48 protein-coding genes and 1 tRNA gene (2 of these 49 only partly in view) are annotated in these 57,671 nt (G+C 66.9%); 26 read left to right on the forward strand and 23 right to left on the reverse strand.

Annotated elements, in window-relative coordinates; genetic code table 11:
- A protein-coding gene (locus tag D7325_RS12365) for a sulfite exporter TauE/SafE family protein (RefSeq protein ID WP_120996083.1) crosses the window boundary here: on the forward strand, positions 1-431 show its 3' portion. The gene continues 322 nt to the left of window position 1, outside the view; the window shows 431 of its 753 coding nt (coding positions 323-753); its start codon lies beyond the left edge, outside the window; it ends in the stop codon at positions 429-431.
- A 5-nt stretch (positions 432-436) separates the two neighbouring features.
- Here the strand turns inward: D7325_RS12365 and D7325_RS12370 are convergent, their stop codons facing one another.
- Positions 437-730 carry a DUF1127 domain-containing protein gene (locus D7325_RS12370; protein WP_120996085.1) on the reverse strand — a complete coding sequence of 98 codons (294 nt, stop codon included), beginning with the start codon at positions 728-730 and terminating at the stop codon, positions 437-439.
- 100 nt (positions 731-830) lie between these two features.
- Between D7325_RS12370 and D7325_RS12375 the strand changes: the two genes are divergently transcribed.
- Positions 831-1,685 (forward strand): LysR family transcriptional regulator, encoded by an 855-nt coding sequence (locus tag D7325_RS12375; RefSeq protein WP_120996087.1) that lies wholly within the window; start codon positions 831-833, stop codon positions 1,683-1,685.
- A gap of 86 nt (positions 1,686-1,771) precedes the next feature.
- Here the strand turns inward: D7325_RS12375 and D7325_RS12380 are convergent, their stop codons facing one another.
- From D7325_RS12380 to nosR, 10 genes are all read right to left on the reverse strand, one after another.
- Entirely contained in the window at positions 1,772-2,893 is a 1,122-nt protein-coding gene (locus D7325_RS12380) for a methyl-accepting chemotaxis protein (RefSeq protein WP_120996089.1), read from the reverse strand.
- A 10-nt stretch (positions 2,894-2,903) separates the two neighbouring features.
- The gene (locus D7325_RS12385; RefSeq protein WP_120996091.1) at positions 2,904-3,647 is read right to left on the reverse strand and encodes an SDR family NAD(P)-dependent oxidoreductase; all 744 of its coding nucleotides are present in this window, start codon (positions 3,645-3,647) and stop codon (positions 2,904-2,906) included.
- Between the two features lie 89 nt (positions 3,648-3,736).
- Positions 3,737-4,927, reverse strand: a complete 1,191-nt coding sequence (locus D7325_RS12390) for an NnrS family protein (RefSeq protein ID WP_120996093.1) — start codon at positions 4,925-4,927, stop codon at positions 3,737-3,739.
- Positions 4,928-5,214: 287 nt separating this feature from the next.
- Positions 5,215-5,400 (reverse strand): twin-arginine translocase TatA/TatE family subunit, encoded by a 186-nt coding sequence (gene tatA / locus D7325_RS12395; protein ID WP_120996095.1) that lies wholly within the window; start codon positions 5,398-5,400, stop codon positions 5,215-5,217.
- A 45-nt stretch (positions 5,401-5,445) separates the two neighbouring features.
- On the reverse strand, positions 5,446-6,006 hold the full coding sequence (locus tag D7325_RS12400) for a nitrous oxide reductase accessory protein NosL (protein ID WP_120996097.1): 561 nt from the start codon (positions 6,004-6,006) through the stop codon (positions 5,446-5,448).
- Positions 6,007-6,018: 12 nt separating this feature from the next.
- Positions 6,019-6,849: an ABC transporter permease gene (locus D7325_RS12405; RefSeq protein WP_120996099.1), complete on the reverse strand. Its 831-nt coding sequence runs from the start codon at positions 6,847-6,849 to the stop codon at positions 6,019-6,021.
- The gene (locus tag D7325_RS12410) at positions 6,846-7,769 is read right to left on the reverse strand and encodes an ABC transporter ATP-binding protein (protein WP_120996101.1); all 924 of its coding nucleotides are present in this window, start codon (positions 7,767-7,769) and stop codon (positions 6,846-6,848) included. The genes D7325_RS12405 and D7325_RS12410 overlap by 4 nt, the downstream gene beginning before the upstream one ends.
- Positions 7,766-9,031 carry a nitrous oxide reductase family maturation protein NosD gene (locus tag D7325_RS12415; RefSeq protein WP_120996103.1) on the reverse strand — a complete coding sequence of 422 codons (1,266 nt, stop codon included), beginning with the start codon at positions 9,029-9,031 and terminating at the stop codon, positions 7,766-7,768. The genes D7325_RS12410 and D7325_RS12415 overlap by 4 nt, the downstream gene beginning before the upstream one ends.
- 151 nt (positions 9,032-9,182) lie before the next feature.
- On the reverse strand, positions 9,183-11,090 hold the full coding sequence (nosZ, locus tag D7325_RS12420; protein ID WP_120996105.1) for a TAT-dependent nitrous-oxide reductase: 1,908 nt from the start codon (positions 11,088-11,090) through the stop codon (positions 9,183-9,185).
- A gap of 58 nt (positions 11,091-11,148) precedes the next feature.
- The gene (gene nosR / locus D7325_RS12425; RefSeq protein ID WP_177431798.1) at positions 11,149-13,281 is read right to left on the reverse strand and encodes a transcriptional regulator NosR; all 2,133 of its coding nucleotides are present in this window, start codon (positions 13,279-13,281) and stop codon (positions 11,149-11,151) included.
- Between the two features lie 324 nt (positions 13,282-13,605).
- Here nosR and D7325_RS12430 point away from each other — a divergent pair, with 324 nt between their 5' ends.
- Entirely contained in the window at positions 13,606-15,126 is a 1,521-nt protein-coding gene (locus D7325_RS12430) for an aldehyde dehydrogenase family protein (protein ID WP_120996109.1), read from the forward strand.
- Here the strand turns inward: D7325_RS12430 and D7325_RS12435 are convergent, their stop codons facing one another.
- Both D7325_RS12435 and D7325_RS12440 read right to left on the reverse strand, forming a co-directional pair.
- Positions 15,127-16,377 (reverse strand): acyl-CoA dehydrogenase family protein, encoded by a 1,251-nt coding sequence (locus D7325_RS12435; RefSeq protein ID WP_120996148.1) that lies wholly within the window; start codon positions 16,375-16,377, stop codon positions 15,127-15,129. It abuts the gene before it with no gap.
- Positions 16,378-16,551: 174 nt separating this feature from the next.
- A complete protein-coding gene (locus D7325_RS12440; protein WP_120996111.1) occupies positions 16,552-16,992 on the reverse strand; it encodes a CopD family copper resistance protein in 441 nt (146 codons plus the stop codon).
- Positions 16,993-17,102: 110 nt separating this feature from the next.
- On the opposite strand from D7325_RS12440, the gene D7325_RS12445 reads away from it, so the two are divergent.
- On the forward strand, positions 17,103-17,519 hold the full coding sequence (locus D7325_RS12445; RefSeq protein WP_120996113.1) for a DUF488 domain-containing protein: 417 nt from the start codon (positions 17,103-17,105) through the stop codon (positions 17,517-17,519).
- A gap of 1,330 nt (positions 17,520-18,849) precedes the next feature.
- Here D7325_RS12445 and D7325_RS12455 read toward each other — a convergent pair.
- Positions 18,850-19,845 carry a TRAP transporter substrate-binding protein gene (locus tag D7325_RS12455; protein ID WP_120994509.1) on the reverse strand — a complete coding sequence of 332 codons (996 nt, stop codon included), beginning with the start codon at positions 19,843-19,845 and terminating at the stop codon, positions 18,850-18,852.
- Positions 19,846-20,159: 314 nt separating this feature from the next.
- Here D7325_RS12455 and D7325_RS12460 point away from each other — a divergent pair, with 314 nt between their 5' ends.
- The 4 genes from D7325_RS12460 to D7325_RS12475 all read left to right on the forward strand — a co-directional run bounded on the left by D7325_RS12460 (position 20,160) and on the right by D7325_RS12475 (position 28,292).
- Positions 20,160-21,128, forward strand: coding sequence for an NAD(P)/FAD-dependent oxidoreductase (locus D7325_RS12460; RefSeq protein ID WP_120994510.1), 969 nt, complete (start codon positions 20,160-20,162; stop codon positions 21,126-21,128).
- A gap of 109 nt (positions 21,129-21,237) precedes the next feature.
- Positions 21,238-22,614 (forward strand): L-serine ammonia-lyase, encoded by a 1,377-nt coding sequence (locus D7325_RS12465; RefSeq protein ID WP_120994511.1) that lies wholly within the window; start codon positions 21,238-21,240, stop codon positions 22,612-22,614.
- A gap of 137 nt (positions 22,615-22,751) precedes the next feature.
- Positions 22,752-26,552, forward strand: a complete 3,801-nt coding sequence (locus tag D7325_RS12470; RefSeq protein WP_162988007.1) for a PAS domain S-box protein — start codon at positions 22,752-22,754, stop codon at positions 26,550-26,552.
- 441 nt (positions 26,553-26,993) lie between these two features.
- Entirely contained in the window at positions 26,994-28,292 is a 1,299-nt protein-coding gene (locus D7325_RS12475; RefSeq protein ID WP_120994513.1) for an Nramp family divalent metal transporter, read from the forward strand.
- Between the two features lie 52 nt (positions 28,293-28,344).
- Here D7325_RS12475 and D7325_RS12480 read toward each other — a convergent pair whose 3' ends face one another.
- Together D7325_RS12480 and D7325_RS12485 are read right to left on the reverse strand one after the other, a co-directional pair.
- The gene (locus D7325_RS12480) at positions 28,345-29,910 is read right to left on the reverse strand and encodes a sigma-54-dependent transcriptional regulator (protein WP_120994514.1); all 1,566 of its coding nucleotides are present in this window, start codon (positions 29,908-29,910) and stop codon (positions 28,345-28,347) included.
- A gap of 484 nt (positions 29,911-30,394) precedes the next feature.
- The gene (locus D7325_RS12485; protein WP_120994515.1) at positions 30,395-31,369 is read right to left on the reverse strand and encodes a D-2-hydroxyacid dehydrogenase family protein; all 975 of its coding nucleotides are present in this window, start codon (positions 31,367-31,369) and stop codon (positions 30,395-30,397) included.
- A 333-nt stretch (positions 31,370-31,702) separates the two neighbouring features.
- On the opposite strand from D7325_RS12485, the gene phhA reads away from it, so the two are divergent.
- The 3 genes from phhA (at position 31,703) to D7325_RS12500 (ending at position 34,228) form a co-directional block, all read left to right on the forward strand.
- Positions 31,703-32,488, forward strand: coding sequence for a phenylalanine 4-monooxygenase (gene phhA, locus D7325_RS12490; protein WP_120994516.1), 786 nt, complete (start codon positions 31,703-31,705; stop codon positions 32,486-32,488).
- Positions 32,489-32,684: 196 nt separating this feature from the next.
- The gene (locus D7325_RS12495; RefSeq protein ID WP_120994517.1) at positions 32,685-33,041 is read left to right on the forward strand and encodes a 4a-hydroxytetrahydrobiopterin dehydratase; all 357 of its coding nucleotides are present in this window, start codon (positions 32,685-32,687) and stop codon (positions 33,039-33,041) included.
- Positions 33,038-34,228, forward strand: a complete 1,191-nt coding sequence (locus tag D7325_RS12500) for an amino acid aminotransferase (protein ID WP_120994518.1) — start codon at positions 33,038-33,040, stop codon at positions 34,226-34,228. The genes D7325_RS12495 and D7325_RS12500 overlap by 4 nt, the downstream gene beginning before the upstream one ends.
- Positions 34,229-34,310: 82 nt before the next feature.
- Here D7325_RS12500 and uvrB read toward each other — a convergent pair whose 3' ends face one another.
- Positions 34,311-36,326: an excinuclease ABC subunit UvrB gene (gene uvrB, locus D7325_RS12505; RefSeq protein WP_120996115.1), complete on the reverse strand. Its 2,016-nt coding sequence runs from the start codon at positions 36,324-36,326 to the stop codon at positions 34,311-34,313.
- Positions 36,327-36,708: 382 nt separating this feature from the next.
- On the opposite strand from uvrB, the gene D7325_RS12510 reads away from it, so the two are divergent.
- Entirely contained in the window at positions 36,709-37,905 is a 1,197-nt protein-coding gene (locus tag D7325_RS12510) for an amino acid aminotransferase (protein WP_120994520.1), read from the forward strand.
- A gap of 51 nt (positions 37,906-37,956) precedes the next feature.
- Positions 37,957-38,032: transfer RNA gene (locus D7325_RS12515), tRNA-Asn, on the forward strand.
- Positions 38,033-38,661: 629 nt separating this feature from the next.
- On the opposite strand, the gene D7325_RS12520 is transcribed toward D7325_RS12515, so the two are convergent.
- Complete coding sequence (locus D7325_RS12520) at positions 38,662-39,111, reverse strand: PA2169 family four-helix-bundle protein (protein WP_120994521.1); 450 nt, start codon at positions 39,109-39,111, stop codon at positions 38,662-38,664.
- Between the two features lie 186 nt (positions 39,112-39,297).
- Between D7325_RS12520 and D7325_RS12525 the strand changes: the two genes are divergently transcribed.
- Positions 39,298-39,930, forward strand: coding sequence for a TetR/AcrR family transcriptional regulator (locus D7325_RS12525; RefSeq protein WP_120994522.1), 633 nt, complete (start codon positions 39,298-39,300; stop codon positions 39,928-39,930).
- Here the strand turns inward: D7325_RS12525 and D7325_RS12530 are convergent.
- Positions 39,912-40,820: a LysR family transcriptional regulator gene (locus tag D7325_RS12530; RefSeq protein WP_120994523.1), complete on the reverse strand. Its 909-nt coding sequence runs from the start codon at positions 40,818-40,820 to the stop codon at positions 39,912-39,914. The genes D7325_RS12525 and D7325_RS12530 overlap by 19 nt on opposite strands.
- A gap of 114 nt (positions 40,821-40,934) precedes the next feature.
- On the opposite strand from D7325_RS12530, the gene gcl reads away from it, so the two are divergent.
- The 6 genes from gcl (at position 40,935) to D7325_RS12560 (ending at position 48,519) form a co-directional block, all read left to right on the forward strand.
- Positions 40,935-42,710 (forward strand): glyoxylate carboligase, encoded by a 1,776-nt coding sequence (gene gcl, locus D7325_RS12535; protein ID WP_120994524.1) that lies wholly within the window; start codon positions 40,935-40,937, stop codon positions 42,708-42,710.
- 113 nt (positions 42,711-42,823) lie between these two features.
- Entirely contained in the window at positions 42,824-43,606 is a 783-nt protein-coding gene (gene hyi, locus D7325_RS12540; RefSeq protein WP_120994525.1) for a hydroxypyruvate isomerase, read from the forward strand.
- A 132-nt stretch (positions 43,607-43,738) separates the two neighbouring features.
- Entirely contained in the window at positions 43,739-44,629 is an 891-nt protein-coding gene (locus D7325_RS12545) for a 2-hydroxy-3-oxopropionate reductase (protein ID WP_120994526.1), read from the forward strand.
- Between the two features lie 273 nt (positions 44,630-44,902).
- On the forward strand, positions 44,903-46,183 hold the full coding sequence (locus tag D7325_RS12550) for a glycerate kinase type-2 family protein (protein ID WP_120994527.1): 1,281 nt from the start codon (positions 44,903-44,905) through the stop codon (positions 46,181-46,183).
- Positions 46,173-47,588, forward strand: coding sequence for a pyruvate kinase (pyk, locus tag D7325_RS12555; RefSeq protein ID WP_120994528.1), 1,416 nt, complete (start codon positions 46,173-46,175; stop codon positions 47,586-47,588). The genes D7325_RS12550 and pyk overlap by 11 nt, the downstream gene beginning before the upstream one ends.
- Before the next feature lie 46 nt (positions 47,589-47,634).
- Positions 47,635-48,519: an urea transporter gene (locus D7325_RS12560; protein WP_120994529.1), complete on the forward strand. Its 885-nt coding sequence runs from the start codon at positions 47,635-47,637 to the stop codon at positions 48,517-48,519.
- 2 nt (positions 48,520-48,521) lie between these two features.
- Here D7325_RS12560 and D7325_RS12565 read toward each other — a convergent pair whose 3' ends face one another.
- Entirely contained in the window at positions 48,522-48,746 is a 225-nt protein-coding gene (locus D7325_RS12565) for a DUF2188 domain-containing protein (RefSeq protein ID WP_120994530.1), read from the reverse strand.
- A gap of 201 nt (positions 48,747-48,947) precedes the next feature.
- Here D7325_RS12565 and D7325_RS12570 point away from each other — a divergent pair, with 201 nt between their 5' ends.
- The 3 genes from D7325_RS12570 to pncB all read left to right on the forward strand — a co-directional run bounded on the left by D7325_RS12570 (position 48,948) and on the right by pncB (position 50,699).
- Positions 48,948-49,118: a con-10 family general stress protein gene (locus tag D7325_RS12570; RefSeq protein WP_120994531.1), complete on the forward strand. Its 171-nt coding sequence runs from the start codon at positions 48,948-48,950 to the stop codon at positions 49,116-49,118.
- A 167-nt stretch (positions 49,119-49,285) separates the two neighbouring features.
- Positions 49,286-49,465 carry a hypothetical protein gene (locus D7325_RS12575; protein WP_120994532.1) on the forward strand — a complete coding sequence of 60 codons (180 nt, stop codon included), beginning with the start codon at positions 49,286-49,288 and terminating at the stop codon, positions 49,463-49,465.
- Positions 49,466-49,502: 37 nt separating this feature from the next.
- Positions 49,503-50,699, forward strand: a complete 1,197-nt coding sequence (gene pncB / locus D7325_RS12580; RefSeq protein ID WP_120994533.1) for a nicotinate phosphoribosyltransferase — start codon at positions 49,503-49,505, stop codon at positions 50,697-50,699.
- Here pncB and D7325_RS12585 read toward each other — a convergent pair.
- The 3 genes from D7325_RS12585 to D7325_RS12595 all read right to left on the reverse strand — a co-directional run bounded on the left by D7325_RS12585 (position 50,696) and on the right by D7325_RS12595 (position 54,711).
- Positions 50,696-52,606, reverse strand: a complete 1,911-nt coding sequence (locus D7325_RS12585; RefSeq protein ID WP_177431777.1) for an alkaline phosphatase D family protein — start codon at positions 52,604-52,606, stop codon at positions 50,696-50,698. The two genes, pncB and D7325_RS12585, sit on opposite strands and share 4 nt — an antisense overlap.
- 207 nt (positions 52,607-52,813) lie before the next feature.
- The gene (locus tag D7325_RS12590; protein WP_120994534.1) at positions 52,814-53,701 is read right to left on the reverse strand and encodes an ATPase; all 888 of its coding nucleotides are present in this window, start codon (positions 53,699-53,701) and stop codon (positions 52,814-52,816) included.
- Between the two features lie 107 nt (positions 53,702-53,808).
- Complete coding sequence (locus tag D7325_RS12595) at positions 53,809-54,711, reverse strand: LysR family transcriptional regulator ArgP (protein ID WP_120994535.1); 903 nt, start codon at positions 54,709-54,711, stop codon at positions 53,809-53,811.
- Between the two features lie 146 nt (positions 54,712-54,857).
- Here D7325_RS12595 and D7325_RS12600 point away from each other — a divergent pair, with 146 nt between their 5' ends.
- From D7325_RS12600 to D7325_RS12610, 3 genes are all read left to right on the forward strand, one after another.
- On the forward strand, positions 54,858-55,466 hold the full coding sequence (locus tag D7325_RS12600) for a LysE/ArgO family amino acid transporter (RefSeq protein WP_120994536.1): 609 nt from the start codon (positions 54,858-54,860) through the stop codon (positions 55,464-55,466).
- Between the two features lie 273 nt (positions 55,467-55,739).
- Positions 55,740-56,321, forward strand: coding sequence for a superoxide dismutase (locus tag D7325_RS12605; protein WP_120994537.1), 582 nt, complete (start codon positions 55,740-55,742; stop codon positions 56,319-56,321).
- 241 nt (positions 56,322-56,562) lie between these two features.
- Positions 56,563-57,671, forward strand: partial view of a putative bifunctional diguanylate cyclase/phosphodiesterase gene (locus tag D7325_RS12610; RefSeq protein WP_120994538.1) — the 5' portion only. 946 nt of this gene lie beyond the right edge of the window; the window shows 1,109 of its 2,055 coding nt (coding positions 1-1,109); it begins with the start codon at positions 56,563-56,565; its stop codon lies beyond the right edge, outside the window.

Here is a 57,671-nt window from a genome sequence, read left to right on the forward strand (position 1 = left end):
TGCTCTGGTCGGCCTGGCGGATGTGGCGCAGCGCCGGGATCGAACGGCTCGGAAACGGCCAGCTACGACTGGCGCCGCTGTTCGGCGTCGGCTTCGGGGTCGGCGTGCTCTCCGGCCTGATGGGCGTCGGCGGCGGCTTTCTCATCGTGCCGGCGCTGCTGTGGTGCACGCCGCTGTCGATGCTGCATGCGACCGCGACCTCGATGGCGGTGATCGCGCTGGTCTCCGGGGGCGGCTTCGCGCTGTACGTCACCGGCGCCGAGTTGCAGACCGCGCTGCTTGCCGGGCTGGCCGCCGGCGGCGCCTGCGGCGTGATCGCCGGCAACCGGCTGGCGCAACGGCTGGGCGGCCCGCTGTTGCAACGCCTGTTCGCGCTGATGCTGGTGGCGGTGAGCCTGTCGCTCGCCGCGCAGAAGCTCACCGCCGGCTAGCCCGCTCAACGGCGGCGTAACCCCGGCATGTGCCAGCCTCGCAGGTCGAGCCAACCGGCCGACGCGCGCTGCGCTCGGCGAGGCTCGGTCCGCGGGTCGTCCCAGAACGGCCGTTCGCTTTCCAGCATCACGTCGGCGCGGGACAGGCCCAGGTCCTTCAGCGCGGCGTCGTCGAGCTGCGCCAGCCGGTAGCGCTGCGCCGCCAGTTCGCGCCAGCGCGCCACCTGGCGCCATCCGTGGCGGAGCAGCTGGCCTGAAGCCTGTCCGATAACGCTCAGGGAAATCGTGCGTGCAGTCATGTCGTCGTCCTCTGGAAGGTGGGATGGCGATCAGTCTGCGAGTCGGCCTAGAATCAAGCCAACGAATGTTTCTGATGTGACTCATCTCGGAGATTGATGGATGGCCACCTACCCCAGCATCGACACGGAGCTGCTCAGAAGCTTCGTCGCCATCGCCGATCACGGCGGGTTCACGCGTGCCGCGGAAGTCGTCAACCGCACTCAATCGGCGGTGAGCATGCAGATGAAGCGGCTCGAGGAAGACGTGCTGCAACGCCCGTTGTTCGACCGCGGCGGGCGGCAGGTGCGGCTGACGGCGGAGGGGCAAGTCCTGCTCGGCTATGCGCGGCGCATCCTCAAGCTGCACGGCGAGGTGCTGACCACCCTGCGCGAGCCGCACATGGTGGGGTCGGTGCGCATCGGCACGCCGGACGATTACGTGATGCGCTTTCTTCCCGGCGTCCTTGCGCGCTTCGCCCAGACCTACCCGCTGGTGCAGGTGGAGGTTCATTGCGAGCCGTCGTACCAGCTGCTTCAGCGGCATGACCTGGACCTGACGATCGTCACTCGCGAGCCAGGGACCGAGATCGGCCAGTTGCTGCGCCAGGAGCGGTTCGTCTGGGCCGAGGCCGCAGGCTTCAACGTGCACGAGCAACAGCCGATGCCGCTGGCCATGTTCAACTCCGACTGCTTCTGCCGCGCCTGGGCCTGCAATGCGCTCGATGGCCTCGACAAGCCGTTCCGCGTCGCCTACAGCAGCCCGAGCCTGTCGGCGATCCTCGCGATCGTCGGGGCCGGGCTGGCGGTGACGGCGCAACTGCAAAGCCTGATCCCGGCCGACTTCCGCATCCTCGGCCCCGCCGAAGGCCTGCCCGAACTGCCGCAGAGCAGCATCGTGCTGGTGCGCAACCCGCAGAAACATTCCCAGATAAGCGAGACGCTGGCCGAGCACATCGTCGAGGGCTTCAAGCTTTAGCGATCACGGCGGCCAGGGCCTCGATCGACGCTACAGCCCCGTCCGGGGTGGCCGGCCTGCGCTTCGGCGATGCCGGTCGCTCGCTGTCAGCCGACCTTGCGGGCCGCCGGGGTGTGTCGCGCCTCGCCCTGCTGCACCACTTCGCGGACGGTCCGCATGACGTCGAGGTTCGCCTCTTCCATGCGTTGCAGGTGGACCAGCGCCGCCTCGAGCGCGCCACGGGCACAGGCTTCCAGCGCCGCCTGTCCCTCGCTGTGCACGGCGGTGTGCGGTCGCTCGATGCGGTTGAAGAGCTCGAGGCCGTGCATGTCGCGCCGCCCTTCGCCGTAGTACCAGCGGCCGAAACGGCAGGCACGCTCGTCCGGCAGGGTCGGCATCGGCTGGCCCTCGCCATTGAGCAGATGGTTGTAGACGCCGAACTTGAGCGACAGCTCGTCGAGGTTCGCCAGCTCGATACCGGCACGGAAGGACGAATGCTGCGTGCCCTGGCGCATCTGGCCGGCAAGATCGTGCAGCTCGCGCATCGCGGCGACCGCGTCCCGGGTTGTCTGGCTGAAGGTATCGGCGAGCGTGCCCTGGGTCTGGATGCAGCTCTGCACCCGCGTGGTTTCGCCCTGCACCTCGCGAATCTTGTCGACGATCTCGCCGGTCGCACGGGCGGTTCGCTCGGCCAGCTGGCGTATCTCCCCGGCGACCACCGCGAAACCGCGGCCCGCCGTACCGGCCCGCGCCGCCTCGATGGCCGCGTTGAGCGCGAGCAGGTTGGTCTGGCTGGCGATGCCGCTGATGAGATCGACGATGCCGTTGATCTCGCGCGAATGGTCGGCCAGCCGGTCGACCAGCGCCGAGGCCTGTGCCAGCCCGGCTTCCATCTCGCTGGCCTGGCTGCCCAGTTCACCGAAGTGCTGCTGGTTGCCCAGCGCCGCACCGGCCACCCGATCGGCGCGCTGGCGGTTGTCGCCCAGCTGTTGCGTGAGGAATTCGAACGAGTCGCCGAGGTGCGCCACCGAATCGCCGAAGCGGATCAGTTGCGCCGCCACGCCCCGGTAGTAATCGAGCGCCCGACGATTCTGCGCATCGGCCGCCTGCAACTCCGCCAACGACAGCTCCAGCGCAGCGATGCGGCCGGCCTGCGCGGCCTTTTCCGCCTCGAGCGCGGCGACCTGCGCGTGCAGCGCTTGCATCCGCCTTGTCCGCTGTCCCCACATGGCGCGCTCCTCAGCTCAGGGTGTAACCGTTGTCCACGACCCAATCCCCGCCGTAGACCCCGCGGGCGCCCTGCGACAGCTGGAACAGGATCACATCGGCCACCGCCGACGCGTCGAGGAAATGCCCCGGCAGCAGGCGCTTGCTGATCGAGTCGGCCACCTGCTCGAGCTGCGCCTCGGGCAGGCCGAAGCGATCCCAGATGGCGGTGGCCGTCGGGCCGGGCGAGACCATGTTAAGGCGCACGCCGAGGGCGCCGAATTCGACCGCGAGCGTGCGCACCTGCGCGGCCAGCGCCGCCTTGGTGGCGATGTAGGACGCCAGGCCGGGGAAGCTGATGCGGCTCAGAAAGGTGCCGACGAAGACCACCGAGGCCGGGTTGGCCAGTACGCCGCGCAAGGCCGCGAGGGTCGACAGCGCACCGGCACCGTTGACCGCCCACTGCCGCGCGAAGGCGGTCATGTCGAGGCTGTCGGCCAGCTCGGCGATACCCGCGTTGGGCACCAGGTAATCGACCGGGCCGAGCGGCGTGGTCTCGCGGCACAGCCGCTGCAGATCGTCCTGGCAGGTGACGTCGCCCTTGACCCAATGCAGCCGGTCGCCATGAACCTCGCGCAGCGCCGGCAGCTCGCCAGGGGTGCGGGACATCGCCACGACGCGGGCTCCGTTTTGCAGCAACCCTCCGCACAGGGCCAGGCCAATGCCGGAGCTGGCTCCGGTGACGACCGCCAGGCGGTCCTGAAAATCACGTTTCATCTCGACTCCGAGCCCGGGCACGGCCGGGCGGCTGGCTGAGCGCCCGTGTCCGGGCGAATTCGAAGGGGTTCGGCGATGGCCATCCGGCATCAGCCCGGATGACCGTCGATGCGCGGCGCCACCAGCATCGGCGCATAACGCCAGGCATAGAGGGCGAAGGCGGCGGCCCAGCAGGAGGCGGCCAGCCACAGGCCACCGACGGGGAAGGCACCGGTCAGGAACACCCGCGCCAGCGCCCCGAGGTTGAACAGCACGAAGGCGGCTGGCACGCCGGCCGGCAGCTCCAGCGGCCGCCCGGTATGACCGAGCGTGACGCGAGCGATCATCGCCAGGATCAGGCCGCTCATGGCGCCGACCGACAAGGCATGAATCGACGGACTGGCACTGCCCAGCAGGCCCAGGTTCCACAGCGCGAGCCCGAAGGTCGCGACCGTCAGCCAGAGCATCGCCAGGTGCAGCGACCACAGCAGCGGCACGCGCCAGATGCCGGCGTCGTACCAGCGCACCAGCCGCACCAGGTTGCCGATGCCCAGCGCCGCGAGCAGCACGGCGAGCCAGGCCTGCGGCACCAGCGCCAGCCCGATAGCGTAGAGCACGCCAACCGCGCCGGTGCCGACCAGCAGGGCGATGTCCAGCCGCGGCCAGGGCTTGACCGCTTCGAGCTTGCCGAGGCCGCGCTGGGTGAAGAACGGGATCACTCGCCCGCCGATCAGCATCATCAGCGCACCCACCAGCCACAGCCCGCCGAGCACGCCTTGGCGTTGCAGACCGTCGTCGCCCTGCGCCAGTCCCACCAGCACCTCGATATTGGCCGCACTCAGCAGGCTCAGGACGATCACGATCGGGTAATTGCGCTTCTGCCGGACGGCGAACAGCATCCGCCCCATCAGCAGCGCCACCGCCGGCAGGAAGAGCACGTCGAGCAGGATGGCGACCGGCACCGGCAGGCCGAACAGCCAGGCCAGTCGCGCCGCCAGCCAGAGCAGCGCGAGCGCCGCCAGGCGATTGCCGGACAGGCTCGGCTGGCTCGTCCAGGTCTGCACGGCGGTCAGCAGGAAGCCCGCGACGATGGCCGCGGCGAAGCCGAACAGCATCTCGTGGCGATGCCAGGCCAGCCAGCCCCCGGTCGGTTGCCAGGCCGCGATCACGCCGGTCCAGGCCAACACCCACAGGGGAATGGCGACCAGCGCCAACAGGCTGCCGGCGAGAAAGAACGGTCGGAACGCCAACCGCCAGATCGGGGGAATGCTCAGGGCTTTGCGCCTATCGATAACATGCACTGCAGGCCTCCAGAATTCATGCCAGGACGCACCGGGCGTCGTCTTCGCGGCGTCATGCGTCGGTGGTTACTTTCTACAGGTTCGCGAGGCCGGCCACACTTGATCGGAATCAGCTTCCGGCGTCATAGCGGTCGGCCATAGGCGGCGCACGACAAGCGGCCGCGACCGCGTCGATCCGGGCGGTACGCAGGCGTCTGGGGAAGAAAGCGCGGTTTTTCGCGACGCCGAACGGCGTTCGGCGCGGAGGAGAAAGGTGCCGCGCGCAGAACGCGCGCGGCGGGGCGAACTCAACGTGGCTCGACGACGTCGGCCTTGGTTGCGGGCTGGGCTGACGATTCGCCGTCGCCCATCGACTTGCGAAAGCCGCTGATGGCGCCGCCGAGGTCCGAGCCCAGCCCACGCAGGCGCTTGGTGCCGAACAGCATTACCACGATCAGCAGCACGATCAACAGTTGCCAGATACTGATACCCATCTCACACCTCTCTTGCAGTAGTCCCGCGGTGTCCCGCGAATACGATCAATGTCCCGAATGGTCGCCGTGCGCCCCGTGGCCAGCGCCGCCATGCTGCGCGGCGGCGGCTTCCTGCAGGAGCTCCTGGTCGATCTGCTCGAAGCGCACCACGCGCCCGCCCTTCTCGGCGACTAGGTTCTGCGCGGCCTGCTCGTCGGCGAACGAGGCCAGCACCGCACCCATCGCGCCTTGCAGACGCGGACCGACCACATAGTAGGCGGTGGTTGCGTCGATCAGATGACTGTCGTCCGGCGCGTGCCAGGCGCTGCGGCCCATGTCGTGGACGTAGAGTTTGGCCTGGCTGGAGCGGTTCTCCGGCTGGAGCCACCAGCCGAGCATTTCCGCGGTCGAGCAGAACTTCCTGACCCCGGCAGCCGAGACGGCTTCGCCCTTGGGACCGGGAAAGTCGCTGATCACCATGCCGCAGACATGGCATTCGTCACTCGGGTGGAAGGCCACCGGCGCGAGCGATTGCGCCGCTTCCTCCGGTTCCCCGCAGGCCGCGAGCAACAGCCCGAACATCAGCACGCCCAGGGCGCGCAGGAAGGACAGCGTGGTCGATTTCATCTCAACTCCTCATCAGGCCGCACGGCCGCGAAACACCAGGTAAGCGATGGCCAGGGCGCCGCCGACCCAGCCCAGCAGGCACAGCCACAGCGCGCCGCCCGGCACGGGCAGATCGCTGCCCAGCGACAGCACCCCCATCGCCGTGCCGCTGCCCTCGAAGCCCGACAGGTTGATCAGGCGGTACACATCGGCGGGGTTGAGCAGCAGCAGCCAGGGCAGCAGGTCCGGGCTGAAGCGGCCTTCGCCCAGCACCAGCAGGCCGAGCAGCGACAGGTCGAACACCAGCACGAACAGAAACCACACCCCGAGCGCGAGCCCGGCGGCGGTGGATTTCTCGCCCGCCTTGCTGCTGATGACATAGGCCAGCCCGAGGAACACCCAGCCCAGCAACGTCGAGGACAGCATGAAGCGACCGAAGGCCCAGAACAGCAGCCCGCGCTCGACGTCATCGACCAGCACGGCAATGGCCAGGGCGGCCGCGCCAAAACCGATCAGCGTCGCCAGCGCGAGGATCAGGCCGTGGCCGACGAACTTGCCCAGCAGGATCTGCCCGCGACCCAGCGGATAGGTCAGCAGCAGCATCAGGGTGCCGCCCTCTTCCTCGCCGACGATGGCGTCATAGGCCAGCAGCAGCGCGATCAGCGGCATCAGGAAGGTGGCCAGGCTCGCCAGGCTGGCGATGGTCGCCGGCACGGAGGTAAAGCCCACCTGCCCCGAGGCCGCCGCCCCGAGCCAGGCGATACCCGCGGCCAGCACGGCGAACAGCAGGCTGATGGCCAGGATCCAGCGGTTGCGCAGGCCGTCGCTGAACTCCTTGCGCGCGATGTTCCAGATGGCGTTCATGCGGCGCTCCCTCCGGTGCGCGTGATGGCGCGCTCCATGTAGTGGCGGTAGAGGTCTTCCAGCGAGGGCTGGTGGATGTCCAGTTCGGTCGGTGCGCCGCTGGCGAGCAGGCGTTGCAGCAGCCCAACCTTCTCGGCCTGGGGCGCGGCGACCTCGAGGCCATCAGGACCGACCGCCTGGACGTCGTGGCCGGCCGACTGCCAGCCCCGCACCAGTTCGTCCGCGCCGTCCAGGCCGTTGGCGCGGATGCGCACCGGCAGCCCGGCAGCGTGACGCAGTTCGGCCAGCGTGCCGACCGCTTGCAGATGGCCGCCGGCGAGAATCGCCGCGCGGTTGATGTGCGCTTCGACGCCCGGCAGCACATGCGAGCAGAGGATCACGCTGGTGCCCTGCTGACGCAGCCGATCGACCAGCCGGTAGAGATCGCCCGTGGCGATCGGGTCCAGGCCGACGGTGGGTTCGTCGAGCAGCAGCAGCCGCGGTTCGCCAAGGATCGCCTGCGCCAGCCCCAGCCGCTGGCGCATGCCCTTGGAGTAGGTCTTGACCCGGCGATCGGCGGCGTGGGCCAGCCCGACCTGCTCGAGCAGCTGATCGACCTGTGCCAGCGACGCGCCCTTGAGCCGGGCGAAGTGGCGCAGCGTCTCGCGGCCGGTGAGCTGCGGGTAGAAGGTGACGTTCTCCGGCAGGTAGCCGAGCTGGCGGCGCACCGCCTGGTCATGCGGCGCCTGGCCGAGCACGCGCACCTCGCCTTCGCTCGCGCGCAGCAGGCCGAGGATGAGTTTCATGGTGGTGGTCTTGCCGGCCCCGTTGTGGCCGAACAGACCGAGGACTTCGCCCTCGCCGAGGTCGAGGTCGAGCCCATGCAGGACCTGCATCGACCCGTAGCGCTGGCGCACGGCGCGAATTTCGACGGCATTCATGGCCGCTTCTCCTGGAAGGGGACGTCCAGGTCCCGGGTGGGTAGCTGCATCAGCGGGTGGCTGTCTTGGACGCCCGGCGACTTGATCACCGGAAAGGCCCGCTGCACCCAGCGCAGCAGTTCGATGGTGGGGCTGTTCATCAGCAGGCGTACCTGCGGGTACATCCACAGCAGGCGGTCGACGTTGTCGTTGGGCTCGTAGGCGACATCGCCCAGGCCGTCGCCGCCGCGGTCCCAGCCGAGGTAGTCGCTCCAGTAGTTGCCGCGCCCGTCCTGCGACCATTCCTGGGTGCGGGTGGCGACGTACTTGACCTGCTGCTGGTTGCCGACGAAGGCGTTGCCGGAAATCCGGTTGTCTTCCGAGCCGGCGGTCAGGTGGAAGCCGAGCGCACTGCCCTGGAAGTGGTTGTGCTCGAGGGTGTTGAACAGCGAGTTGTACATGAACAGCGCCTTGCCCTCGCCGCCGGAGATCATGCTGTCGCCCTCGGTGCCGCCGCTCTGCACGTCGAGCACGACGTTGTCGCGCAGCGTCGAATAGGTGATGTAGTTCATCAGGATGCCGTAGTTCTGGTCCTGCTCGGAGCGGTTGCCGATCACGGTCAGCTTGCGGCTCTGCATCAGCGCGTAGCCGGTGCGGGTGCGCCGGGTGGTGTTGCCGATGACGCGGTTGTCGTTGGCGAACATGTAGTGCACGCCGTAGCGCAGGTCCTCCAGCACGTTGCCTTCGAGGTGGTTGCCGTTGGAGGTGTCGATGTAGATGCCGTCGCGCGTGTGGCGGGCGTGGTTGCCGATCACCCGGGCGTTCTTCACGGCGTAGAGGTGGATGGCGTTGCCGCGGTCCTGCGAGCGAATCGACGGATCGCCCTCAATGCGGTTGTCGATCAGCGAGCCGTTCTCGACGCGGTCGAGCCAAATGCCGAAGCCCGGGCCTTGCAGGTGGTTGCCGCGCAGCGTCACGCCGCGGCCGGCCGGTTCGACGAAGATGGCCGCGTTCATCTCGGTGAGGTCGCGACCCCAGTCGACCAGCGTGCAGCCTTCGACGGTGACGTCGGGCGCGGCGATGGTCAGCACGTTGCCCTCGCCCTGTGCGTCGAGGATCGCGCCCGGTTCGCAGCGCAGAGTGAGCGGTTGGTCGATGGTGAACTGGCCGCTGTACTGGCCGGCAGGTAGCCGCCAGTGGGCCTCGCCTTGCGGCTCGAGCGGCAGCGAGGTGATGGGTCGAGGCTCGGCCGCCGTGGCCAGGCCAGACAGCGGCAGAAGCATCAGAAATGCCAGTGGACATAGCGGGTGGGTGGCCTGAAATCCGAGCACTGCGTTTACCTCTTCAGTCGCCTGGGTTCGCGAGCGAGCTCGCTCCTACAAAAATGCAGCACCCTTCCGTAGGAGCGAGCTTGCTCGCGATTGGCCGCCCGGTTTACGCCGGCTCGACCAGCATCCGTCCGACCATTTCCATGTGCAGCGCGTGGCAGAACCAGCTGCAGTAGTACCAGTGCAGGCCGGGCTTGTCGGCGACGAAGGTGACCGACGAAGTCTGCTGCGGGCTGATCTCCATGCCCACGCCGTGGTTGGTCATCACGAAGCCGTGGGTCACGTCTTCGATCTCGTCGATGTTGGTGATCACCACGGTGACCTCATCGCCCTGCTTGACCGTGAACTCGGTGATGCCATAGGCCGGCGCCATCGAGGTCATGTACACGCGCACCTTCTTGCCGTCGCGGATGACCTTGTTGTCGGCGGTCAGGTTGATGCCGTCCTTCTTGGCCATTTCCACGGTCGGGGCGAAGAACGGGTCGTTGCGGTCCCAGATCTTCTTGGTCTTGATCTGGTCGCGACGCGCCAGGATGCAGTCATGCGGCTCGGCATAGGTCGGGCCGTCGTGCACCAGCTTCATCTCCTCGCCGGAGATGTCGATCAGCTGGTCGTTCTCCGGGTGCAGCGGGCCGACTTGCAGGAAGCGGTCCTTGGAGAACTTGCACAGCGCGACCAGCCACTTGCCGTCCGCTTCGCTGGTTTCGGTCAGCGAGGCGTGGATGTGGCCCGGCTGGTACTGCACGTCGAGCTTCTGCTTGATGTAGTTGACCTTCTCGCCGTTGTAGGCGCGCACCGCGTCGGCCATGTTCCACTTGACCACCTGGCTGTCGATGAACAGCGTGGTGTAGGCGTTGCCGCGGCCATCGAAGGTGGTGTGCAGCGGGCCGAGACCCACTTCCACTTCGGCTGCGACCACGCCGCGCGGATCGGTGATCTTGCCGGCGAAGAGGTCCGGCAGCTTGGCGATCTCGATCATGGTGACGGTGGGCGACAGCTTGCCGTTGGCGATGAAGTACTTGCCGTCGGACGAGGTGTTGCAGCCGTGCGGGTTCTTCGGCACGGGGATATAGCGGGTCAGTTCGGAGCCTTCGCGGCCGTCGACCACCGGCACCTTGGAATCGCCGATGGTGCTGAACTTGCCGGCCTTGATGGCCTTCTCGATCGCCGGGATGTCGAACACCACGACCCAGTCGCGCTCGTTGCGCATCATGCCGCCGAGGTCGTAGGCCTTCTCGGAGTTGTAGCAGGTGGCCGCGGCGAAACGCCCGGTGTAGTCGGCGTCGGTGTTGTCCAGGTTGCCGCTGACGATCACCTGGAAGGCCATCTCCATCGTCTCGGCATCGATGACGTTGAACATGGTGTAGGCATTCTCGGCCTGCAGGTCGAAGCTCGATCCATCGTTGGGATGCGGGATGACGAACTCGGCGTTGGCGAACACGTACTTGGTGTGCGGCACCTTCTGCAGACGCAGGCCGTGAATGGCCTGGACGTTCGGCACGGTCAGCATCTTGTCGCACTTCATGATGTCGAGGCGGATGCGCGCGACGCGGCTGTTGGCCTTGTCGTTGATGAACAGGTACTTGCCGTCGTACTTGCCGTCGGTCATCGAGATATGCGGGTGGTGGCAGTCGCCGTTCAGGAACTTGGCGCTCTCGCCCATGATGTGGCGGCTTTCGTTGGTGATGCCCCAGCCGGTCGCCGAGTCGACGTTGAACACCGGGATGCGCATCAGCTCGCGCATCGAGGGCACGCCGATCACGCGCACTTCGCCCTGGTGACCGCCGCTCCAGAAGCCGTAGTACTCGTCCAGCTCGCCCGGCGCGACGTGAATCTTCTGCTGCGCATCCTTGACCGCGGCGGCCCAGGACTCGCGCGTCATCAGCGAGCTGCCCAGTGCGGTCGCGCCGACCAGGGCCACGCCGGTCACGGCGCTGGCGCCGAGGAAGTTGCGCCGACTCAGGCCGCCCTGTTCGAGGACTTCTGTGTTGGACTTGGGTTGCTTGTCTTTCATGGTTCCACTCCTTAGTGAAACAGTTCGCCTGCGATCGGGCGCTGGTAGGCCTCGGCCGTTAGAGAGCCGCGGCAATCGGTTCGGGGGTGACTTGCACCACCGGAATCAGGTCGGGTTGGGCGGGTGCCTTCTTGCCGCGCTTGGCGCGCTTGTTCTTCACGATCAGCGGCGGGCATTTGTTCTCGTTGTGGTAGGTCATCTGGCAATCGAGGCAGTAGTGGCACTCGTTGTGGTTGATGTGCCCGTCCGGGTGGATGGCCTGCACTTCGCATTCGTTGGCGCAGAGCTGGCAGGGGTTGCCACATTCCTTGCGGCGCTTGAGCCAGTCGAACAGCCGGAAGCGGCCGGTGATCGCGAGCCCCGCGCCCAGCGGGCAGATGTACCGGCAGTACACCTTGCGGGTGAATATGTTCACCACCAGCAGCGCGACGGCGTAGGCTACGAACCACCACTGGCGGTCGAACTTGAGGGTGATGGCGGTCTTGAACGGCTCGACCTCGGCGGCCTTCTCGGCCAGCGTCATCGACTCCAGCGAGATGCCGAACAGCACCAGCAACACGATGTACTTGATCGCCCAGAGCCGCTCATGGATGGCGAAGGGCACGTCGAACTGGCGGATCTTCAGCTTGCGGGCGGCCTCGTTGATCAGCTCCTGCAGCGCGCCGAAGGGGCACAGCCAGCCGCAGAACACGCCGCGCCCCCAGAGCAGGACGCTGGCAGCGGTGAACGTCCAGAGGATGAAGATCACCGGGTCGGTCAGGAACAGCTCCCAGCGGAAGTCCTGCACCAGCGCATGGACGAAGGTCAGCACGTTGACCACCGACAGCTGCCCCAGCGCGTACCAGCCGATGAACACCACGGTGAAGACCAGGTAACCCTCGCGTAGCCGCTTGAGGAAGGTCGGGTGCTGGGTGAATTTGTCCTGCAGGAAGAGGATGACCGTCAGCAGCGCCAGGGCGGCCAGGATCACGCCGATCTGGAAGCTCTTGGCGTACCAGATGTTGACCCACATCGGCCGGTTGGCCTCTTCGATCGCGGCCAGCTCCTCGGCGGTCGGCTGCGGGCGGTCGATGTAGGCTTCGGGGATCTGATACGGCAGCTCGAAGCTGGTGAAGATGCCGTCGACCGGCCCGGTCTGGCGCCGCACCAGCAGCTCCAGCGTCCAAGGCGTGCCCGGATCGAAGCCGACGTGCTCGCGCACGGTGAAGATGGACATCTCGGTGAAGTCCGGCGCGCCTTCGGCGAACAGGTCCTCCAGGCGCTCGTGGTCCATGTCGCGGAAGCTGATGATGTTGCCGAACTGACGCAGCTGCACCCGATCGAAGATGCCGCCGCGCACGTAGCCCGAGCCCTTGTAGGAGTACATGCCCAGGCCCATCACGGCGATGGCATGCTCGCCCTCCTCAAGCTCGTCCATCAGGAAGCGGTAGCCGTTTTCGCCGAGCAGGTTGCGGCCGATGGTCGGTGCGTTCAGGTGCGCGACATACAGGTCGATGAAGGTGTCGCCGGCTTCCTCCGGCGAGGCGGTGTCGACGCCTTCGGCCTCGGTGCCCTTGAAGGCTTCGTCGACCTGGCCGCGGGTGAGGTGCAGGCGGCGAATGGCGCCATTGCCGGTCAGCTCGGCCCAGGTGGCGGGCGCGTACAGGTCCTGGCGAATGGTCGCCGGCTTGCTGGCCGCGCCGGCGGAGGCCTCCACCAGACCCAGCTCGACGGCGACTTCATGGGCCGCACGCATGACGATCTCGTTCACCACCATGACGGTCACGGTGGCGCCCGTCACGGCATCGACGGTGACCGCCTCGGGGTCGCTGGAATGGCCGACGATCACCCGCTGATCGACACGGATGCCCTTGTACTTGGCGGTGAACTGGTGGAGCTGCTCTTCGGGAATGCCGATCAGCAGGATGGGTTCGTGGTGCTCCAGCACGTAGGCATCGAGGATGACGCCGTCCGGGTCGAGGATGACCTGCAGGTTCACCGGCTTGCCCGAGTAGGCCGGAATATCCACCACATCGAGACTCTGGAACGCGTAGCCGACCACGTCGTCACCGGCCATCAGGCGGCGGACCTGATGCTCGCCCTGCGGCTCGGATACCTCGGTGACAGCGGGCAGCACCTCGGCGATGCGCTGGCGTTCGATGTCGCCGTAATCCTTGGTGGCGAAGGCCAACCCGCTGAACAGGCAGGCCATCAACAGCGCCACCCGGACGCCCCAGGCGCGCAGGAGACTGGCTTTCGAAGGGTGCTGATCGTTCATGTCGCTACCGCTTGCTGCTGAATCACGGCCGCATGGTATTAACCCGGTCTCACCCCCTCCTTGATATGCGTCAACGCGACTCGCCTCCGGCGAGCCGCACCCGGCGGCAGATCGTCGCACCCAAAGCGGGCGATTACCGGCAGGTGCGTGAATTGCCGTCCCGCCCGGAACTCTCATGTCCAGATGACCAACACGACGTGCCCGGTCGGCCGATCGGTCGGCACGCCTGGAACTTAACCGGCACAAGAGGAGCCCCAAATGCCCAATCCGTCCCCTTCCCGCTACGACGGCTTCGATCGCCTGTTCATCGATGGCCACTGGCTGACCGGCCAGCAAGCCCCGCGCGAAGACCGTTCGCCCTGGACCGGCGAGCCGCTGCTGCACGTCGCCCAGGCCGGTACCGATGACCTCGACCGGGCCTACTCGGCCGCCACGGCGGCGCAACGGGACTGGGCCGCCCAGGGGCCTTCGCAGCGGGCCGCCGTGTTCGCAGCGGTGGCGCGGATCATGGAGCGGCGGCGCGACGAGATCATCGACTGGCTGGTGAACGAATCCGGCAGCACGCGGCTCAAGGCCTCGCTGGAATGGCAGACCGTGCGCGCCGTCATGCTCGAGGCGAGCGCGCTGCCCTACCTCGTCGAAGGCCGCATCCTGCCCAACGACACACCCGGCATGGAGAGCCGCGTCTATCGCGAGCCGGTCGGCGTGGTCGGCGTCATCAGCCCCTGGAACTGGCCGCTGCAACTGGCCGCACGCTCCATCGCACCGGCGATGGCGGTCGGCAATGCGGTGGTGCTCAAGCCGGCATCCGATACGCCGGTCACGGGCGGTCTGCTGTTCGCCAAGCTGTTCGAGGAAGCCGGCCTGCCGGCGGGCGTGCTGAACGTGATTCCGGGTGCCGGCAGCGTGATCGGCGATGCCTTCGTCAGCCATCCGGTGCCGAGGGTGATCGCCTTCACCGGCTCGACGCCCGTGGGCCGGCGCATCGCCCGGCTCGCCGCCGAATCGCCGATCCTCAAGCGCACCGACCTGGAGCTCGGCGGCAACAGCCCGCTGGTCGTGCTGGGCGACGCCGAGCTCGAGCAGGCGGTGGAAGCGGCGGTGTTCGGCAAGTTCCTGCATCAGGGACAGATCTGCATGATCACCAACCGCCTGATCGTCGAGGCGCCGGTCTATGACGCCTTCATCGAGCGCTATGTCGAGCGCGTCCGGCAACTGAAGGTCGGCGGACGGGACGACCCGGCGACCTTCATCGGCCCGATCATCAACGACAGCCAGTTGCGCTCGGTGACCGACCTGATCGCCCAGGCGCGCGCCGAAGGGGCCCGCGAACTGCTCGGCGGCGAACCGGACGGCCTGGTGCTCCCGCCGCATGTCTTCGCGGATGTCGGCGAAGACTCCGTCCTCGCCCGGCAGGAAATCTTCGGCCCGGTGGCGCCGATCATGCGGGCTCGCGATGCGGAGGATGCCCTGCGCATCGCCAACGCCACCGAGTACGGGCTGTCGGCCGCCGTGTTCACGCGTGATCTCGAACGCGGCGTCCGCTTCGCGCGCCGGTTCGAGTCGGGCATGTGCCACGTCAACGACCAGCCGGTGAACGACCAGATCTTCAACCCCTTCGGCGGCGAGAAGAACTCGGGCATCGGCCGCTTCAACGGGCGCTGGGCGGTGGACGCCTTCACCACCGACCAGTGGGTTACCGTGCAGCACACGCCGCGCCGCTACCCCTTCGACGCCGCCCTGCTGGCGCCGAAGACCGATCCGAGCGTCGGCGGCTGATCAGCCCCGCACGAAGGGTGTGAGGTAGGCGGCCGTCGATCCGCGGCGCGCCTCGCTGGCCTTCAGCTCCATCTTCGCGATGCTGCGCAGGTGGACCTGATCCGGTCCGTCGGCGAGGCGCAGCGCGCGGGCGCCTGTCCAGATGTCGGCCAGCGGCGTGTCGGGCGTCAGCCCCATCGCGCCATAGACCTGCATCGCGCGGTCGACCACCTGCAGCTGCATGCGCGGCACCAGCGCCTTGATCATGGCGATTTCCTTGCGCGCCGCCTTGGCCCCCACTTCGTCGATCATCCAGGCGGTCTTGAGCACCAGCAGCCGCGCCTGTTCGATCTCGATGCGCGACTCGGCGATCCAGTCCGCGATGTTCGAATACTGATGCAGGTAGCGGCCGAACGCCTTGCGCTCCTGGCAGCGCTCGACCATCAGCTCCAGGGCCAGCTCGGCCTGGCCGATCGAACGCATGCAATGGTGGATGCGGCCAGGCCCCAGCCGCGCCTGGGCCATCAGGAAGCCGTCGCCCTCCTGGCCGAGCAGGTTCGCGACCGGTACGCGCACGTTGCGCAGCAGCAGCTCGCTGTGCCCCTCCGGCGCGACGTGGTTCATCACCGGAATGTTGCGCACCAGCTCGACGCCGGGCGTGTCGAACGGCACCAGGATCATGCTCTGCTGGCGATGGCTGTCGGCGTCCGGGTCGGTCTTGCCCATCACGATCAGCAGCTTGCAGTCCGGGTGCGAGGCGTTGGTGATGAACCACTTGCGGCCGTTGATGACGTAGCTGTCGCCGTCACGGCGGATCGACGTCTGGATATTGGTCGCATCGGACGAGGGCACGTCCGGCTCGGTCATGGCGAAGGCCGAGCGAATCTCGCCGTCGAGCAGCGGCACCAGCCAACGCTGGCGCTGGTCGGCCGTGGCGAACAGGTGCAGCAGCTCCATGTTGCCGGTGTCCGGCGCGTTGCAGTTGAAGACTTCGCTGGCCCAGTGCACGCGGCCCATGATTTCCGCCAGCGGGGCGTACTCGAGGTTGGTCAGGCGGGTGCCGGGCTCATCCTCGCGCAGCGACGGCAGGAACAGGTTCCACAGGCCGTCATCGCGGGCGAGCGCTTTCAGGTCCGCCATGAACGGCACGGGGAACTGCCCGCTGGCGACCGCCTCGTGCCAGGCCGGGATACGCGGAACGATGTAGCGCTCCATGAAGTCGAGCAGTTGCGCGCGCAACGATTCCACGCGCGGGCTGTAGGCGAAAGGCATGGCGGAGCTGGCGTTCATGGCGACCTCGGCTGACAGGATTCGCCTCAACCATAGCCGCGCACCCGACGGCGGCAAACCAGCCTCAGCCGGCTGAATCGGTGCCGATCAGCCCGGTACTGCCTGCACCGTCGGCTTGACGGAGATCATGTCGCCGCGCGCCCGTTCTGCTAGCGGCTACCAGGACAGGTAGAACATCGCCTTGGCCAGCACGACGATGCCCAGCATCTGGGCCAGCACCGCCCATTGCAGTCTCCGGTAGCGGGCCGGCGTCATCCGGCCCCGTCGCAGCAACATGGCGACCAGGCCGAAACTGACGAACACCGCCACCGCCAGCACGATCTTCAATGTCAGCAGCGTGCCGAAGGCGCTCGCCAGCGGGTTGGCGAGCAGGTGACGGTGACGCCAGGCCAGGCCGAGCCCGGCGCCGTAGACCAGCAGCACCACCCAGTGCAGCACCTTCCGCGAACGGGCGCCGATGGCCTTCTCGACCGGTTCGACAGCCTGCTCGCCAAGCTGCTGCTTGACCTTGCCGAAGATGACCACCTGGAAAAACATCGTGCCGATGAACGCGATGGCACCGAGCAGGTGAAGCAGATGCAGCAATGAATAGGTCACGGGCGACTCTCCTGGCGGGCAGGCCGGCATCTTCGCCCAGCCGTTCCGGTCCTGCCAACCGCGGGCACGGCTGCCGAGCTAGGCTAGTCTTCGGTTACAGGAGGAACCACATGATCCGTTGCAAACGTGCCTACGAACCCGCCGCCCCGGACGATGGCTACCGCGTGCTGGTCGATGGCCTCTGGCCGCGCGGCCTCAAGAAAGCCGACCTGCCCCATGACGCCTGGCTGCGCGACCTGGCACCCGAGACCGACCTGCGTAAGGCCCTGCATCAGGGTGAGGTGGATTACCCCGCGTTCCGCCAGCGCTATCGCAAGGCGCTCGCGGCGCACCCGGAGCATTGGTGGGGGCTGGTCGATCGCGCCGCAAAAGGCACCGTCACGCTGCTGTACGCCGCGCGCGACGAGACGCACAACAACGCACGGGTGCTGGCCGAATGGCTGGAAGAAGAACTGGAACGCCGCGCCGACAGCAGCTCACCGGTGTGCTACGCCGGCGAGCGGGGGCTGGGTGGGGAGATGCCGTAGCGGTGCGATTCCGTAGCGGGCGATGCCGTAGCGGTGCGACCGGCTGCGGTCGTGCGACGGGTCGAACCGGTGATGCGCCTGGCATGGCGCGTTTGGAGGTCCGTAGGAGCCGGGGGGACGCCTGGTCCTTGCTGGCGAAGCCACGGCGCCTGATAGGAGCCCGCTTGCGGGCGATGCTTTTGCTTTTTGGCTTCACGATTGGAATTTGGACGCCGCACTTTCCTCGGCCCCGACATCCAGATTGCGCCTTACACCGAAAAATTGTAGGAGCCCGCTTGCGGGCGAAGCTTTTGTCTTTTGGCTTTGCGGTCTGGAGTTTCGGACGCCACGCTTTCCTCGGCCCCGACCTCCAGATTGCGCCTTGCACGGCGCCTCACTTTTCTTTGCCGCGCGGCAAAGAAAAGTAAGCAAAAGAAAACGCGCCCCATCATCCGGGTCTGACTGCTACGCAGCCAGACTGCCCTCACTCCGGCGCCGCTCCGGGGGCACGTCGCGACGGGACATCCCTGTCCCGCCGCGCCTCGCTCGGCGTCCTGCCTCGCGTCCCCCTGCGCAACGCCTGCGTTCGGCCGGATGAAAGGGGGTTGGTCCGAGTGGCTTGATGGTTGGGGTGCCTTTGCAAAAGGCGAGATCGAAAGTCGTACCAGTCGAGCGACGGACACCGGTATGTGGTCAGCCAGGTAAAGGCTTCATCGCCGTGCAAGCGGTGGAAAACGCGTTGCGGTTTTCCACCCTACGGTGGCTGACGTTTGGATGATTGCTGCCTCACAGACGTAGGGCGGATTCAGGAGCGAAGCGAACAATCCGCCGGGGACATCGCCGATGTGAAACCGGTGCATTGCTTCGCGAATGCACCCTACGTGTAGTTGTCCCGTTCAAGACCACAACAGCTTCGCTTTCTGGCTTTGCCACACCAAAACCAACAGGCCACACCAATTCGCCCCATCAGCAGGCCAAGCGCAGGTGTCGTGGAGGGGGTTGAGCGGCATGGATGCCGCGAAAGCCGCGAGGGCCATGGATGGCCCTTCGTGGCGGGCCCCTGGAGCGGCACCGGAGCGAGGGGACCCCGGCAAAGCCGGGGCCGGATGCAGGGGTCGCCTTCTCTTTGGTTACTTTCTCTTGGCGAGACAAGAGAAAGTGACGCGCCGTGCAGGGCGCAAGCTGTAGGCCGGGCCGAGGAAAGCGCGGCGTTCAAAACGCCGGTCGAGATGCCCAGAAACAACGACAAGAGCATCGCCCGCAAGCGGGCTCTTACGAAACATTACGCGCCGTGCAGCGCAACCCGCGCACCACCGGGGGCAGCGCTCACGCCCCCGGCGTACCAACCCCATCAGTGGCGACGATTGACCGTCAACGCCGCACGAATGACGTCCGCGCCAATCTCTTCCTCGAAACTCTTCCACACCGGCACCATCTTCTGGCGCCAGGCGTCGCGTTCTTCAGGCGACAGGGTGACCAGCTTGCTGGTGCCGCTGGCAAGGATGCGGTCGCGGTCACGACGGTTCAGGGCTTCTGCTTCCTTGTTCACCGCCTGGGTGACTTCCAGGATGATGCCCTCCAGCTCCGAGCGCATGGCGAAGGTCAGGCTGTTCCAGAAGGTGCCGTTGGTGATCAGCATGTAGTTCAGCACGCCGTGGTTGCTCTCGGTGATGAACGGCTGGACCGTGTGCATGTTCTGGCTGGCGATGTTCGACCAGGGGTTCTCCGCCCCTTGCACTTGGCCGCTTTGCAGCGCCTTGAACGCCTCGGCGAACGGCAGGCGAACGCCCTTGGCCTGCACGGCGTTGAACTGGGCCTCGATGACCGCCGAGGACTGGATGCGGAACGCCAGGCCGTTGGCGTCTTCGGGCGTGTGCAGCGCCTTGGTGGCGGAAAGCTGCTTGAGGCCGTTGTTCCAGTACGCCAGGCCATAGATGCCATGCGGAATCATCGAACGCAGCAGCTCGCGGCTCTTCTCGCGGCGCTGGAAGCGGGCGACCGCTTCGGCGTCGTCGAACAGGAACGGCAGGTCGAACACCTGCAGCTGCTTGGTGTACTTGTCGAACTTCGACAGCGAGGGCGCGAGCATCTGCACCTTGTTGTCGAGCAGCGCCTGCATTTCGTCGGCATCACCGACGAGCGTCGAATTCGGATAGACCTCGACCTTCACCTGGCCCGCCAGGCGCTCCTCGACCAGCTTCTTGAACAGCAGCGCACCCTTGCCCTTGGGCGTATCTTCAGCGACGACGTGGGCGAACTTGATGACGATGGGTTCGGCGGCCTGCGAGACCGGAACGAACAGAATGGCCAGCGAGATGATCGCCGTGGTGAAACAGGACTTGAGCATGAGGCCCCCGGAAATGAAAAAAGCCGGCGCCTTGTGGGCGCCGCTTCCTTGTGTGCGTTTTTCGATTCAGCGCCGCTCCACGGCGCGCGTCAGGTCGGGGCGATCGCCCGCCTGGCGTTCTTGGAATAGAGCCGTCCGGTGTGAGCTGGCTCACGAACGGAACGGTGTGAAAGTGTTGGGGATCGCCCCGCCCGACACAAGCTGCGAAGGCGGAACCAGCTCTCAGTTTCGCACCGGACGCTTCATCGGCTGCGGCGAACTCCCCCGGCTTACCCGGCTTCTATTGCCCATCAGCTACCCACCGGATGAGCCGCATGAACGACCCGAACCGCGTCAACGAACCGCCACCCCCACGGGTACCGGATGCCGACTTCGATTGCCTGATCGTCGGCGCCGGACCCGCCGGCCTGACGGCCGCCGTCTACCTCGCCCGCTTCAACCGCAGTTGCCTGGTGGTCGACGGCGGATGCAGCCGCGCGGCGCTGATCCCCACGTCGCACAACTATCCGGGCTTCCCGCCGGGCATTTCCGGCAAGGCGCTGATCGAGCGCCTGCGCGACCAGGCCAGCAGCTATGGCGCGCGCATCGAAGACGGCGTGGTGCAGGCCATACGCCCGCACCGGGTCGGCTTCGAGATCGAGCACGGCACCGGCCGCTGCTGCGTCGCGCGCCGGGTGATTCTGGCAACCGGCATCGAAGACACCCTGCCGCCGATGGAAAACGCCGCCGAGGCGATCGCCGCCGGTGCGCTGCGGTTGTGCTCGATCTGCGACGGCTACGAAGTCAACGGCCACGACGTGGCGGTCTATGGCGAAGCCGAGTGCGCGATCGGTCATGCCGTGTTCCTGCGTAGTTTCACCGACCGCGTCACCGTCATCGCCCGGCGCGATCCGCCGCCACCGGCCGAGGCGCTGGGCCTGCTCGATCATTACCGCATCGCCTATGTCGAAGGCGACCTGACGACCGTTCGCCACCTCCCGGCGGGCGGGATCGAGACGATCACCGACGACGGCCACGCCCATCGCTTCGACGTGCTCTACCCCAACCTCGGCGCCCGGGTGCGCTCGGACCTCGCCGTCCAGCTCGGCGCGCGGCATGACGGCGACGGCGCATTGATCGTCGACGACCATCTGCAAACCTCGGTAAACGGACTATTCGCCATCGGCGACGTGGTGACCGGCCTCAAGCAGATGAGCGTGGCGGTCGGCCATGCGGCACAGGCGGCGACCGCCGTACACAACAGCCTCGAGGCCAAGCCCTGGGTCCGGCCGACGACGCCCTGAGGCTACGCGCGCGGCAGCCTTCGGGCCGCTGCCCGCGCATTGGCGGTCTACGCTGTAGGAACCCAGGAGGCGCAGCGCGCGCCTCCATCGTTTCGGCAAGAGCGTCAGCATGTCACTCAGCGTTTTCGACCTGTTCAAGATCGGCATCGGCCCCTCCAGCTCCCACACCGTCGGCCCGATGCGCGCCGCCGCGCGCTTCGTCGAGGGCCTCGCGCGCGACGGCCTGCTGCAAGAGACCCAGGCGGTACGTGTCGAGCTGTACGGCTCGCTCGGCGCGACCGGCAAGGGTCACGGCAGCGACAAGGCCGTGCTGCTGGGGCTCGAAGGCGAGCAGCCCGACCGCATCGACACGGCGACCATTCCGGCGCGGCTGGAGCGCATCCGCGGCAACGGCGAGTTGCGGTTGCTGGGCGAGAAGTCGATCCGCTTCATCGAGAAAGAGCACCTGGCGTTCATCCGCAAACCGCTGGATTACCACCCCAACGGCATGACCTTCCGCGCCCTGGATGGCGCCGGCATCCAGTTGCGCTCGCGCGACTACTACTCGGTCGGCGGCGGCTTCGTGGTCGACGAGCAGGCCGCCGGCGCCGACCGCATCGTCGAGGACCGGACGCCGCTGCCCTACCCCTTCACGACCGCGCGGGAGCTGCTTGCGCACTGCGCGGCGCAGGATCTCTCGATCAGCCAGGTGATGCTGGCCAACGAAACCGCCTGGCGCCCGGAAGCCGAAACGCGCGCCGGGTTACTGAATATCTGGCGGGTCATGCAGGACTGCGTCGCCGCCGGCTGCCGCAACGAGGGCACCATGCCGGGCGGGCTGAAGGTCAAGCGCCGTGCTGCCGGGCTGTACCGCCAGCTCAGCAGCAGCCCGGAAGCGGCGCTGCGCGACACCCTCAGCGTGCTCGACTGGGTCAACCTCTACGCCCTCGCGGTCAACGAGGAAAACGCCAGCGGCGGCCGCGTGGTCACCGCCCCCACCAATGGCGCGGCCGGCATCGTGCCGGCCGTGCTGCATTACTACGCGCGCTTCGTGCCCGGCGCCAACGACGACGGCGTGGTCCGCTTCCTGCTGACCGCCGCGGCCATCGGCATTCTCTACAAGGAGAACGCGTCGATCTCCGGGGCGGAGGTCGGCTGCCAGGGCGAAGTGGGCGTCGCCTGCTCGATGGCCGCCGGCGCACTGTGCGAAGTGCTGGGCGGCAGCGTGCAGCAGGTCGAGAACGCGGCCGAGATCGGCATGGAGCACAACCTCGGGCTCACCTGCGATCCGGTCGGCGGCCTGGTGCAGGTGCCCTGCATCGAGCGCAACGCGATGGGCTCGGTGAAGGCGATAAACGCCGCGCGCATGGCCTTGCGAGGCGACGGCCAGCATTTCATTTCGCTGGACAAGGTGATCCGCACCATGCGCCAGACCGGCGCCGACATGAAAAGCAAGTACAAGGAAACCGCGCGCGGCGGGCTGGCCGTCAACATTATCGAGTGCTGAGCCGGCTTTACGACGGCGTGCTGCGCAGCCGGTCGCACGGCCGGAACCGGCCGCGTCACGCGATGTTCACAGCTGCAGTGGCCCCGCCGCCTTGCAGGCCGTGCGGAAACCTGTCGTACGCACACGCGAGAATTCCGTTGGACGAATCCACCGACTCCCGGCTGCCGCCATCGCCCCTCCCGGCCCTCGACGGCATGCCATGCGCGATCCTGGAGAGCATCACCGACTACGCCATCATCGCCACCGACCTGGCCGGGCGGATCACCTTCTGGAACACCGGCGCGGCCCGCGTGTTCGGCTGGTCGGGCGAGGCCATCCTCGGGCAGCCGATCGACCGGCTCTTCACCCCGCAGGACCGCAGCAGCGGCCGCCCGCAGGAAGAGCGGCACCTGGCGCTGATCAGCGGCCGTGCCCTGGACGAGCGCTGGCACCTGCGCGGCGACGGCAGCGAGTTCTGGTCGGCGGGCGAAACCATGCCGTTGCGCCAGCCCGACGGCACGCTGATCGGCTATGTGAAGGTCGCCCGCGACCATACCGAGCGGCGGCTGGCGCTGGAAGTCGCGCGCGAGCAGGGCCGCGCGGCCCATCCGCCCGATCAGGCGGCGCAGGGCGCCAGCCTGCTGCTCGATCTCGAGGGCAGGCTCCGCTACCTCAGCGAAGGGGCCAGGCGCCTGCTCGGGCTCGACGAAGGCGCGCCCATCGCCGATCTCGACTGGCTCGAATTCTGGTGTCCGGAGGACCGGCTCGAAGCGCGCAACGCCGTCGCCGCCGCGCGCCACGGCGCCAGCACGCGTTTCCAGGGACAGGTCGAGCTTGCGCCGCTCGGCAAACGCTGGTGGGACGTACGGATCGGCCCGTGCCTGGACGACAGCGGCAACCCCGAGCGCCTTCACGTACGGATGCGCGACATCACCTACGGACACCAGGACGCCGCGCCCGCACCGGCCCACCAGGCGCACATCGAGCTGCCGACCGAATCGGTCAAGTCGATCGTCTGGGTCACCGATGCCAACGGCGAAGTCGACACGCCCCAACCCGGCTGGGAGGCGCTGACCGGCCAGACCTTCGAGCAATACCGAGGCCTGGGCTGGACGCAGGCGGTGCACCCCGGCGATATCCGTTCGGCCATGGCCGACTGGCAAGCCGCGATCGCCGAGCGCCGCGCCTACCGTGTCGAGTGCCGGGTACGCCGGCGCGACGGGAGCTGGGGCCTGTTCTCCATCAGCTCGACGCCGCAATTCGATGACGAGGGCCGGATCACCGGCTGGATCGGCGCGCACATCGACATCTCCAGCCACCGAGCCGCTCGGGAGGCGCTGCGCCTGGAGACCAACCGGCTGCGCATCCTCAACCGGGTCGGCGCGCGCCTGGCGGCCGAGCTGGACCTGGACAAGCTCGTGCAGGAGGCCACCGACGCGGGTGTCGCGCTGAGCGGCGCGCAGTTCGGCGCCTTCTTCTACAACGTGGTCGACCCCCAGGGCGAGCGCTACACCCTCTATGCCCTCTCGGGCGCACCGCGCGAGGCGTTCTCGCGCTTCCCGATGCCGCGCAACACCGCCGTATTCGGGCAGACCTTCACGGGCCAGGGCGTGGTGCGCTCGGACGACATCACCCAGGACCCCCGCTACGGCAAGAGCGCGCCGCACCACGGCATGCCGCGCGGTCATCTGCCGGTGCGCAGCTATTTAGCCGTGCCGGTGATCTCGCGCTCCGGCGAGGTGCTCGGCGGGCTGCTGTTCGGCCATGAAGCGCCCGCCATGTTCAGCGAGGAGCACGAGCACCTGCTGACCGGCATCGCCGGGCAGGCGGCGATCGCCATCGACAACGCGCGGCTGTTCCGGGACCTGCAACGCGAGGTGGACCAGCGTCGCCAGGCCGAGGCGCTGGCGCAGGCGCGCAACGAGCGGCTGAGCATTCTCTCCGAAGCGATCGAGAAAGCCCCCGCCGCGCATCACCTCGAAGACCTGATGTCCAGCGTCTCGCATGCCGCGCGCAGGCTTTGCGGCGCCGACGGCGTGGCGGTGGTGCTGCGCGAGGGCGACCAGTGCTTCTATGCCAGCGAAGTCACCTCCGTTCCGCTGTGGAAGGGTCGCCGCTTCCCGCTGATGTCGTGCATCTCCGGCTGGTCGATGGTGCACCGGCAGACCGCCGTGGTCGTGGATGTGGCCCGGGACGAGCGGCTGCTGCCGGAGCTGTACGAACCGACCTTCGTCCGTAGCCTGGTGATGGTGCCGATCGTCATCGACGGCGAGGCATTGGCCGCGATCGGTGCCTACTGGCGCGAGCGGCACGAATCCGGGGCCGAGGAAGTCGCCACCCTGGAGGCCCTGGCTCGCTCGGCCGGTGCCGTTCTCAAGCGACTCGAAGCCGAGCAGGCCCTGCGCACGCTGAACGAGACGCTCGAGACCCAGGTCGCCGAACGTACCGCCGACCGCGACCGCATGTGGCGGTTGTCGACCGACATGATGCTGGTGGCACGCTTCGACGGCACCATCACGGCGGTCAACCCGGCCTGGCAGGCGCATCTTGGCTGGCGCCAGGACGAACTGGTCGGCCACAGCTTTCTGGAGCTGGTCCACCCCGACGACCTCGAGGTCACCCGCCTGGAAGCCGCGCGGCTGGCGAGCGGCGCCATCACCCCTCGCTTCGAGAACCGCTACCGGCATCGCGACGGCAGCTACCGCTGGCTGTCGTGGATCGCCGTCCCGGACGAGGGGCTGATCCATGCGGTCGGCCGCGACATCAGCGCCGAGAAGGAGCAGGCCCAGGCCCTGCTGCAGGCCGAGGAAGCGCTGCGCCAGGCCCAGAAGATGGACGCCATCGGCCAGCTCACCGGCGGCATCGCCCACGATTTCAACAACCTGCTGACCGGCATCGTCGGCTCGCTGGACATGATGCAGGTGCGCATCGCCCAGGGCCGGCTCGATGCCATCGAGCGCTACCACAACGCGGCGATGACCTCGGCCAACCGCGCCGCCGCCCTCACCCATCGCCTGCTGGCCTTCGCCCGCCGGCAGCCGCTGGACCCGAAGACCGTCGATGCCAACCGCCTGGTGCAGGCGATGGAGGAGCTGCTGCGCCGCACCCTGGGCGAAACCATCGACATGGAGCTGGTGCTGGCCGGCGGCCTGTGGCCGACCCGCTGCGACCCGAACCAGCTCGAAAGCGCCATCCTCAACCTGGCGATCAACGCGCGCGACGCCATGCCCGACGGCGGACGGCTGGTGATCGAAACCTGCAACACCCACCTCGACCGCACCTACACGGCGCGCTTTCGCACGCTCAAGCCGGGGCAGTACGTGTGCGTCTCGGTCACCGACACCGGTACGGGCATGACGCCGCAGACGGTGGAGCGCGCCTTCGATCCGTTCTTCACCACCAAGCCGGTCGGCCAGGGCACGGGGCTCGGGCTGTCGATGATCTATGGCTTCGCCCAGCAGTCCGAGGGCCACGCGCGGATCTATTCGGAAGTCGACCAGGGCACGACGGTCAAGCTCTACCTGCCGCGCGCGCATGCGGAGGTCGAGCCGGACGCGCCGAGCGAGGCGAGCCAAAGCGACAACCGCAGCCTCCAGGGCGAAAGCGTCCTGGTGGTCGAGGACGAGCCGGTGGTACGCGCGCTGATCGTCGAGGTCCTGCATGACCTGGGCTATCGGCCGCTGGAAGCGGGCGACGGGCTGGTGGGCCTGAGCATGGTGCAGGAGCACCCCAACCTCGACCTGCTGATCACCGACATGGGCCTGCCGGGCCTCAACGGCCGCCAGCTCGCCGATCAGGCCCGCGCCGACCGGCCCGACCTCAAGGTGCTGTTCATCACCGGCTACGCCGAAAACGCGACCCTGGCTAGCGGCTTTCTCGAGCCGGGGATGGAGATGATCACCAAGCCCTTTTCCGTCGATACGCTCGCCGAGCGGGTGCGGGAAATGATCGAGCGCTGACCGCGGGCCGCGGCCCTCCGGTCGCGCCACCGCCATGCCGAGGACGCGGGTCCGCCGAGCCAGGGCGTTGCCAGGCATCGCATTGGCAGACGGCTGTGATTGCTCGGAGTGATCGTATGACTGTCGCTCCCCGGCGGCGCCCCGCCCCATAGGGTGCATTCGCGAAGCAATGCACCGCCTTACCCACGGGCTATCGCCACATGACTCAGCGTGTCGTTCAGCGCGCGCCTGCACGCGTCTCACACCGCCGCAAAAGCCATCAAAAAGCCAGCAAAACAGGCGTTCCAGAGCGGCTGATCCCACATTGTGGTGCCTGTTACATTTCGCCGAGCCAGACGCGCGAAAAAAGCGCCAAGACGCCTTGCAACGCCCCAAGTCATATGATGTCTTACGTCATTAACGCCGCTTCCGATCTACAACAACAAATTCGGAGAACCCTCCATGGCCCGTTCGGACGTCATCGCCAAAGCTGCGCCCGCTCCCTCCACCTCACGCCTGGGCAAGATCGCCAAACTGCTCGGCCCCGGCATCATCGCCGTCCTGTCCTGGCTCGGCGCCGGTGACCTGATCACCTCGTCCGTCGCCGGCGCCAACTACGGCTACGCGATGATGTGGGTGCTGGCCGGCTCGCTGCTGCTGCGCTTTCTGATCGTCAACATGATTGCGCGCTTCCAGCTCTGCAATAACCAGGGCATGACCATCCTTGGCGGCTACGCCCGGCTCCACCCGGCGTTCGCCTGGTTCATGTTCGTCTACGCGCTGCTCATGGGGCACCTGATGAACGCCTACATGATCAAGGGCGCCGGCGAAGCCCTCGCCACCCTGCTGCACATCGACCGTCCGCTGCTCTGCTCGGTCGCGGTGGTGATCGGCGTCTGGCTGGTGGTTGGCCGCAGCATCTATTCGCTGATCGAAGGGGTGATGAAGGTGTTGCTGGCCATCATGACCCTGGCGTTCCTGTCGCTCGCGCTGATGGCCGGGCCGGATGTCGGCGGCATCATTTCCGGCACCTTCGGCTTCAGCATTCCAAGCGACCAGGGCGTGCACGGTGCCCTGCTGGTGGCGGTCTCGGTGATCGGCGCGGTGGCCGGCTCGATCGCCAACTTCGTGCACCCCTACGTCATGAAGGAAAAGGGCTGGACCGGTCCGCAGCACAAGCGCATCCAGCGCAACGACCTGCTGTTCGCGGTGTTCGTCGGCATCGTGATCAACCTGGCGATCTGGGTGGTCGGTGCGGAAATCCTCCGGCCCAACGGGCTGAAGGTCGAAACGCTCGATGACCTGGGTGCGGCGCTGGAAATGTTCTTCGGCCCGGCCGGCTGGTACGTGTTCTTCATCGGCGTGTTCGCCACCCTGTTCGCCAGTGTGGTGGGCAAGACCACGGCCTTCCCGATGCTGATCACCGACGCCCTGCACTACTCGGCGCCGTCCCGCCGCGCACGCTACGGCGACAAGTTCCAGAACGATCCGCTGCACAAGTGGTTCATGCTGTTCATCCTGGTGACGCCCCTGGTCTGGTCGCTGCCGGGCATGCCCGACTTCGTCACCCTGACCATCGGCGTGAACGCCCTGAACATCGTCGGCCTGCCGATCATCTCCATCGGCCTGTTGATCATGTCCAACCAGAAGAAGCTGCTGGGCGACTACCGCAACAACCTGCTCGAGAACATCGCCCTTGGCCTGGCGACGATCCTCGCCGTGTGGGTCGCCATCCAGCTGGGCACCGATCTGCTGGCCTGATCGAGCCTTGCGATCCGCGGGGGCCGCCGCCCCCGCGCCTTCCGACCGCGCGCTAGCCGTTTTCCCGCGGGGCGCCGATGCCATGATCGCGCAGCTTGTTCGCGATCGTGGTGTGCGAAACACCGAGGCGGCGGCCCAGCAGGCGGCTGCTCGGGTGCTGCGCGTAGAGGCTTTGCAGCACCGCCTTCTCGAAGCGCCCTACGATCTCGGCCAGGCTGCCATCGAGCGCGAACTCGCCAAGCGGCTGCGGCGCGCCGTAATCCGGCAGGCGGATGTGCGCGGGCTCGATCACGCCGCCTTCGCACAGGGAAACGGCCTGGAACAGCGTGTTTTCCAGCTGACGCACGTTGCCCGGCCAGTGGTAGCCGGCCAACCGTTGCAGCGCGGCGGCGGACAGTTGCGGCAGCGCACAGCCGATCTGCCGGCTGGCCTGATCGACGAAGTGCCGGGCCAGCGGCTCCAGGCCATCGAGGCACTCGCGCAGCGGCGGAATCTGCAGCGACAGCACGTTGAGCCGGTGATACAGGTCCTGGCGAAACTCGCCGCGCGCGCACAGCTCGGACAGATCCTGCTGCGTGGCGCAGATGACCCGCACGTCCAGGTACACCTCTTCGTCGCTGCCGACCCGCCGAAAGCCGCCATCCTGCAGAAAGCGCACCAGCTTGGCCTGCAAGCGCGGGCTCATCTCGCCGACCCCGTCGAGAAACAGCGTGCCGCCGGCCGTCAGCTCCAGCAGCCCCAGCTTGCCCTCCGGTCGAGCGCCCTCGAAAGCACCGGGGCCGTAGCCGAACAGCTCGGTCTCGGCCATCGACTCGGGCAGGCCGGCGCAGTTGAGCGCCATGAACGGCGACTGGCCGCGCGGGCTGGCCAGGTGGCAGGCGCGAGCCAGCAGCTCCTTGCCGGTGCCGGTCTCGCCTTCGATCAGCAGCGGTGCGTCCAGCGGCGCCATGCGCCGGGCCTCCCGCACAACCGCGGCCATGCGCCTGGAGCTCTGGAAGATACTGTCGAAGCTGCGCAGTTCCTGCTTGCGCACCTGGTAGATGCGCTCGCCCACGCGGTCGGCGCGGTGCAGCGTGAGGACGGCACCGGCCAGCGCCTCGCTGTCTTCATGCTCGGATTGCAGCGGCGCGATGTCGGCCAGGAACACGTCGCCTCGGATCGTCACGCGCAACCCGTTGATGCGCGCGCGGTTGGCGCGCACCAGCTCCGGTACGTCGAAGTCCTCGGCATAACGCGACAGGCTGATGCCCGGCACCTCGTCGACCCGGACACCGAGCAACTGCGCCGCGGCGCGGTTGGCCGCGACGATGCTGCCGTGCATGTCGATCGACAGCACCGGAAACTCCAGCGCGCCGAGCAAGGCGTTCAGCTCCATGTGGTGTCGTTCGCTGGGCATCAGCCCGACGCGACGCAGCTCGAAGACGCCAGGCAGCGCCTCGATCTTTGGCCGCAGGGCCTGCAACTGGAGATTCATCAGGTTGGGGCAATGCAGATAGACTGCGTTGCCGTGTTCGCCACCCACCTCGCCGCGGGCGACGTTGATGCCGTAGTCGACCAACAGGTCGAGCATGTCGCGCAGGATGCCCACGCGGTTCTGACAAAGAATGCGGATTCGCACGAAGGGAGGACCGTCTTGTTGTTATCGGGACTGGCAGCAAGGCCAGGCCGTCAAGCCTATTTGACGAATCCGCCGCTCGACAAGCGAATCACAGCGCCCCAGCCGGCAAAACGGCCATGCCGTAACGCCCGTCTTACAGCCTGATCGCTGCGCGGAATGCGCGCTCAGCCACCGGATAGCCACCCCGCTCCCGTAGGAGCGACCTTGGTCGCGAATCCGCACCGCCGTACGTGTCCCGCTTCGCGAGCGAGCTCGCTCCTACGAAAAAGCCCAAATCGCGGCGCTTAGCTGTAGGAGCCAGCTTGCTGGCGATCAGATCACCCGACGATGCCAAACCCGTAGGGCGAATTCAGGAGCGCAGCGAACAATCCGCCAGGCCACGATGCCGCTGCATGGCGTTTACCTCGCAAAAGTACGTCGGACAACCTTGGGCTGCCCTTTCCGCAGGGACTGCCGCACCCGTTTCACGATCCCAAGCCACCACTCACCCGGGTCGACGCTCGACCCCCGGATTGGCGAAGGTGCAGGGCTTGCCCTCGAAGAAGTCCAGGACGTTGGCGAAGGCATCGCCGAAGTACAGCTCGTACCCCTGCCGCTCGACGTAGCCAAGGTGCGGCGTGCACAGCACGCGCGGATGGCGCAGCAGCGGGTGCTGGGGATCGGTCATCGGTTCCTGCTCGAACACATCCAGCGCCGCGTAGCCCGGCCTTCCCTTGTCCAGCGCGGCAAGGAGTGCGCCCGGTGCGATCAGCTGCGCACGGCTGGTGTTGACCAGCAAGGCGCTCGGTTTCATCCGCGCAAGGTCGTCGGCACCGACGATGTGCAGCGTGCGCTCGGACAGCCGCAGATTGAGGCTCAACACATCGGCCTCGGCGAAGAAGGCTTCGCGACTGCCGGCGGCCCGGTGGCCATCGCGCTCGGCCGCCGCGCGCGACTCATCGCTGCCCCATACCAGCACCGGCATCTCGAACGCCTGGGCGTAGCGCGCCAGCCGCTGGCCGATCTTGCCGTAGCCCCAGATCCCCAACGTCTGACCGCAGAGCCGGTCGCCGAGGTTGACCTGCCATTGCCCGCCATACAGCCCCTGCATCGCCGGAAGCAGCTTGCGGCGCGCCATCAGGATCAGCGCCCAGGTCAGCTCGGCCGGCGCGATGGGCGAGCCGCGACCCTCCATGACCGCCACGCCATGACGGGTGCAGGCGTCGACATCCAGGTGCGCCGCCACCTTCCCGGTCTGGCTGATGAGCTTGAGCCGCGGCAACCGGGCCAGCAGCGCCTCGTCGATCACCGTGCGCTCGCGGGTCAGCACCAGCGCATCGGCATCGGCGAAGCGCTCGGCCAGCACATCGCGATCGGTCACCGGGTCGTGGTGAAGCGTGACGCGATGGTCGGCAAGCCGGGCGAAGCAATCCAGCGACCGGATGACGTTCTGGTAGTCGTCGGGTATCACGATGTGCATGCGCATCTCCTTTGGCAGCGGCGGTCGGCGAGGCGGGCGCCGGCAATGGAATCCACTGTAGCAGCGCAACGGCCTTGCCAGGCGGCGAAACCTCCACCCCGTTCGCGGTGGCCTCGCTGGTCTTCAGGCAAAAAATCCGTCAGCGATTGTTTACAGCGGCACTGGCCACGGACGGCTCAGGCGCCGACCCAGGGAAGTCTGTAAATGAAACCTTACACAATCAGCCCAACCCGACGCCTTCTGCCGCTCGCGTTCATTGCCCAAGGAAGGCGCGATTGCGGTCAGATGAGGGTATCGACAAGAACAACAGCCCCGGCGATGCCAGGAGGTCCGATGAAAACCACTCAGTACGTCGCCCGCGAACCGGACGCGCGTGGCCACATCCACTACCCGGATGCCGAACATGCCGTCTGGCGGACGCTGATCGAGCGCCAGCTCAAGGTGATCGAAGGCCGCGCCTGCCAGGAATATCTCGACGGCATCGAGCAGCTCGCCTTGCCGCACGACCGCATCCCGCAGCTCGGTGAAATCAACCGCGTGCTCGAAGCGAGCACCGGCTGGCAAGTGGCTCGGGTGCCGGCGCTGATCCCCTTCCAGACCTTCTTCGAGCTCTTGGCCAGCAAGCGATTCCCCGTCGCGACCTTCATCCGCACGCCCGAAGAGTTGGACTACCTGCAAGAGCCGGACATCTTCCATGAGATTTTCGGCCACTGCCCGCTGCTGACGAACCCCTGGTTCGCCGAGTTCACCCACACCTACGGCCAGCTCGGCCTCAAGGCGACCAAGGAAGAGCGCGTGTACCTCGCGCGGCTGTACTGGATGACCATCGAGTTCGGCCTCGTCGACACGCCGGCCGGACGCAAGATCTACGGCGGCGGCATCCTGTCGTCACCCAAGGAAACGGTCTACAGCCTGTCCGACGAACCCGAGCACCAGCCGTTCGACCCGCTCGAAGCGATGCGCACGCCTTACCGGATCGACATCCTGCAGCCGCTGTATTTCGTGCTCCCCGAGCTGCACGCCCTGTTCGACGTCGCGCAGCAGGACATCATGGCGCTGGTACGCCGCGCCATGCAGCTGGGCCTGCACGCACCGAAGTTCCCGCCCAAGGCGGCGTAGGGTGGGCTTCAGCCCACCAAAAGCCCGCGCGAGGGAACGAGCGCCGTGAAGCGGCCGGGCGTTCGTTGCCAAAGGCCTCCAGCGCCTCGCAACCCGAAGGTGGGCTGAAGCCCACCCTACGGGGACCCAATCGCCAGCTCCCGTTTACCTACACTGGCTCACTATCTTCGATCTGAAAAACAGAAGGATCCGTACCATGAATGCCCTGTCTCAATCCCACTGCGAAGCCTGCCGCGCCGACGCGCCGAAAGTCTCCGACGAGGAGCTGGCGGCGCTGATCAAGCAGATCCCCGACTGGAACATCGAGACCCGCGACGGCCATATGGAGCTGGAGAAGGTCTTCCTGTTCAAGAACTTCAAGCACGCGCTGGCCTTCACCAATGCCGTGGGCGAGATTGCCGAGGCCGAAGGCCATCACCCCGGCCTTTTGACCGAGTGGGGCAAGGTGACCGTGACCTGGTGGAGCCACTCGATCAAGGGCCTGCACCGCAACGACTTCATCATGGCCGCCCGTACCGATGAGGTCGCCGCCACGGCGGAGGGCCGCAAGTGAAGCAGTTCGACGCCGTTGCGCGCGTGCCGGGCGACCCGATTCTCGGCCTGATGGAAACCTTCCGTGCCGATCCCAACCCGGCGAAGCTGGACCTCGGCGTCGGCGTCTACCGCGACGCCTTCGGGCTCACGCCCGTGCTCGCCGCGGTGAAGCAGGCCGAGCAACGGCTGGTCGATCAGGAGTCGACCAAGGCCTACGTCGGCGGCCACGGCGATGCCGATTTCGGCAAGCAGGTAACGCGCCTGGTGCTCGGTGACGACGCGGCGCTCCTTCAGCGCGCCGGGATGACGCAAACGCCCGGCGGCACCGGCGCGCTCAGGCTGGCCGGGGATTTCATCGCGACGTGCCTGCCCGGCCGCCGCATCTGGCTGAGCGACCCGACCTGGCCGATCCACGAGACGCTGTTCGCCGCGGCCGGCCTGTCCGTCGCGCACTACCCGTACGTCGGTGCCGACAACCGACTCGACGTCCCTGCGATGCTGGCGACGCTCAACGAGGTTCCCATCGGCGACGTGGTGCTGCTGCACGCCTGCTGCCATAACCCGACCGGGTTCGACCTCGCCCCGGAGGACTGGCGACAGGTGCTGGACATCGTGCGCTCGCGGGAGCTGTTGCCGCTGTTCGACCTCGCCTACCAGGGCTTCGGCGATGGCCTGGAGCAGGATGCCTACGCCGTCCGGCTGTTCACCGAAGCGCTGCCGGAAGTGCTGGTCACCAGCTCCTGTTCGAAGAATTTCGGGCTCTACCGCGAGCGCACCGGCGGCCTGCTGGTGATCGCGAGCAACCCCGACGCGCTCGCCGCCGTTCGCAGCCAGTTGGCCTCGCTGGCACGCAACCTGTGGTCGACGCCGCCCAATCACGGCGCTGCCGTGGTCGCGACGATCCTTGCCGACGAGCACCTGCGCGCTTGCTGGCAAGAGGAGCTGGAAGGCATGCGCCAGCGTATCGTGACCTTGCGCCATGGCCTGGTGAAGGCGCTCGAGCCCTACGGATTGAGCGAAGGTTTCGCGCATATCGCCGAGCAACGCGGGATGTTCTCCTACACCGGGCTCACCGCCGAACAGGTCCGCCGGCTGCGCGCCGAAGACGCCGTCTACCTGCTCGAAACCGGGCGCGCCAACGTGGCCGGGCTGGACGCCGAACGACTGGATGCCCTCGCCCGTTCGATCGCACGCGTGGTGCGCTGACGAGCCCCGCATCTGGCGCGATCTGCGACCGCCGCTTCTGGCGGTCGCTGCCGTTCGCGCTGGACGATGGCCGCCGGTGGCATCAGACCTGCAGTAACCGTTCCCGCAGCTTCTGGATCTCGTCGCGTGTCTGCGCGGCAGCCTCGAACTCGAGGTCGCGCGCGAACTCCATCATCTTCTCCTCGAGCTGGCGAATACGGCGCGTGATCTCGCTCGGTGAACGCAGCTGGTTCTCGTAGCGCGCCGCCTCTTCGGCCGCCTTGGCCTCGCCGCGACGCTTCTTGCTGCGCGCACCGGGGACGACCGCGCCTTCGAGGATGTCCTTGATGTCCTTCTTCACGCCCTTGGGCACGATGCCGTGGGCCTCGTTGAAGGCGAGCTGCTTTTCCCGGCGCCGCTCGGTTTCATCGATGGCGCGCTGCATCGAGCCGGTCATGGCATCGGCATAGAGAATCGCCCGGCCGTTGAGGTTGCGTGCCGCGCGACCGATGGTCTGGATCAACGAGCGCTCGGAGCGCAGGAAGCCTTCCTTGTCGGCATCAAGGATCGCCACCAGCGACACCTCGGGCATGTCCAACCCCTCGCGCAGCAGGTTGATGCCGACCAGCACGTCGAAGGCGCCGGTACGCAGGTCGCGAATGATCTCGACCCGCTCCACCGTGTCGATGTCCGAGTGCAGGTAGCGCACCTTGACGTCGTGATCGCCCAGGTAGTCGGTCAGGTCCTCGGCCATGCGCTTGGTCAGCGTGGTCACCAGCACCCGCTCCTCGGCGGCGACGCACTTGCGGATTTCGCTCAACAGATCATCGACCTGGGTGCGCGCCGGACGGATCTCCACCTGCGGGTCGACCAGCCCGGTCGGCCGCACGACCTGCTCGATCACCCGCCCGGCATGCTCTTCCTCATACGGGCCGGGCGTCGCCGAGACGAAGATGGTCTGCGGGCTGATCGCCTCCCATTCGTCGAAGCGCATCGGCCGGTTGTCCAGCGCCGATGGCAGGCGGAAGCCATATTCCACCAGCGTTTCCGTGCGCGATCGGTCGCCCTTGTACATTGCGCCGACCTGCGGCACCGAGACGTGCGACTCGTCGATCACCAGCAGCGCGTTGGGCGGCAGGTAGTCATACAGCGTCGGCGGCGCCTCGCCGGGCGCTCGGCCGGACAGGTAGCGGGAGTAGTTCTCGATGCCGTTGCAATAGCCGAGCTCCATGATCATTTCTAGATCGAAGCGCGTCCGTTGCTCGAGGCGCTGGGCCTCGACCAGCTTGTTTTCGCTGCGCAGGTAGTCGAGGCGATCCTTGAGCTCGATCTTGATGCGCTCGACCGCCTCGAGCAGCGTCTCGCGCGGCGTCACGTAGTGGCTCTTGGGGTAGAAGGTGAAGCGCGGCAGCTTGCGGATGACCTCGCCCGTCAGCGGGTCGAAGGCCGAAAGGTTCTCCACCTCGTCATCGAACAGCTCGATGCGGATGGCCTCTAGGTCCGATTCGGCCGGGAAGATGTCGATCACGTCGCCGCGCACGCGGAAGGTCGCCCGGGCGAAATCCATGTCGTTGCGCGTGTACTGCAGGCCGGTCAGGCGGCGCAGCAGTTCGCGCTGGTCGAGCCGATCGCCGCGGTCGACGTGCAACACCATCTTCAGGTACGACTGCGGATCGCCCAGGCCATAGATGCACGACACGGTGGTGACGATGATCGCGTCCGGGCGCTCCAGCAGCGCCTTGGTCGCCGACAGGCGCATCTGCTCGATGTGGTCGTTGATCGAGGCATCCTTCTCGATGAAGGTGTCCGACGACGGCACGTAGGCTTCCGGCTGGTAATAGTCGTAGTAGGAGACGAAGTACTCGACGGCGTTGTTCGGGAAGAACGACTTGAACTCGCCGTACAGCTGCGCGGCCAGCGTCTTGTTCGGGGCGAGGATCAGCGTCGGCCGCTGCACGTGCGCGATCACGTTGGCGATGCTGAAGGTCTTGCCCGAGCCCGTCACGCCGAGCAGCGTCTGGTGCGAAAGGCCGGCTTCGAGCCCCTCGATCATCTGGCGGATCGCCTCGGGCTGATCACCGGCTGGCTTGAAACGTGTGACCAGTTCGAACGTGGACATCGATACCTCTCATGCAAAGGCGCGGTCATGCAAAGGCGCGGACCGATGCCTGGCGGACGGAACCCGGCGCAGGGTCGAATCGCACGGCGGAGAAACCGCACGACGAGCCGCCCGATGACCGCATAAATAGCCGGCCCACGTCTCGCAGCAGGCAGACATGGCCGCTATACTACCGCCCCGTTTGAGCACCGCCCCAGCACCGGGCAGGCGTGCAGACGCACAGGCCGCGAACGCTGATTCGCGGGCCGTTGAAACCTTGGCGATTTCCCCTTTATGAGGGTCCTGCCACCGATTTCAACCCTGACGCGCAGCATCTCGCCGAACGGTCGATCGCTTCCGGGTGTTGCCCGCTTCTCCACCCTCATCTTCGAGCCCTGCCCCCATGAGTTTATTCTCTGCTGTCGAAATGGCGCCGCGCGACCCGATCCTCGGCCTCAACGAAGCCTTCAATGCCGACCCGCGGCCGAACAAGGTCAACCTGGGCGTGGGCGTCTACTACAACGAAGAAGGCCGCGTGCCGCTGCTACGCGCGGTCGTCGAAGCGGAGAAGGCCCGTCTCGCCGCCCAGGCGCCGCGCGGCTACCTGCCGATCGAAGGGATCGCCGCCTACGACGCCGCCGTCCAGAAGATGCTGTTCGGCGCCGACTCCAGCCTGCTGGCCGATGGCCGCGTGGTGACCACGCAAGCGCTCGGCGGCACCGGCGCCCTGAAGGTCGGTGCGGACTTCATCAAGCGTGTGCTTCCCGACAGCATCGTGGCCATCAGCGACCCGAGCTGGGAGAACCACCGTGCCCTGTTCGAGAACGCCGGGTTCGCCGTCCATAACTACCGCTACTACGATGCCGCCACCCGCGGCGTCGACAGCGCCGGGATGCTCGAGGACCTGCGCCAGCTGCCGGCGCGCTCGGTCATCGTGCTGCATGCCTGCTGCCACAACCCGACCGGCGTCGACCTGACCCTGGACGACTGGAAGGCCGTGGTCGAGGTCCTCAAGGAGCGCGACCACGTGCCCTTCCTCGACATCGCCTACCAGGGCTTCGGCGACGGCATCGAGGAAGACGCCGCCGCGGTGCGCCTGTTCGCCGAGGCCGGGCTGTCGTTCTTCGTGTCCAGCTCGTTCTCCAAATCCTTCTCGCTGTACGGCGAGCGGGTCGGCGCCCTGTCGATCGTCACCGCCAGCCGCGAGGAGTCGGCACGCGTGCTGTCGCAGGTCAAGCGCGTGATCCGCACCAACTACTCCAACCCGCCGACCCACGGCGCCACCATCGTTGCCAGCGTACTGTCGAGCACCGAACTGCGCGCCCTGTGGGAAGAGGAACTGGGTGAAATGCGCAACCGCATCCACGAGATGCGCGTGGCGATGGTCGAACAACTGCGCGCCAAGGGCGCCCGCCAGGACTTCAGCTTCGTCAGCCGTCAGCGCGGCATGTTCTCGTACTCCGGCCTGACCGCCGAGCAAGTCGACGCCCTGCGGGAGCGGTTCGGGGTCTACGCGGTCGGTACCGGACGCATCTGCGCCGCTGCGCTGAATCGCCGCAACCTCGACTACATCACCGACGCGATCGTGCAGATCCTGTGATCGCCTCGGGGTTGACTTCTCCTTTCTAAACAGTAGGATGCGCTCCGTTGTTCCGCGATAGCTCAGTCGGTAGAGCAAATGACTGTTAATCATTGGGTCCCTGGTTCGAGTCCAGGTCGCGGAGCCAACTTCCAAGCCCCGAGGTGAAAACCCGGGGCTTTTTTATTGCCTCCTTCGTAGTTCTCGTAGGGCGGATTCAGGAGCGCAGCGAACAATCCGCCAGTGCCACCTCCGCGTACCGGTGCATTGCTTCGCGAATGCACCCTACGGCTGGGCGGGCGTTCGCGCCTCGCCCCTGCGCCAACGGCTCAGCACAGCTCACCTGTAGGAGCCAGCTTGCTGGCGATCCGGGCAGCGGACTCACGGCTCGCAGCAGGCCCGGCACTCGGTACATCGGTGGGTTGGAGATCATTACAGCTATTAGGCACGTCAGCATTGTGCATAACCTGATCGCCAGCAAGCTGGCTCCTACGGACTCCCCTGTTCGCATGGCGGGGCGGTATGCCCTACCGGCAGGTGTCCGCGAGCCGAAGCAGGCATCGACGGATCACTCCACCGCGCGAGGCACCTTCAGGCTCACCTTTCCTTGCCCAGCGACGTAAGACGGATCCAGGAGCGCGCGAACCATCCGCCTGGGCCACCAATGCCGCCTCCGCACCGGTGCATCGCTTCGCGAATGCACCCTACGGCTGGCCGACGATGACCAGAAAACGAAACGCCGGCATTCAGCCGGCGTTTCTTACCTGCGGGGCCCGATCAGCTGGCGCGTGCCATGTCGCGCAGGGCTTTCACCTGATCGTGATTGCGCAGCACGCCCTGGTACTGCTTTTCGACGACCAACCGGATGTTGGCGGGCAGGTCTTTCTCGAGGGCTTCTTTGTAGCGCTTCTTGGCGACGTCTTCGCCGCGTTCGCATTCGTTGAGGATGGCCTTGTCGTCCTTGCCGGTCAGGGCGGATTTGAGGTCGACCCAGCGACGATGCAGCTCGCCGGCCGTGCTGGCGTCGTCTTCCGGCTTGCCGCCGAGGGAGCGGACCAGTTGCTGCAACTCGGTGGCGGCGCTGGCGCACTCCTGGGCGCGCTGCGTCATGGTGGTCTTGAGGCTGGGGTCTTTCAGGTCTTCGGCGCAGTCACGGAAGCCCTTTTCGCCGTCGAGGCTGGTTTCGATCAGGTCGTTCAATACCTTGATGGTGTCTTTGGTATCCATCTCGCTTTCCTCCGAGGGTTCGAACACACGGCCGGCATCGCGGCCACCTGTCTTACCCGACAGGCCGGGTCGCCAGTCAGTTCCGCCTACCGGACGGGCGAACCCTCTGCCTTGAGCGGCGCGGAAGCCCGGTGCTAGCATGCCGCGTCCGCCACCGACCCGGTGGCCGCGAACCCGAAAGGCCCCATGTCGAGCATCCGTGAGCGTAACCAAGAGCTGATCCTGCGAGCTGCCAGCGAAGAGTTCGCCGAGAAGGGCTTCGCCGCCACCAAGACCAGTGACATCGCCCAGCGCGCCGGGCTGCCCAAGCCCAACGTCTACTACTACTTCAAGTCGAAGGAAAACCTCTACCGCGAGGTGCTCGAGACCATCATCGAGCCGCTGCTGGACGCCGCCGAGCCGTTCAACCAGCCGGGCGAACCGGGCGATGTCCTGCGCGCGTTCATTCGCGCCAAGATCCGCATCTCACGCGATCACGCCTGCGCTTCGAAGGTCTTCGCCAACGAGATCATGCACGGCGCTCCGCACCTGTCGCACGAGCGCGTCGCGCAGCTCAACGCGCAAGCCAACCACAACATTGCCCGCCTGCAAGGCTGGATCGACGAAGGACTGATGGCGCCGATCGATCCGCGCCACCTGATGTTCAGCATCTGGGCTGCGACCCAGACCTACGCCGATTTCGATTGGCAGATCACCACCGTCACCGGCAAAGCCTCGCTGGACGACTCGGACTACGAAGCCGCCGCCGAGACCATCATCCGGCTGGTTCTCAAGGGCTGCGAGATCCGGGAGCGCGCCGCTCAGCCGGTTTCCCAATAGCCGGGCGCGTTGTAGATCGCCTTGAGGTGATCGATGAAGAACCGGACCTTCGCCGGTAGATAGCGCTGCTGCGGGTAGACCGCCTGGATGTCGTATGCCGGCAAGGCGTACTCGTCGAGCACGGTGATCAGCTCGCCCCGCTTCAGCGCCGCCTGGATCTCCCAGGTCGAGCGCCAGCCGATGCCCAACCCCTGCTTGACCCAGTCGAACAGCAGCTCGCCATCGTTGCAATCCAGGTTGCCGGCCACGCGGATCGCGACCTGCCGGCCGTCGCGCAGGAAGGTCCAGCCGCGCTGCTGCCCACCCTGCAGGTTGAAGGCCAGGCAGTTGTGCTGGGTCAGCGCCTCCAGCGTCCGCGGCGTGCCGTGCACGGCGAAGTAGCCGGGCGAGCCGCAGACCACCCGGCGATTGGGGAACAGCTTGAGCGCCACGTAGTTGGGGTCGGTGACCTCGCCGATGCGGATGCCCATGTCATAGCCGTGGCGAACCAGGTCGACCACGCTGTCGGTGAAGTTGAACGACAGCTGCACATCGGGAAACCGCGCCTGGAACGCCGGTGCGTGCGGCCCGACATGGCGTCGCCCGAACGCCGCCGGCGCCGACACCACCAGGTGCCCGCGCACCGCCGTGCGGTGTTCGCCGATGCTCGCATCGACCTCGTCGAACTCGCGTAGCAGCCCGCGGGCGCGCTCCAGGTATTGCTCACCGAGGTCAGTGAGCGACAGCCCGCGCGTGGAGCGATGCATCAGCTTGACGCCCAGGTGGCGCTCCAGCGCGTCGAGCCGTCGACCCATGACCACCGGTGTCACCCCTTCCTTGAGCGCAGCGGCGGCGAAGCTGCCGCTCTCGGCGACCAGCACGAAGCTGCGCAGCGTGGTGTAACGGTCCATTCGATACCTCAGGTATTGGCAGAACTGAAGTCTCGGCCAATTCCGTCCCGCATTCCAGCCCGTCATGCTTCAGCCACATAGAAAAGCTATCGAATAAAAACAGGAGCTAGTGTCATGGCACGAATGAGAGCAATCGAGGCAGCGGTCATGGTCATGCGCCGCGAAGGCGTCGACACCGCGTTCGGCATCCCTGGCGCCGCGATCAACCCGTTCTACGCGGCGATGCGGAAAATCGGCGGAATCGACCACGTGCTCGCCCGCCACGTCGAAGGCGCCTCGCACATGGCCGAGGGCTACACCCGCACCAACCCCGGCAACATCGGCGTGTGCATCGGCACCTCCGGCCCGGCGGGTACCGACATGGTCACCGGCCTGTACTCGGCCAGCGCCGACTCCATCCCGATCCTGTGCATCACCGGCCAGGCGCCGCGTGCCCGGATGCACAAGGAAGACTTCCAGGCAGTCGACATCACCAGCATCGTCAAGCCGGTCACCAAGTGGGCGACCACCGTGCTCGAGCCGGGCCAGGTGCCCTACGCCTTCCAGAAGGCCTTCTACGAGATGCGCAGCGGCCGCCCCGGTCCGGTGCTGATCGACCTGCCGTTCGACGTGCAGATGGCGGAGATCGAATTCGACATCGAGGCCTACGAACCGCTGCCGCTGGTCAAGCCAAGCGCGAACCGCGCCCAGGCCGAGAAGGCGCTGGCGATGCTCAACGCGGCCGAACGTCCGCTGATCGTCGCCGGCGGCGGCATCATCAATGCCGATGCCTCGGACAAGCTCGTCGAGTTCGCCGAAATCACCGGCGTGCCGGTCATCCCGACCCTGATGGGCTGGGGCACCATCCCGGACGATCACCGGCTGATGGCCGGCATGGTCGGCCTGCAGACCTCGCACCGCTACGGCAACGCCACGCTGCTCGAATCGGACCTGGTGTTCGGCATCGGCAACCGCTGGGCCAATCGCCATACCGGGACCGTCGAGGTCTACACCCAGGGCCGCCAGTTCATCCACGTCGACATCGAGCCGACCCAGATCGGCCGGGTGTTCAACCCCGACCTCGGCATCGTCTCCGACGCCGGTGCCGCGCTCGATGCCTTCATCGCCGTGGCCCGCGAATGGCAGGCGGCCGGCAAGCTGAAGGACCGCAGTGCCTGGGTCGAGGCCTGCCGCGAGCGCAAGCGCACGATGCAGCGCAAGACTCACTTCGACAACGTGCCGGCCAAGCCGCAGCGCGTCTATGAAGAGATGAACGAGTTCTTCGGCAAGGACACCTGCTACGTCAGCACCATCGGTCTGTCGCAGATCGCCGGGGCGCAGTTCCTGCACGTGTACAAGCCGCGCCACTGGATCAACTGCGGCCAGGCCGGTCCGCTGGGCTGGACCGTTCCGGCAGCACTCGGCGTGGTCAAGGCCGACCCGAGCCGCCGCGTGGTCGCGCTGTCGGGCGACTACGACTTCCAGTTCATGATCGAAGAGCTGGCCGTCGGCGCGCAGTTCAACCTGCCGTACATCCACGTACTGGTGAACAACTCCTACCTCGGCCTGATCCGCCAGGCGCAGCGTGGGTTCGAGATGGATTACTGCGTGCAGCTGTCGTTCGAGAACATCAACGCGCCCGAACTCAAGGGCTATGGCGTCGATCACGTCGCCGTGGTCGAGGGACTGGGTTGCAAGGCGATCCGCGTGTTCGACCCGAACGAACTGCAGAACGCCTTCGCCGAGGCCCAGCGCCTGATGGAGACGCACCGCGTGCCGGTGGTCGTCGAGATCATTCTCGAGCGCGTCACCAACATCTCGATGGGCACCGAGATCAACGCCGTCAACGAGTTCGAGGAACTGGCCCAGCGTGGCACGGACGCACCGACCGCCATCGCGCTGCTGGACTGACGCAACCGCAGGGTGGATGTCGCCAAGCGCATCCACCGCCTCCCAGGTGGAAGACCCTGCGCGGTTTTCCACCGGGTGGCCATCACCCTACGTCTGAACCGAGGAGCCCTACCATGCCCCGTTTTGCTGCCAACCTGTCGATGCTGTTCACCGAAGTCGACTTCCTGGACCGCTTCGCCGCTGCCGCCAAGGCCGGCTTCACTGGCGCCGAATACCTGTTCCCCTATGACTTCCCTGCCGAAACCATCCAGCAGCAGCTGAAGAACAACGGCCTCGAGCAGGTGCTGTTCAACCTGCCGGCCGGCGACTGGGCCAAGGGCGAGCGCGGCATCGCCTGCCATCCCGATCGCGTCGAGGAATTCCGTACGGGCGTCGACACCGCCATCGCCTACGCCAAGGTGCTGGGCAACACGCAGATCAACTGCCTGGCCGGCATCCGCCCGCAGGGTGTCGATTGCGCGACCGTCGAGAAGACCTTCGTCGACAACCTCAAGTACGCCGCCGACAAGCTCCAGGCCGCCGGCATCCGCCTGGTCATGGAGATGATCAATACCCGCGACATCCCAGGCTTCTACCTGACCACCACGAAGCAGGCCCTGGACATCCGCGAAAAGGTCGGCAGCGCCAACCTGTTCCTGCAGTACGACATCTACCACATGCAAATCATGGAAGGTGACCTGGCGCGCACGCTGGAAAGCCAGTTCGCCGTGATCAACCACGTGCAGCTCGCCGACAACCCCGGCCGCCACGAGCCAGGCACCGGCGAGATCAACTACCGGTTCCTCTTCGAGCACCTGGATCGCCTCGGCTACCAGGGCTGGGTCGGCTGCGAATACAAGCCGGCCACCAGCACCGAGGCCGGCCTCGGCTGGATGAAGAGCCACAACGCACTCTGAGCCAACCCTGTAGGAGCGAGCTTGCTCGCGAAAGGGAACGCAGCAGCGCCAGCTCGATTGGCCCATGGCGGGCAAACCCGCCCCTACAGCAACCGCGTCGCCTGACGCAGACCACGACAAGAGGATGTTCTCATGGCAAAAATCGGATTCCTCGGCACCGGCATCATGGGCAAGCCCATGGCCCTCAACCTGGCCAACGCCGGCCACAGCCTGTTCCTGTCCACCCACTTCGACGCGGCCCCGGCCGAACTGCTGGAAAAGGGCGCGGTCGCCCTGGCCAACCCGCGTGAAGTCGCGCAGGAAGCCGAATTCATCGTCGTGATGGTGCCCGACACGCCGCAGGTCGAGGACATCCTCTTCCGCGAGGACGGCGTGGTCCACGGCGTGGGTTCCGGCAAGGTAGTGATCGACATGAGCTCGATCTCCCCCACCGCCACCAAGCAGTTCGCCGAGAAGATCAAGGCCACCGGCGCGCAATACCTCGACGCCCCGGTCTCCGGTGGCGAGGTCGGCGCCAAGGCCGCGACCCTGTCGATCATGGTCGGCGGTTGCCCGAACACCTTCGAGCGCGCCCTGCCGCTGTTCCAGGCAATGGGCAAGAACATCACCCGCGTCGGTGGCAACGGCGACGGCCAGACCGCCAAGGTAGCCAACCAGATCATCGTCGCGCTGAACATCCAGGCGGTGGCCGAAGCGCTGCTGTTCGCGGCGAAGAACGGCGCCGACCCGGCCAAGGTGCGCGAGGCGCTGATGGGCGGTTTCGCCGGCTCGAAGATTCTCGAAGTGCACGGCGAGCGCATGATCAAGGGCACCTTCGATCCGGGCTTCCGCATCAGCCTGCACCAGAAGGACCTGAACCTGGCGCTCTCCGGCGCGCGCGAGCTGGGCCTCAACCTGCCGAACACCGCCAATGCCCAGCAGGTGTTCAGCACCTGCGCGGCCATCGGCGGCAGCGGCTGGGACCACTCGGCGCTGATAAAGGGCCTGGAGCACATGGCTAACTTCAACATTCGCGGCGAGTAAGCCGCAGCCCGACGTGCCAGCGCACGGCTCCATGGGCGCCCCTTCCCGCATTCCCAGGCAGACAGATGCGGGAAGGGTGACCGCCCGCCAGCCGGCGCCAGCTACCCGAGCAACACCCGGCGGCTTGCCGCCAACCCTTTCGACCGCCCGGCAGGAGGTGTCACGGCCCGACTGCCGGGTTGGTCGATTCCAGACGTCAGCGCTTGCAAACACTTGCAATGGCGAGCATTGACGTCTGCAATCGGCCCTACGCCCAAGAGCCAGGAGTTCAGCATGACCCTCGACCCGCAGCGCCTGTTGCGCGACCTCTTCGACACCGCGATCGCCGCCGCCCACCCGCGCCAGGTCCTGGCCGACCAGTTGCCGGCCGACCGCAGCGGGCGGGCGATCGTCATCGGCGCCGGCAAGGCCGCGGCCGCCATGGCGCAGGCGATCGAGGAAGCCTGGGAAGGTGAACTGTCGGGCCTCGTGGTCACCCGCTACGGGCACGGTGCCGATTGCCGCCGCATCGAAGTGGTCGAGGCGGCGCACCCGGTACCGGACGACGCTGGCGAGCGCGTCGCCCGTCGCGTGCTGGAACTGGTCAGCAACCTCGAGGAAAGCGACCGGGTGATCTTCCTGCTCTCCGGCGGCGGCTCCTCGCTGCTGGCGCTGCCCGCCGAAGGCATCTCGCTGTCCGACAAGCAGGCGATCAACAAGGCCCTGCTCAGGTCCGGCGCCCACATCGGCGAGATGAACTGCGTGCGCAAGCACCTCTCGGCGATCAAGGGCGGGCGGCTGGCCAAGGCCTGCTGGCCGGCGACCGTCTACACCTACGCCATTTCCGACGTGCCCGGCGACCAGGCGACGGTCATCGCCTCCGGGCCGACCGTCGCCGACCCGACCACCTCGGCGCAGGCGCTGGAGATTCTCGCCCGCTACGGCATCGAGATTCCCGAGAACGTCCGCGCCTGGCTGAACGACCCCCGCTCGGAGACCGTCAAGCCGGGCGATCCCTGCCTCTCGCGCAGCCACTTCCAGCTGATCGCCCGTCCGCAGCAGTCCCTCGATGCGGCCGCGCATCGCGTCCGCGCCGCCGGCCTGACGCCCCTGATCCTCGGCGACCTTGAAGGCGAGGCACGCGAAGTGGCCAAGGTGCACGCGGGCATCGCCCGGCAGATCGCCCTGCATGGCCAACCGATCGAGCCGCCCTGCGTATTCCTCTCGGGCGGCGAAACCACCGTCACCGTACGCGGCAACGGCCGTGGCGGGCGCAATGCCGAATTCCTGCTCGGCCTGACCGAAGCCTTGAATGGCCTGCCCGGCGTCTACGCGCTGGCCGGCGACACCGATGGCATCGACGGCTCGGAAGACAACGCCGGCGCACTGATGACCCCGGACAGCCTGGAGCGCGCCGTGGCACGCGGCGTGAGCGCCGCCGAGCGCCTGGCCGACAACGACGGCTACGGCTTTTTCGCCGCGCTCGACGACCTCATCGTCACCGGCCCGACACGCACCAACGTCAACGATTTCCGCGCAATCCTCGTACTCGAGAGGCACACCGATGACCACTGACAAGAAAGTCAAAATCCTCGCCACCCTGGGCCCGGCGATCAAGGGCGCCGAGGACATTCGCCGGCTGGTCGAAGCCGGGGTCAATCTGTTCCGGCTGAACTTCAGCCACGGCGACCACAGCGATCACGCCGAACGCTATGGCTGGGTGCGGCAGGTCGAAAAGGACCTCGGCCGCCCGATCGGCGTGCTGATGGATCTGCAAGGTCCGAAGCTGCGCGTCGGCCGCTTCGCCGAGGGCAAGGTGCAACTGGTGCGCGACCAGGCCCTGCGCCTGGACCTGGACCCGACGCCCGGCGACGCCCGTCGGGTAAACCTGCCCCACCCCGAAATCATCGCCGCGCTGCGGCCGGGCATGAGTCTGCTGCTGGACGACGGCAAGCTGCGCCTCGAGGTGACGGCCAACCACGCCGATGCCATCGACACGCGGGTGGTGGTCGGCGGCGAGCTGTCCGACCGCAAGGGCGTCAACGTGCCGGAGGCGGTGCTGGAGCTCAGTCCGCTGACCGAGAAGGATCGCCGCGACCTGTCGTTCGGCCTGGAGCTGGGGGTCGACTGGGTCGCCCTGTCGTTCGTCCAGCGCCCGCAGGACATCGCCGAGGCGCGCGAGTTGATCGGTGACCGCGCGAGCCTCATGGCCAAGATCGAGAAGCCCTCGGCGGTGCGCGAGCTGGAAGCCATCGCCCGCCTGTGCGACGCGATCATGGTGGCGCGCGGCGACCTCGGCGTGGAGGTGCCGGCCGAGAACGTGCCGCGCATCCAGAAGCAGATCGTCCGCGCCTGCCGCCAGCTCGGGCGCCCGGTGGTCGTGGCCACCCAGATGCTCGAATCGATGCGCTTCTCCCCGGCGCCGACCCGCGCCGAGGTCACCGACGTGGCCAACGCCGTGGCCGAAGGTGCCGACGCGGTGATGCTTTCGGCCGAGACCGCCTCGGGCGACTACCCGCTGGAAGCCGTGAGCATCATGAGCAAGATCATCCGCCAGGTCGAAAGCGGGCCGGACTACCAGGCGCAGCTCGACGTGGCCCGGCCACAGGCCGAAGCCACCGTGCCGGACGCCATCAGCTGCGCGGTGCGCCGGGTCAGCGGCATCCTGCCGGTGGCGGCGCTGGTGAACTACACCGAGTCGGGCAGTTCCAGCCTGCGCGCCTCGCGCGAGCGACCGCACGCACCGATCCTCAGCCTGACGCCGAACCTCGCGACCGCGCGCAAGCTGACGCTGGCCTGGGGCGTGTACTCGGTGGTGCATCCCCGCCTGCAGGACATGGAAGCCATCTGCCGCAACGCGCTGGAACTGGCGCGCGAACAGAACATGGCCCGCTCGGGCGATACCGTGATCATCACCGCCGGCGTACCGCTCGGCCAGCCCGGTTCGACCAACAGCCTGCGCATCGAGACCCTCGCCTGAACCCTGAGCCCCGCCCCGAGCGGGGCGCCACTGCCCGACCTGACCCATGCCCGCCTCCCTGCACTGGCTGCTGACCGCCGTCCTCAACGGTTTCAGCCAGATTTTCCTGCTGGTCCATCCCGTCTGCGGTGCACTGCTCCTGCTCGCCTTCGCCATCGGCGCCCCGATGTTGCTGATCGGTGCCCTGCTCGGCACGCTCGTCGCCACCCTCGGCGCCTGGCGGCTGGGTTACGGACGGCGCGACATCGGCGAAGGCCTGTACGGCTACAACGCCGCGCTGCTGGGTGCGCTGCTCACGCTCACGCTGGGGGTGACGGTGCTGGCGCTGGCGCTGACCGTGATCGGCGCGTGGCTGACGGCCTTGATGCAGGCCTGGTGGTTGCGTGCACGGCAGCGCGGGCCCTGGCCGCCGGCCTACACGCTCGCGTTCGTCCTGCTCGGCGTGCTGGCAGTGCAATCGCTCCAGGCGCTGGGACTGGTGCCGCCAACAGTGGTTGCCGTCCCCATAGCCGACGGCTGGACCGCATGGCCCGTGGCGATCGTTCGCGGCGTGGGGCAGGTGATCTTTCTCGACCATGCCCTCGCCGGGTTATGTGTGCTGCTGGCCCTCGGCGTTGCCGATCGGGCGGCACTGGGCTGGGCATTGGCCGGCTCCGCCCTCGGACTGGCGCTGGCCCTGGCGATGCAGCTACCGACGGCGCCGCTGCTGAGCGGACTGGCAGGCTACAACGGCGCGCTGATTGCGCTCGTCCTGCGCGGTCTGCCGGGCGGGCGGCTGATGCTGCTGCCGGGCGTCGCGCTCGGCCTGCTGATGCAGCAGGGCCTACTGCTGCTCGGGCTCGCGCCGCTCACCCTGCCCTTCATCCTGTGCGGATGGCTGGCACAACTGGCACGACGCCTCACCCGCCCCGACCGCCTCCGCGCGCGCTGAACTCAGCCCTTGGTGGCACGCGGGTCCTGGTCGCGCGGGTAGGTCCGCTCTTCCTTGATCTGCCCGTCGGTGCCGTGGATCTTCACCGAACCGACGCGCAGCTTCATGTAGTCGCGCGTCTCCTGGACGACCTCGTCCTGCGTCCGCGCCTCGATCAGGACGCGCTCGTCGCCCTCTTCCTTGAGTACCCAGCGGTTCTGGTCCTGTGTGATGTGATAGTTCTGCATGGTCCTTCCTCGGATTTACAACCTGTGCGTTAGAACAACGGCACGATCGGGCGTTCGCAAACTTTCGTTATTTCGGCAACTAACCATTCGTCAGCCGCTTGGCTGGCTATATGAACTACCGCCGTTAGCTGGCGCTCTGTAATCATGAAACCGGCAACTAATTACCGGCTTCGCGTCTAAATCCATCGAGGAGAAAAAGACATGGCTAACAAGAACCCCGGCAACTTCGCCAACGACCGTGAAAAGGCTTCCGAAGCAGGTCGCAAGGGCGGCCATAACAGCGGGGGCAACTTCGCGAACGATCGGGAAAAAGCCGCTGAAGCCGGCCGCAAAGGCGGTCAGCACAGCCACGGCGGTGGCCGCAAGAGCTGATTTCGCCGCCGCTAAAAAGGGCAGGAGCCGCGTTAACGCTCCTGCCCTTTTTATATATGCGCGATTACTTCGGCAGAGGATCAGTTAGCCAACTAACTTTTTCCAACTAGACTTTGCCAACTAACAGCGCTGCGCCATATATCGGCCAGTTATTTCAGGGCATCCCTATGAAACAACCTGCCAACTCCACCGAACCGATGAATCCCGGCGACGAAGCACCGGCGGGTACGCCCGGCACTGGCGAAAACATCTGCCCCGCCTGCAATGGCACCGGCAGGCTCAATGGCGAACCATGCGAACACTGCGGCGGCAGCGGGCGCGTCATCGAAGGCATCGGCGGTGCCTGATCTCGCCGACGCATCGCGCCTGTGAGCCATCGTGCCCGTGAGCCGAAGCGCATTCGCCGATCCCATCCTCGCCAGCCTGCTCGACACCGACTTCTACAAGTTGACGATGATGCAGGCCGTGTTGCACCACTACCCGGACGCCGAGGTCGAGTGGGCGTTCCGCTGCCGTACCGACGAGGACCTGAGCCCCTACCTTCCGGCCATCCGTGAGCAGCTCGAGGCGCTGGCCAGGCTGCGCGCCACGCCGCAAGAGCTGGCCTTTCTCGAAGCCATCCCCTTCATGCGCGCGGATTTCATCCGGTTTCTCGGCCTGTTCCGGTTCGACCTGCGCTACCTGCACCTGGCCGTCGAGCATGGCGAACTGACCCTTCGACTCGCCGGGCCCTGGCTGCACGTCATTCTGTTCGAGGTCCCGCTGCTGGCCATCATCAGCGAGGTGCGCAATCGCGCTCGCTATCCCGAGGCCACTCTGGAGCAGGCAGCCGAGCGCCTGGACGAGAAATGCCGCTGGCTGGCCGAGCAGGCGGACGAGGCGACGCTCGCCGACCTGCGGGTCGCCGACTTCGGGACTCGGCGACGCTTCTCGCGCGCGGTTCACGGCGTGGTGGTCGAGCGGTTGAAGGACAGCTTTCCCGGCTGCTTCGTCGGGACCAGCAACGTGCACCTGGCCCGCACGCTCGGGCTCAAGCCGATGGGGACCATGGCCCACGAATGGATCATGGCGCATCAGCAGCTCGGCCCGCGACTGGTGGACAGCCAGAGCGCCGCGCTCGATTGCTGGGTGCGCGAGTACCGCGGCGCGCTCGGCATCGCGCTGACCGACTGCATCACGATGGATGCCTTCCTGCGGGATTTCGATCTGTACTTCGCCAAGCTGTTCGATGGCCTGCGACACGATTCGGGCGATCCGCTGGTCTGGGCGGAAAAGGCGATCGCCCATTACGAACGGCTGGGCATCGATGCACGTACGCGCACCTTGGTGTTTTCCGACGCGCTGGACTTCGCCAAGACGCTGCGCATCCACCGCGCGCTGGCCGGACGGGTACGCACCAGCTTCGGCATCGGCACCTACCTGACCTGCGACCTGCCGGGTGTCGCGCCGCCGAACATGGTGATCAAGATGACCCATTGCAGCGGCCAGCCGGTCGCCAAGCTGTCCGACTCACCGGGCAAGACGATGTGCACCGACCCGGCGTTCGTCAGTTACCTCAAGCACGTTTTCCAGGTCGATTAGCGATCGGTCCCGCTGAACAGCGTGGGCCCCGAGCCGTCGGCGTTGAGCTGGGCGATGCGCACCGGCGTGCCCGCTTCGTCCAGTTCCAGCCAGCCGATGCCGGCACCGTTCCACAGGCGTTCGCCCGCGCGGCTGCGGTCCGGGATGCGCGGCACGACTTCCAGGCGCCGGCGCTTGGTCATCCAGTTCAGCGGCGAGCGGGGCGAATAGAGCCAGCGATTGAGTCGGTCGAACCAGTCCAGCAAGCGCGGCGGAAATTCGTTCTTCACACCGCTGCTGGTGATCTGCCAGATCCGCGGGCCCTCGCGACGGCCGCGCAAGTGGATTTCGTAGACGAAGGAGTAATGCACGTCGCCGGAGAGAATCACGTAGCGTCCCGGCGTGCGCGAGTGACGGAAGATGTTGAGCATCACGTGCGCCGCGCCCCGGTGCGCCATCCAGTTTTCCGCATCGACCAGCAAGGGATGGCCGGCCCAGGTGAACAGCCGCTGGATCGCCTCGATCAGCTTGACGCCGAACATCGGCGCCGGCGAGACAATGATCACCGACGGTTTGTCGAGCAGCGCCTGCTGGAATTCCGACAGGGCCTCCCAGTCCATCAGGCCGGACGGACGACTCAGCCGGCTCTCGCTGCGCCATCGGCGCGTGCGGGTATCGAGCACCACCACCGGCGGCTGGGTATCGAGCGCGTAGCCCCAGCCCGGATGCGCCAGCACCGCATCGACGAGTTCATCGTGCGCCACGCAATCCAGCCGGCCGGCGGCGTCGACCCGCCCGCTCAGCCCGGCGACGCGATCGAGTAACGGCCGGTAGCGCTCCGGCTCGTTGCCCGCGCCCTGGCACAGCAGGTAGGCGATCAGCGCGTTGCCGATGATCCGCCGCGAAAACGGGTGGCCGTAGGCGCTCTCTTCCCAGCGCGCCGAGAGGTTCCAGTCGTCAGTGATGTCATGGTCATCGAAGATCATGGCCACCGGAATCTGCGCAAGCGCGCGCGCCACGTTCGGCAAGCCGTCGCTGAAACGCTTCACGCAGATCGCTTCCCGCGCGTAGCGTGCCGCCTCTTCAGCAGGCAGCTCGGGCGGTTGCGGATCGATCAGCGACCAGGGTACCGGCGACCACGCCAGCAGGTAGAGGGCGATCACTTCGCCAAGCGTGACGAGATGGTTCTGGCCGTGGCTGGTGGTGAACACCGGCTTCTCGACGCCACCGAAGAACCGCTCGCGCAGCGCCTCGGTGGACTCGAACGCCGGCAGCAGGCTCTCGCGGCCATAGTAAGACGCCGGGTGTCGGTAGAGCGCATCGCTGTCGTCGACCACCGCGCCGCGCAAGCATTCGCCATACAGGCCGAGCCGGCCGATCAGCGCGTGGATGGCCGCCAGCATCGGGCCGGCGACGTCATCGGCGTAGACCTGGTCGCCCGTCATCAGCAGCAACCCCGGCCGCTCGGTCGGCCGATCGCGCGTCTGGGTGAGCACGCGATCCACCTCCAGCAGGCCATCGGCCGCCGGATGATGCGGTTTGCGGCAGGAGCCATGCAGCAGGCGATCCAGGCGCGACCGAATGACGAACGCCGGCAGCTGGCCGTCGGTGAGCAGGTGCGGCGCCCACGCCGCGATCCCTTGCCCCGAGGCGAGCCGCAGGTCGTATTCGATCAGGCAGTCTTCCGGCAAGGGCTCGCCCAGCGGCAGGTCGATCAGGTGCAGGCAAAGGTGCCGGCCCAGCACGATGCGCTGGCAGTGATCGCCGAGCGGCAGGCACCGCTCGGCCGACTGGCCATCCCTGGGGAACAGGTTCAGGTCGAGCGCCAGCGGTGCCGAGCCCACCAGCCAGAGCACCAGTCGGTCACGGCGCGCCTGACGAAGGATCGGACCGGCCAGCACCGGCGGCAGTGGCTCGGTGCCGTTCATGGCAACTCGTCGCGGCTCGGCATCGCGGGCATATCCGGCCCCGCGGGGCGCCTGTCGACACCGAGGCCAGCAGCGGAAGGTCGCAGATGGATGCGCGATAGATGAAGGATCAGGGCGTCGACTCCAGCTGAACAGGGCTGCGCAGGGCGCAGGCGGCGGTGGCTTGGAGGGCGCTGCCGGCCGTTGGTTCGGCCGGCGCGCGTGGGATCAACGCTGAGCGTCGATCTGGCCTTGCAGGTTGGCGATCTGGCTTTGCAGGGTGCCGATGTTGCGGGTCATCTGGGCGCGGAACGCATCGAAATCGGCGATGCCGACGCCCTGCGGCTGGCGGTTTTCCAGCTCGCTGCGCAAGACCAGCAGATCCTGCTCGAGCCGCCGGACCGCCTCGCTCTGATTGCCCTGGCGCTTGAGCGACGCGATCTCTTCGCCGAGACCGTCCAGCCGGGCGGCCAGCTTGCCGTGCTCCTTCACGGTCGCCTCGAGCGACGCCTGGCTCTTCTGCAACGCCTGGAGCGCGTCGCCATTTCGCGCGATGGCCGCCTGCTGCGTCGACTGGCTGCCCGCCACGGTTTCGATCCGCTTGTCCAGGCCGGCGACCTGCTTGTCCAGGTTGGCCTGGCGCCCCGCGAGGCTCTGCTGTTCGGTAGCGGCGGCGCGCTGCTGGCGCACCAGTTCGGCCACCTGCCCCTCGAGCTGCTTGATGCGCAGCTTCACGGCTTCGCTCTCGCTGGTCACGCTGGATTCGGTGGCGACCACCTGGCCGGAAATGTCCTTCAGCCGCCCGGCGGCCTCCTCGCTGATCTGTGCGAAGCTCTCCTGGGTGGCGACCAGCTGCCGCTCCAGCAGGCCGACCTGCTGATGGCTCCACCAGCCGAGCCCGCCCAACGCCACCAGCAGCGCCAGTACCAGTGCCCACAGCGCACCGGTGCCACCGGCGGTCTTCTGACGGCTGCGACCGCTGGCGCGCGCGGGCGAGGACGCCGGGCGAACCGGCGGGACGGGCTCGAGATCGGGTGCAGGATAGGGCTCGTCGTGATCGCGAGCCGCGCTCAGGCTGGGGATGTGTTCCAGATCGTCATCGGCATCGTTGCGCATCGGGGACCTTTCAGGCGCGTGACAAATGGCGGGCAGTATAACGGCCCGCGGCGCGCCCGGAACAAGCGGCGGCCCGCCACGCCCGGCAACCGGGGCGAGGCCACGGCTCAGGCCGCACCGCCAGCGTCCACCAGCCACTCACCGGCACCGTGCAGCAGCTGGCGGGTCAGCTCGGCCAACAGATCACCGCCGTTGCGCCAGTGGTGCCAGTACAGGGGCACGTCGATGAAGCGGCCGGGCAGCACATCGACCAGCTCGCCACGGCGGAGCGCGTCCCGCACCTGCAGTTCAGGAACCATCCCCCAGCCCAGCCCGCGCAGGAGCAACTGGAAGAAGCCCTCCGACGACGGGCAGAGATGGTGGTTGAACGGCCGCTGGATGCCCAGCGCCGCCAGGTAGCGGTGCTGGAGCTGGTCGTCCGGTCCGAACACGACCGCCGGCGCGCGCGTCAGGGCGTCCGCCGAGGGGTCGTCATTGAAGTGGCGCCGCACGAACGCCGGGCTCGCCAGCCCGCGGTAGCGCATCGCCCCGAGATAAAGGCTTCGGGCGCCGGCCAGCGGCGGTTCGGCGGCACAGACGCAGGCCGCCACCTCACCGGCGCGCATGCGCTTGAGCCCGACGTCCTGGTCTTCGATCACGTGATCGAACACGACCCGATGTTCGGCGCAGAAGGGCGCCACGGCGGCCGCCCACCAGGTGGCGAGGCTGTCGGCATTCAGAGCGATGCGCAGCCGCTCGGGCAAGCGGCTGTCGTCAAGGGTCGGCACCTGGGCTTGAAGGTCTCGCTCGAGCAGCCGCACCTGCTGGACATGATTGAGCAATCGCTGGCCCAGCTCGGTGGGGCATGGCGGCGCGCCGCGCAGCAGCACGGGTTGGCCTACCCGCGCTTCGAGCAGTTTGATGCGCTGAGACACCGCCGACTGCGACAGGCCGAGCGCCTGGGCCGCACGTTCGAATCCGGCCTGTTCGACGACCGCCGCCAGCGCCGCGAGAAGTTTGTAGTCGAGCATCGATTTTCCTTATCGCAGATGAGCAACATTGATTTCTCTTATACGCCGCAGCGGGCGAGACTGCCTACGACCAATCGGAGTCTCACCATGGCGTCCACGCGCTACACCTCACTCGATCCGGCCACCGTCTTCGTCCTGGAGGCGTCATGACCGGCCTCTGGCAAAGCTATTTCAACGGCCTGCTCGTGACGGGCGGCCTGATCATGGCCATCGGCGCGCAGAACGCTTTCGTGCTCGCCCAAAGCCTGCGCCGCGAGCATCACATGGCGGTCGCGCTGCTGTGCATCGTCTGCGACATCGCGCTGGTCAGCGCGGGCGTGTTCGGGTTGGCGGCCCTGCTGACCGAGAGCCCGACGCTCCACGAGATCGCTCGCTGGGGCGGGGTCGCCTTCCTGCTCTGGTACGGTGCGCAAGCCCTGCGTCGGGCACTGCGCCCGCAGGCGTTGCTGCAGGGCGAAGGCACTCGCCGGTCCCGGCGGGCCGTGCTGGCCACCACCCTGGCCGTCACGCTGCTTAATCCGCACGTGTATCTCGACACCGTGCTGCTGATCGGCTCGCTCGGCGCGCAGCAACCCACCCCCGGCGCCTATGCGCTCGGCGCCGCGTGCGCATCGACGGTCTGGTTCCTGGCCCTCGCGCTCGGTGGCGCCTGGCTCGCGCCCTGGCTGGCGCGGCCGCTGACCTGGCGCCTGCTGGACATCGGCGTGGCCTGCATGATGTTCTTCATCGCCGCGCAACTCATACGCGGTCTGTAGCGATCCGACATGACGCGACGCTCTGGCACCTGCTTTTCCACACGGTTGCTGCGTGGTCTCGGCGCAGGTCGGGTGCTATGATCGGCCGCTCGCGGAACGGGGAGAACGCCCCGATCCGCCTGTCAGGCCGCCCGTGAACGGCCATCCCATGCAAGCCAGTCGCACCGAAGTCCAGGCGATACGGGCCAAGAAGTCGAGAACACTCACGCCCGGATCGCAGGTCCGACGCTTGCAAGCCGCACCATCTTCGACACCTGAAGCAGGAGATAGAAAATGGCTTTCGAATTGCCGCCGCTGCCGTACGAAAAGAACGCCCTGGAACCGCACATTTCCGCCGAGACGCTGGAGTTCCACCACGGCAAGCATCACCAGGCCTACGTCACCAACCTGAACAACCTGATCCCGGGCACCGAGTTCGAGGGCAAGGATCTGGAAACCATCATCAAGACTTCGAGCGGCGGCATCTTCAACAACGCCGCGCAAGTCTGGAACCACACCTTCTTCTGGAACTGCATGTCGCCCAACGGCGGCGGTCAGCCAACCGGCGAGCTGGCCGAGGCGATCAACAGCGCATTCGGTTCGTTCGACAAGTTCAAGGAAGAATTCACCAAGACGGCCATCGGCACCTTCGGCTCCGGCTGGGCCTGGCTGGTCAAGAAGTCCGACGGCAGCGTCGGCCTGGCCAGCACCAGCAACGCCGTCAACCCGATGACCGAAGGCGCCAAGCCGCTGCTGACCTGCGACGTCTGGGAACACGCCTATTACATCGACTACCGCAACGCCCGTCCCAAGTTCGTCGAGGCGTTCTGGAACGTCGTGAACTGGGATTTCGTCGCGAAGAACTTCGCTGGCTGATTTGCACTGTCCCGAAAAAAGCCCGGCCCTTCGCCGGGCTTTTTCGTTGATGCGCCCCACAAGGGCGACCTGTCACCCGTCGGGACGACCAAAGAAACGCAACGGGTGGTCGATAAATAGGTTTCGGATGCGCCGAACGGCTAAAGCCGTCATGCTATTGGCGACGGCATACTGTCACTTCGCTAGTATCTATACGCTCACCACCAGGGCTATCTGCACAGACTCATAGAGGGAATGCGGTTTGAAGCTCGAGTTGCGAAACAGCCTGTCACGCAAGCTTCTGCGCGTCGTCCTGCTCTCGGCGATCGGCGTGGGCGTGCTGCTGAGCTGTGCGCAAATCGTCTACGACGCCTTCACGACACGGCAACTGATCGTCTCCGATGCACAGCGCATTCTGCGAATGTCCGCCGATCCCTCCACCCAGGCGATCTACAGCCTGGACCGCGAGATGGGCGCGCAGGTCATGGAAGGGCTATTCCAGCATGAGTCGATCAGCTATGCCTCGATCGGCCACGAAGGCGAAGAGCTGCTCGCCAGCAAGTCCCGCCCGCCGCTTTCGTTGCCGACCCGCTGGCTCACAGACCCGATCCTCGGCGCCGAGCAGCGGTTTTCCACGCCGCTGATCGGCCGCGCGCCCTACAGCGAATACTACGGCGACCTCACCATCACCCTGGATACCGGCCTGTACGGCAAGGGCTTCGTCGTCGACTCGATCATCATCTTCGTGGTCGGCACGCTGCGGGCGCTGGCGATGGGGTTCGCGCTGTACGCCATCTATCAATGGCTGCTGACGCGACCGCTGACTCGCCTGATCGGCGAACTGGTGCAGGTCAACCCGGACCGCCCGAGCGAGCGCAAGCTGCCGATGCCGGTCGGCCATGAACGCAACGAACTGGGCCTGCTGGTCAATACCACTAACGAGCTGCTCGGCTCGATCGAGCGCAACATGCAGCTGCGCCGCGAAGCCGAGAGCAGCCTGGAGCGGATGACCCATTACGACTTCCTCACCGGCCTGCCGAATCGCCAGCAATTGCAGGATCAGCTGACCGAAATTCTCGAAGACGCCGCACGATCGCAACGCCACGTGGCGGTGCTGTGCCTGGGGCTCGACGACTTCAAGGGCATCAACGAGCAGTTCAGCTACCAGATCGGCGATCGCCTGCTGATCACCATCGCCGATCGGCTGCGCGCACAGACCGGTCGACTGGGCGTACTGGCTCGCCTGGGGGGCGATCAGTTCGCGCTGATCCAGCCGGGAATCGAGCAGCCTTACGAGGCGGCGGAACTGGCGCAACGGGTGCTCGACACGCTCGAGGCGCCCATCGTGCTGGACGACAAGCCGGTTCGCCT

Origin of the sequence: Stutzerimonas urumqiensis (assembly GCF_003640395.1) — a bacterium.
Taxonomy (GTDB): Bacteria; Pseudomonadota; Gammaproteobacteria; order Pseudomonadales; family Pseudomonadaceae; genus Stutzerimonas; species Stutzerimonas urumqiensis.

Coding starts and splice junctions, on each gene's coding strand:
- D7325_RS12375 (WP_120996087.1), top strand. CDS start 831: ATGGCCACCTACCCCAGCATCGACACGGAGCTGCTCAGAAGCTTCGTC.
- D7325_RS12460 (WP_120994510.1), top strand. CDS start 20,160: ATGAACGACCCGAACCGCGTCAACGAACCGCCACCCCCACGGGTACCG.
- D7325_RS12565 (WP_120994530.1), bottom strand. CDS start 48,746: ATGCAGAACTATCACATCACACAGGACCAGAACCGCTGGGTACTCAAG.
- D7325_RS12600 (WP_120994536.1), top strand. CDS start 54,858: ATGACCGGCCTCTGGCAAAGCTATTTCAACGGCCTGCTCGTGACGGGC.
- D7325_RS12445 (WP_120996113.1), top strand. CDS start 17,103: ATGATCCGTTGCAAACGTGCCTACGAACCCGCCGCCCCGGACGATGGC.
- D7325_RS12585 (WP_177431777.1), bottom strand. CDS start 52,606: ATGAACGGCACCGAGCCACTGCCGCCGGTGCTGGCCGGTCCGATCCTT.
- D7325_RS12520 (WP_120994521.1), bottom strand. CDS start 39,111: ATGGATACCAAAGACACCATCAAGGTATTGAACGACCTGATCGAAACC.
- gcl (WP_120994524.1), top strand. CDS start 40,935: ATGGCACGAATGAGAGCAATCGAGGCAGCGGTCATGGTCATGCGCCGC.
- D7325_RS12405 (WP_120996099.1), bottom strand. CDS start 6,849: ATGAACGCCATCTGGAACATCGCGCGCAAGGAGTTCAGCGACGGCCTG.
- D7325_RS12475 (WP_120994513.1), top strand. CDS start 26,994: ATGGCCCGTTCGGACGTCATCGCCAAAGCTGCGCCCGCTCCCTCCACC.
- D7325_RS12530 (WP_120994523.1), bottom strand. CDS start 40,820: ATGGACCGTTACACCACGCTGCGCAGCTTCGTGCTGGTCGCCGAGAGC.
- D7325_RS12455 (WP_120994509.1), bottom strand. CDS start 19,845: ATGCTCAAGTCCTGTTTCACCACGGCGATCATCTCGCTGGCCATTCTG.
- D7325_RS12430 (WP_120996109.1), top strand. CDS start 13,606: ATGCCCAATCCGTCCCCTTCCCGCTACGACGGCTTCGATCGCCTGTTC.
- D7325_RS12465 (WP_120994511.1), top strand. CDS start 21,238: ATGTCACTCAGCGTTTTCGACCTGTTCAAGATCGGCATCGGCCCCTCC.
- D7325_RS12410 (WP_120996101.1), bottom strand. CDS start 7,769: ATGAATGCCGTCGAAATTCGCGCCGTGCGCCAGCGCTACGGGTCGATG.
- pyk (WP_120994528.1), top strand. CDS start 46,173: ATGACCACTGACAAGAAAGTCAAAATCCTCGCCACCCTGGGCCCGGCG.
- D7325_RS12605 (WP_120994537.1), top strand. CDS start 55,740: ATGGCTTTCGAATTGCCGCCGCTGCCGTACGAAAAGAACGCCCTGGAA.
- tatA (WP_120996095.1), bottom strand. CDS start 5,400: ATGGGTATCAGTATCTGGCAACTGTTGATCGTGCTGCTGATCGTGGTA.
- nosR (WP_177431798.1), bottom strand. CDS start 13,281: ATGGCCTGCCTGTTCAGCGGGTTGGCCTTCGCCACCAAGGATTACGGC.
- hyi (WP_120994525.1), top strand. CDS start 42,824: ATGCCCCGTTTTGCTGCCAACCTGTCGATGCTGTTCACCGAAGTCGAC.
- D7325_RS12415 (WP_120996103.1), bottom strand. CDS start 9,031: ATGCTTCTGCCGCTGTCTGGCCTGGCCACGGCGGCCGAGCCTCGACCC.
- D7325_RS12400 (WP_120996097.1), bottom strand. CDS start 6,006: ATGAAATCGACCACGCTGTCCTTCCTGCGCGCCCTGGGCGTGCTGATG.
- D7325_RS12485 (WP_120994515.1), bottom strand. CDS start 31,369: ATGCACATCGTGATACCCGACGACTACCAGAACGTCATCCGGTCGCTG.
- D7325_RS12510 (WP_120994520.1), top strand. CDS start 36,709: ATGAGTTTATTCTCTGCTGTCGAAATGGCGCCGCGCGACCCGATCCTC.
- D7325_RS12435 (WP_120996148.1), bottom strand. CDS start 16,377: ATGCCTTTCGCCTACAGCCCGCGCGTGGAATCGTTGCGCGCGCAACTG.
- D7325_RS12385 (WP_120996091.1), bottom strand. CDS start 3,647: ATGAAACGTGATTTTCAGGACCGCCTGGCGGTCGTCACCGGAGCCAGC.
- D7325_RS12495 (WP_120994517.1), top strand. CDS start 32,685: ATGAATGCCCTGTCTCAATCCCACTGCGAAGCCTGCCGCGCCGACGCG.
- D7325_RS12550 (WP_120994527.1), top strand. CDS start 44,903: ATGACCCTCGACCCGCAGCGCCTGTTGCGCGACCTCTTCGACACCGCG.
- D7325_RS12545 (WP_120994526.1), top strand. CDS start 43,739: ATGGCAAAAATCGGATTCCTCGGCACCGGCATCATGGGCAAGCCCATG.
- D7325_RS12380 (WP_120996089.1), bottom strand. CDS start 2,893: ATGTGGGGACAGCGGACAAGGCGGATGCAAGCGCTGCACGCGCAGGTC.
- D7325_RS12525 (WP_120994522.1), top strand. CDS start 39,298: ATGTCGAGCATCCGTGAGCGTAACCAAGAGCTGATCCTGCGAGCTGCC.
- D7325_RS12575 (WP_120994532.1), top strand. CDS start 49,286: ATGAAACAACCTGCCAACTCCACCGAACCGATGAATCCCGGCGACGAA.
- phhA (WP_120994516.1), top strand. CDS start 31,703: ATGAAAACCACTCAGTACGTCGCCCGCGAACCGGACGCGCGTGGCCAC.
- nosZ (WP_120996105.1), bottom strand. CDS start 11,090: ATGAAAGACAAGCAACCCAAGTCCAACACAGAAGTCCTCGAACAGGGC.
- D7325_RS12370 (WP_120996085.1), bottom strand. CDS start 730: ATGACTGCACGCACGATTTCCCTGAGCGTTATCGGACAGGCTTCAGGC.
- D7325_RS12590 (WP_120994534.1), bottom strand. CDS start 53,701: ATGCGCAACGATGCCGATGACGATCTGGAACACATCCCCAGCCTGAGC.
- D7325_RS12595 (WP_120994535.1), bottom strand. CDS start 54,711: ATGCTCGACTACAAACTTCTCGCGGCGCTGGCGGCGGTCGTCGAACAG.
- uvrB (WP_120996115.1), bottom strand. CDS start 36,326: ATGTCCACGTTCGAACTGGTCACACGTTTCAAGCCAGCCGGTGATCAG.
- D7325_RS12560 (WP_120994529.1), top strand. CDS start 47,635: ATGCCCGCCTCCCTGCACTGGCTGCTGACCGCCGTCCTCAACGGTTTC.
- D7325_RS12570 (WP_120994531.1), top strand. CDS start 48,948: ATGGCTAACAAGAACCCCGGCAACTTCGCCAACGACCGTGAAAAGGCT.